The sequence below is a fragment of the Frankia sp. AiPa1 genome, assembly GCF_023243075.1.
Lineage (GTDB): Bacteria > Actinomycetota > Actinomycetes > Frankiales > Frankiaceae > Frankia.
Map to the genome: position 1 here is coordinate 115343 of NZ_JALKFZ020000004.1, position 57389 is coordinate 172731.

Sequence of the window (57389 nt, forward strand, 5' to 3'; positions counted from 1 at the left end):
GAACGGCCGTGGGTGGTCGACGGCCAGGTGTGTGTCCGCCGGGTCGCTCAGCTCACGCTGACCTTCGACCACCGGGTCTGCGACGGCGCGCCCGTCGCCGGTTTCCTGGGCCTCCTCGCCCGGTGCATCGAACGCCCTCTCGAGGCCCTTGCCGACCTCTGAGACCGTGGCCCACGCGGCTGTCTCGGCCGCAGCTAGGCATCCTGACCGGCCGCTTCCATCGGGTACCCGAAAGGAGCCACCCATCGCTGCCGCGTAGCCGACGCCGGTGGCCTATGGTGCCGGGGTGACAGGGACCGAGAATCCGCGGCCGCACCCCCCACGATCTGACGTCCCGCCATCGCCGGACGCTGCGGGGCCAGCGCCCGACTCATCGTCGCCCGCGGCGGGACCGCCGCTGTCACCCGAGCAGCCGCCTTCCGCGCTGTCACCGCCGCTGCCATCCGAGCAGCCGTCTTCCGCGCCGTCACCGCCGTCGTCACCGTCCGCACCGCCGCTGCCGTCACCCACACCGTCGAGCCCCGTGACCGGTGTGCCGGCCGTTGATGGGCCGGCATCTGGTTCGGCGGTGACTGGTTCGGCGGTGAACAGTCCACCGGCGAACCGCGCCGGGACGGGTGGTGCCGGGTTCCCGGCCGGACGCGAACGCCGCTATCCGCCGCCGGAGCAGATCCGTGGACCGGTGGTGGCTCGGCGTGGGCAGGTGGAGCGGTCCACCACCGACCAGCGATTGCTCGACACTCGTAGCCCCTCCGGCTTCGTGCACGCTGACCCGTGGCGTGTGCTGCGCATCCAGAGCGAGTTCGTCGAGGGCTTTGGCCTGCTCGCTGAACTGCCTCGGGCGGTGACCGTCTTCGGCTCGGCCAGGATCCGCCCGGACGACCCGGTCTACGCGCTCAGCCAGCGACTCGGCGCGGCGCTCGCCCGCGCTGGTTTCGCAGTGATCACCGGCGGGGGGCCGGGCGTGATGGAGGCTGTGAACCGGGGTGCTCAGGAGGCTGGCGGGCTGTCAGTGGGCCTCGGCATTGAGCTGCCATACGAGCAGCGGCTCAACGACTGGGTCGATCTCGGCGTCAGCTTTCGCTATTTCTTCGTCCGCAAGACGATGTTCGTGAAGTACGCGGAGGCGTTTGTCATCCTGCCCGGCGGGCTCGGCACGCTCGACGAGTTGTTCGAGGCCCTCACTCTGGTCCAGACGGGCAAGGTCACTCGGTTCCCGGTCGTACTGATCGGTTCCGACTACTGGTCGGGCCTGCTCGACTGGCTACGCGCCACAGTCCTCGCCGCTGGGCTGATCAAGGAGGCCGACCTGCACATGATGTCGGTGACGGACGACGTTGACGAAGCCGTACGTATCGTCCACGCAGGCACCTCCGGCCACGGCGCTTCTGGCCACGGGGCAACGGGCAGTGGTGCCTCGGGCCAGGTCAGCCCGGACGGCGGTGTTTCGGGTTCAGACGGCGGCCAGGCCGAGGGCAGACGACGATGAACATCTGTGTGTACTGCGCGTCGTCGTCCGAGATCGACCTGACTCACATGGAGCTGGCAGCCGAGACCGGGACGGCGATCGCGCGCCGCGGGCACGCACTGGTCTCCGGCGGCGGCTCGGTGTCGTGCATGGGCGCCGTGGCTCGCGCGGCCCGGGCCGGCGGGGCGCGCACGATCGGGATCATCCCGGCGGCGTTGCACGCGCTGGAGGTCACCGACACCGACTCAGACGAGCTGATCGTCACCGCGACGATGCGGGAGCGCAAGGGCCTCATGGACGACCGGGCTGACGGCTTCCTCGCGCTTCCCGGCGGGCTCGGCACGCTGGAGGAGCTGCTGGAGATCTGGGTGGCGCGGGTGCTCGACCTGCACACCAAGCCGGTCGTTGTGCTTGACCCGGACGGGGTGTTCGCGCACCTGCGCGCGCTCGTCGACTCACTGGTCGCCGCTGGCTTCGTCCGCCCCGCTGCCCGCGACACCGTGCGCTGGGCGAGCAGCGTGGCGGAGGCGTTTGAGTTTCTAGAGGCCGGACTGGAGCTGCGCGGCCCGAGCGCCGCGACGCCGTCACCTACCGCGGACGAAATTGTTGAAGGCGAGTAGCGACTGCGCCCACCATGCCCGCGTGGGCACGATGGCCAGATTTGCCAGGAGGGCCTCGCCGGTCTGGCCGGATCCGCCGATCCGCCAGGCCCCCGGCGGCGGGGGGACAGTCAGACGACGCCGCGACGGGCGACGGCGAGGTCGGTGTCGCCACGGATCGCCGAGACCATACGCAGCGTCCGGATTGTTGCCGCGACCTGGTGCGCGCGGAACACTCGGGCGCCGAGCCAGGCGCTCACCGCGGAGGCGGCAAGGGTGCCCTCCAGCCGTTCGTCGACGCCGGTGTCGAGCGTCTCACCGACGAAGTCCTTGTTCGACATGGCGACGAGTACCGGCCATCCCGTGGCAGCGAGTTCGGGTAGACGGCGGGTCGCCTCGAGGGAATGGCGGCTGTTCTTGCCGAAATCATGTCCCGGGTCGATGAGGATCGCCTCGGGGTGGACCCCCAGAGCTACCGCGCGTTCGGCGAGCTCCACCGTGGTCGTGATGATGTCGGCGACCACGTCGTCGTAGGTCATGCGGTGCGGGCGGGTGCGCGGCGGCAGATGCCCGGCATGGGTGCAGACGAGGCCGACGCCGTGTTCGGCGGCAACTTCGGCAAGGTTTGGGTCGACCCCACCCCACGCATCGTTGAGCAGGTCAGCGCCCTCGCCGGCGACGACCTGGCCGACCTCGGCCCGCCAGGTGTCGACACTGATCACCACCTCCGGGTGCTGTGCGCGCACCGCCGCGACGAACCCGCCAACCCGGCGCAGCTCCTCGGCAGCGTCGATCTCCTCGCCCGGTGCCGCCTTCACCCCGCCGATATCGATGATCTCCGCTCCGTCGGCGACCGCCCGGTCGACCGCGGCGAGCGCATCGGCCGCGCCGTAGGTCGCTCCCCGGTCGAAGAACGAGTCCGGGGTGCGGTTCACGATCGCCATGACAACGAGCTCGCTCGGCGCGAACAGCCGCCTCCCCAACCGCAACGGCCGCTGTCCTTGCGCAGCCGTCGAGTTGCCTGCGGTCATCGGGCTGCCGGCCTGGTCGGACTCGTCGTCGTGGTCGTGTCGGCTGGGCCCGAAGTCGCCGGCGAGTCGAGAGCTGGCCGGCGGAGGCGCTCAGAGGCGGCGGGGACGGCGTCCATCCGGCCAGCCTGCCAGATCAGGTGGGGTGCGCTCAGCTGTCCCACGAGAGTCATGGCACGATCGATGGCGTGGTGCTCGCTGTCGAGATCGTCATTGTGGTCGCCGTCGTGTTCACCGTGGCTGCCCTGGCTGTGGGGCGCTTCGAACGGATGCGGCCTGCCCCGCCGGACAGCTCTTCGGTCGGCCTGCCCACCGGCGAGGTCACGGCTGGCGACGTCACCCGCACCCGGTTCGCGATGGCGCTGCGTGGATACCGGATGGCCGAGGTCGACGCCGTCCTGTTGCGCCTGGCCGACGAGCTGGCCTGGCGCGACGACGAGCTGGCCCGTCGGGACGAGGAACTTGTCCGCCTGGCGTCCTTCGCCCGCATCGGCGCGACGCGGGATGCGCAGGACCCTCCGGAACCGCCGGATGCGCCCGCCGATTCCGCCGACACCGCGGCCCGACCGCACGGCTGATCCCGCTCTCGCCGACCCGCTCTCGCCGCTATCACCTGTCCGCCAAGCCTCGCCCATCAGGCGCAGCGCGTTGGTGGGCCATCGGGGTGGATCACCTGATCGCGGCGGTCTGCACGACTCTCGACATCGGACACCCACTGTGCGCTGTCGACACCGGCGACCGTTGTGAATGCTCGGGGAGACGTGTTTCGGTTTGCGGTCCGGTCTACGGGATAATCGTCGCCAGACGCAGGTCCGACGGCAGGAAGAGGTGCACCGATGGCGGCCATGAAGCCGCGGACGGGTGACGGTCCGCTCGAGGTGACCAAGGAGGGGCGCGGCATCGTCATGCGTGTCCCGCTGGAGGGGGGCGGTCGGCTCGTCGTGGAACTCACCGCCGACGAGGCGGGTGCGCTGGGGGACGCACTCAAGACCGCGGTCAGCTAGCTCGCCGGTGCGCGCGCCACACGATCTTCGACGTACGACACTCGCCAGGCCACGCACGTCGCACCACGCACGCCACACCGTGCCGAGGGACGGTCGGTGCGCAGGAGGGTCGGTCGAATGACTGGGCACGTCGCATGACTGGGCACGTCGCGTGAGGGGCCATGTCGAATGACCGGGCAGGGGGCATCGGAGGCAACGACGTCGGGCTCGCACACGAGCCCGACAGGCTCGCTGGGACTGGGAGCCTCGGGTAGTGCGGCGGGGTCGCGGGGAGCGCGGGGCCCTGGCTCGGATCTGCCGCTGGCCGGGTTCACTGCCAGGCTTCCTGAGGTGGCCCTGAGCTCCGGGCGCGTCGGTGACGTCGATGTGACCGCTGTCGCCGTCGTGCTTGCGGCGGGGGCGGATGGCCCGCGCTTCGACGACGACGCCCGGCAGGCAGGCGACGATCTCGGGGTCCACCTGGATGCGCTCATCGAGTCGGAATCGTTGCGGGGAGACGCCGGCTCCGTACTGGCGGTGCCCCTCGCTGCGTCCCTGAATGCGGCCCCCGAGACCGTGACCCCCAAAGGTGTGCCCTCGGACGGAGCTCTGACCGGTTCGAGGGCTGCGGCAGGGGATGCGAAAGCTGCGGCAGGGGAATCGCCGCGGCGGCTGTACGTGGTGGGCGTCGGTGCGGGGGAGCCCGGCGACTGGCGTGCTGCCGGCGCTGCACTCGCCCGACGCTCGGGGTCGGTTGGGCGGCTCGCCCTGGTTCCCGGCTCGGTGCTGTCGCCCATCGGGCTGCGTTCGCTCGCCGAAGGACTGGCCCTGGGCGGCTATCGCGTTGCTGGTCTGCTCGACCGAGTCGCCTCCCCTGGGGAGGCCCCAGGGGAGGGCGTTGCGTCGAGCTCCCGGCTCGAAGGTGGTGCGTCAACTGGGAACGGTGTGCCGACCGTCAGTGACGAATCGCCCGTCGAAGATGCGCGGTGTGTCGCTGGTAAGCCGCCCGGAGCGGGTGCTCTCTGCGCCGGAGATGCGCCGTCCGGGGAAGGCGCGCCGCTCTCGCAGGGCAGCAGTATCGCTGGCGGCGGGGGGCTGCGTGAGGTCGTCGTGCTCGACGACGGGCTGGCGGACGATCCCGAGGCTCGGGCGGCGCTGCGAGCCGCGCGCACGGTGGGGATTTCCGTGTGCATCGCACGCGATCTGGTGAACACTCCGAGTCTGCTGAAGTCGCCGCAATGGTTGGCCGAGCGGGCCGTGCGGATCGCGACCGCGGCCGGCCTCACCGCGCAGGTGCTCGAGCCGGCAGAGCTGGCCGAGCGGGGATTCGGGGGCCTGTGCGCAGTTGGCCGCGGCTCGCCGAGACCGCCGCGACTCGTCCGGATCGAGTATTTCGGACCGACAGCATCATCGCGGCCTGGCGAGGCTGTCGAATCACCCAGCGACGCGGACCCGGCCACGCTGGACCCGGCCAAGACCGGGTCCAGCGTGGCACAGCCGCATCGAGTCCTTGTCGGCAAGGGGATCACCTTCGACTCCGGGGGCCTGTCCCTCAAGCCACCGGGTTCGATGATCTCCATGAAGACGGACATGGCCGGCGCTGCCGCCGTCCTCGGCGCGATGACCGCGCTGCCCTCTCTCGGCGTTCCCGGCCGGGTCACCGGCCTGCTGTGCCTGGCCGAGAACATGATCGGCGCTGCGGCGATGCGTCCCGGCGACGTCATCACCTGCTGGGGCGGGACGACCGTCGAGGTGCTCAACACTGATGCCGAGGGCAGGCTCGTGCTCGCCGACGCGCTCGCCTACGCGGCCGGTGAGCTCGGTGCGGACGTCCTGGTGGATCTGGCGACCCTGACCGGCGCGATCTCCGTTGCGCTCGGCCGGCGCACTGCCGGACTGTTCAGCTCAGATGACGATCTTGCGGCCGCCCTCGCCGCCGCTGCCGACAGCGCCGGGGAGAGGGTGTGGCGACTGCCGTTGACCGCCGAGTACCGCCCGGCCCTCGATTCCCCGGTCGCGGACCTCACGAACATCGGTCGGGCCCTCGACGTCGGCGGTGGGTCGATCACTGCGGCCCTGTTCCTGCGCGAGTTCGCCGGCGGTCTCCCCTGGGCGCACCTCGACATCGCCGGTACCGCCCGCGCCGACGCGGACGATGGCGAGATAAGCCGGGGCGGCACCGGCTGGGGCGTGCGCACCCTACTTGCCTGGCTTGCCCTGCCACCCGCTTCCGCATCCGCCGCCTCGGACGACCTTGCCCGCGTCTGAGGACGTACGTCTCCGGCCGGCGGTCAGGGGGCGGCAGGCGAGCTGGTGGGCAGGGCGGCGAGCTGGTCGCGGGCCCATCGGAGGCTGTCGTGCTCGGACATCACGGCTGGCCAGCCGGCGAGCGCTGCGTCGATCATGCCTCGTTCGGCGACCGCGAGGATCTCCACGCGCAGCGCGCTGATGTCCACCTGTTCGACGTCGAGCTGGTCGAGGTAGCGCGCGAAAATCCCGCCGGGATGTGGTTCGCGGACCGCGTAGATCTCGCCCGTGTCCGCGACCCAGTTCAGCCGGTAGGTGCTGTGGCTATCCCGATGATCCGTCCAACCGTCACCGAACGGGACCTCCACCGAGGACTGCCGCCGAGGGTCGGCGCGGTAGAACTCGCGAATGTTCATGGTGTCATCCTCTCCCACGCCCCCGCCGGGTAATCGGGAGACGACGCAAGCTCAGCCGGCCAGGCGCGTCAGGGCCGTCTCGTAGCCCCTTGCCTGCGTGTCCGTGAGGACCAGGGACACCCGCAGCACGATCGCACCCCGCCGGTAGACGTGTTCGGCTACCAGATCATGGCCGGTGGTGACGGTGAGGAGTCCGCGGGCACGGCGCTGGGCGGAGGACACATCGGAGAAGACCTCGATCGCCCCACCTCGCTCGATGGCACCGGCCGGGGCGCCCCGCACCTCGTTCGAGCCCACTCGGGTGTCGCGGAAGGCCACCCGGCTCGTGTAGCCGCCGGAGGTGCCGAGCAGATGATCCGGGTCGGTGGCCGCGGTGTAGACCTTGGTGGTGCGTAGGGGAAGGCCGGCCGCTCGCAGCTGGATCGCTACCTGCTCGGCGGTGCCGGCGGTGAGTCCCTGCCCCGCTGCGCCACTGCCGTCGGCAGCTGCCGCACCGCCGCTCGGGCCGGCCGAACTGGTCGATCCGCCGGCCGGGTCGGCAGGCGCACCGGTGGCCGCGGTCGGGGTTGGGCTCGGGCTCGGGTCGGCGGCCGCGTGGTGCCGGTGCGCCGGTCCGACCAGCAGGTTCAGGACGTAGCCGGCAGCTCCAGCGAGCAGCGCCACCAGCAGGATGATCGCAAGATAGGGCAGCAGGCTTCCCCGCGCGCCCGACGGTGCGCCAGCCGCACCCCGGCTGGAGGCCGCGCCCGGATCTGGGACGCCGTGCCTGCCCGCGACCCGGCCCGCTGCTGGGGACGGATGGGGAACATACGGCCGGTACGGGACGGGCGTGTCCACGCGATCGGTCGCGGGGTGGTCCCACTGGGATTGTGGGCCGGTAGGCGCGTCGTCCAGGTCGTCCCCGTACCCGCGTCCGTCGACTCCGGTCGGTCCGCGAACCGGGCGAGACTCCGGGCGGGACCGGTACTGCCCGGTGGCGACGTGGGTCGGGGGACGCCGGCCGTGGGACGTCTGCGGTTCATGGGGCGCCGAGGCGGCACGGTAGGAATCGCCGGCGCGGTGAGGCGGAGTGTCCTCACGTGGTCCGTGCCCGGCGGGGGACGCCCAGTCCCGCTCTCGATACTGTGGGCGGTCGCCATAACGGTCACCGCCGGGGTTCCGGTCGTCATTGGCGTTGCGGCCGCCGCCGAAGCGGTCGTCGTCCGGGTACCGGTCGTGGCGAGAGGAACGCCTGTCCCCAAAGTGCTCGTCCCCGTAGCGGTCGTCGCCGGCAGGCTGGTCCCCGCCGGCAAGGCGGTGATCGGCGGGGTAGGGGTCAGCCCAGCCGTCCTCGGGTTCGCTACGGCGGAACGCGGCGCTGTCACGGGAGCCGGTTTCGGTGCCGTGTCGTGATCGTTCCCGGTCGGTGGGACGGCCCGGGCGACCATGGTCGGCCGCCGGGCCGCGCTGCGCCAGATGATCGTCGTGAACGGAGGCGCCGTCGTTCCGGCCGGTGCTGCCGTTCCAGTCTGTGGAGTCGTCCCATTCAGGGTGGCTGTCCCGCCGGCCATCGGGCCCGTACTGGTCAGCGGCTGGCGCTGGGGCGATCCACTGGTCCCGGCTGCCGCGCGGATCGCTGTTGTCGTACCGATCGCCGCCGGGTGGGACTCCGCCCTCCCAGGACTCGCCGTCGACCGGGCGGGCGTGAGCGGAGCGGGCGGTACGGCCGCGGGGGCGCGGACGATGATCGGACGTGTCGAACTCGGATTCGGAGTGCGAGCCGAGCTCGGAGGGGTATGCGGGGGGATATTCGTATGGGTAGCCGTCGCGAACCTGGTTATGGGCGGGACGGCCATCGAGAGGGTCGGGTTCGAGGTACCGGTCGGTGGCGTCGGGGTGGTGTCCGTCACGCGGCTGGGGAGCACTCAGGTGGTGATGGCTGTCGTGGGCTGCCGCGGCGCCGCCGTGACCGGCATGTCCGCCGAAGTCCTCGTGGCGCCGGTCTTCCCGGGCGGCCGGTGCCATCCACTTCCCATCGTGTCGATATATCCCGCTCGACGGGCACACTACGCGCTTGTTCCCAGAATCCTCCGGACTGGGCATAAGCCGGCGTGATCGGATGCGCCACTGTCGTGTGGCTGTGGGCCTCCCGATGCAGCTGTGTGGAGGGCGGCGTGGCACGCTCCCGATCGTCAGGTGCTCGGGCCCGTCCCTTCGGGAGGTGGCAGTCACCGAGAGCACCCGTCAGCACGAAAGGTAACTATGATGACGCTGAGCGTTAACGATCGGGGGCGGCCGATGCTCGCCCGGTGCGTGCGGCGAGGGCTGGCCCGGCGAGAGTCAGCCCACCGGCGAGGACTTCGCGACGACCGCGATGAGCAGCCCGCCGCCAGTGGTGAGCATCATCTGGGTCAGTCGGATATCGTCGCGCACCGCGGTTGCCAGCTCGCGGACTGCGATGGCATCGGCGGTGCGCACGGCGGGGTCCGCGGCCTGGCCGTCGGCGAGGATGCCGGCGAACACGACGATGCCCCCGGGGCGCAGCAGCCGCAGCGCCTGGGTGAGGTATTCGCTTCCCTCTCGGCGGTCTGCATCGCAGAACACCAGATCGTAGGCGCCGTCGGTGAGCCGGGGCAGGACATCCAGGGCCCGGCCGGTGATCAGGCGTGAGCGGCCGGGAGCCATTCCGGCGTCGGCGTAGGTCCGCCGGGCCAGGCGCAGATGCTCGGCCTCGACGTCGATCGTGGTCAGTGTGCCGTCCGGGCGCATGCCACGCAGTAGCCAGGTACCGGACACCCCGGTACCTGTACCGATCTCCACGACCGCGCGGGCACCCACGGCAGCAGCGAGAAAGCGCAGCACTGCACCGGCGCCTGGACTGACCGGGACGATCCCGACCTCCTCGGCACGGGAGCGGGCAGCACGAAGGATGGGGTCTTCCAGCAGGAAGCCCTCGGCGTAGGCGGCGGCGAAACCCAGCTCGCCGATGTCTGTCTGGGGCATGACACCCGCAGCCTACGGGAACGGGAGAGCACAGATGCGCGTTCATCTGATCGACGCGCGTCGTGTCGAGGATCGTGGCGCGACCATCGAGGGGAGATACAACGGTGTCCGCAGCGGGATTCGCCGCTCCCTGGCCGGGCCGTCGGGTACGTTCGACGCGAACCGACCGAGAGGCGGCCGTGGCTGCGCAGGACTCCGGGGCGGCTAGTGACGCCACCGGCGCCGCCGCCACAGCAGAAGCCTGGGTGCCTCCGTCGTGGGAGGACGTGGTCCGCGAGCACGGCAACCGGGTGTACCGGCTGGCTTACCGTCTCACTGGCAACGCCCATGACGCCGAGGACCTCACACAGGATGTCTTCGTGCGCGTGTTCCGCTCGCTCGCGGACTACACCCCCGGCACCTTCGAGGGCTGGCTGCACCGCATCACGACGAACCTGTTCCTGGACCGGATGCGCCGTCAGCAGAAGATCAGGTTCGACGCCCTCCCGGAGGACACCGAACGTCTCGCCGGGCGCGAGGCTAGCCCGGAGGCCGTCTACGCCGAGGCTCACCTCGACGCCGACGTCGAAGCGGCGCTCGCCGCGCTGCCGCCCGACTTTCGGGCGGCCGTCGTGCTGTGCGACATCGAGCAACTGTCCTATGAGGAGATCGCCCAGACTCTCGGGGTGAAGCTCGGCACGGTGCGTAGCCGCATCTCCCGTGGCCGGGCCATGCTGCGGGCGGCGCTGGCCGATCGCGCCCCCCGCGCCGGTGACGGCGTCCTGCTCGCCGCCGAGGATGAGAAGAACGCGCTGGATGGCGCGTACGCGGCTGCCGCGGCCAGGGCCAAGCCAGGGCGAGGGCGGTCTGACGGGGCCGGGCCGGCCGCCGGTCCGCAATCTGATCAGCCCGTCAGTGATCCCGTCGCCTCACGGCGGGACCATGACGACGGTCGCGGCAGGATCGGGCGGCGGCATGACGCCCTCCCCGCTGGGGGCAAGGGCGGTGCTCCGGCGGAGCGTCCCGCGTGACCGAGCATCTCGGCGACCGGATCTCGCCGCTCATCGATCACCAGCTCGACCACGACGCCCGGGATCGCGCCTTCGCCCATCTCGCCGGGTGCAGCACCTGCCAGCACGAGGTCGCCCGGATGCGGCGGCTGAAAGCACAGCTGGTGGCGTTGCGGGACCCGATGATGTCCGACGCGTTCGTCGCGCGGCTGCGCGATCTCGGCGCCGTCTCGCCGGTGGCAAGGGCCGGCGGCCATGGACGGTCCCGTCCACCTGGCCGGCCGCTCATCCAGCCGATGACGCGGTCCGGGTTCCTGGGGCACGGCGCGCAGTCCTCCACGCTCGCGCCCGTGCCGCCGGCGCCCGTGCCAGTGGAACCACCGCCAGGGGCGCCGGCACGCCAGGGTCAGGCTGAGGTTTCAGCTCGGCAGGCGGACCCTCGAAGCCCGCTGGCCGCGCAGTCGTTGTCGCCGTCAGCGAGCCTGCCGAGGCTGTCAGGGCCGATGCCCGAGTCGATGACGCCGCAGGGAGCAGGGCCTGTGGTTGAGGCTGGGCCTGCGGCGGAAGCCGGGCCGGCCAGGCCGCTTGGGGCCAGGCCGCTTGGGGCCAGGCCGGATCCGATCGTCGCGTCCCGATCCGGCGTGCCCCGGATGCGCGCGGACCGCCTGATCGGCCCCGGCCGGTCAGCCGTCCCGCCCAGGCCCGCCCCGCGGCGCGGGCCTGGGCGGGACGGGGTGTCGCGGACGGGCCCGCGTGGCCGCCCCCGTCGTCGCCTGCCGTCGAGGCCCACCGGCTTTCGCGGGTCGGCTGTGCGGCGAACCTTGCTCGGCTCGGCAGCGCTGCTGGTGCTCGCGATGACCGGTACCGCCGTCGGAGACGGCGGCGGGAGCGCTCGGCAGGGGCCCGTCGCCGTGCCCACAGTGTCGTCCGTCGTGGCTCCTGGTCCGCCGGCCGGCAGCTCCCTGCGGCTGATTCCGATGTTCACCCCGATGCGGGTTTCGTTCCGCCGCTGACGCCGCCCGTCCGTGGGCCCTGACCGCCCACGGGGATCGGCCGTCCGCGGCCGTCTGCGGCCGCCCGCAGCCGTCCGCTGTATCGGTTGCCTGCCGCATCCGCGGGATGGGACCTCGGTATGTCATTGACGACGAGCAGACGGTTCGCGAGCGGAGACCGGGGTTCTTTGTTTGTTCACATCGACTGCACGGCGCAGAAACACTGCGCGGTGTCGAGATCTTCGCTCCGGTGTCCGGTCCGGTCGCGAACGTCGTCGACTTCCTCGTCCCCGCCGTTGGTTCTTGCGTTGTCGTCGTTGTCGAAATTGTGGTTGACAGGTCGACTTCGGCGCGCCTGCGGGGGTTCACCGTCGGGGGCCCGGGGGACACGCGCCCGGCCGTCCGCACTCCGACTCCGGTCCCTCGGAGATTCGTTACGCTCCGGCGGTCGCGGGGTGCGATTGGCCGGACCGGAGAAGTCTTTTTCGGACAGTTCTGCGGGAGAGGTCTCCTCTATCGCGATGTGAGGCTTTACCGTGTTACCCGCTCGGAGTCGTCGGGTGGGCCTTCCAGGACGGAACCGGTTGCCGGCGTTCCGCCGTGCCCCACGACACGCCGAGCTGGGAGGTCGCGTGGAAGGCAGCGCCAGTGAGGCGACGATCGAGAGTGTGAGCAGGTTCGAGTCACCGGTGAGACCCCGAAGCCTCGAACGGTCCTCGACGATCGCCGCTCACCTGCCCGCATCAGGCCTGCCCGCATCCGATGTTCCCCAGGATGCTCCGGGTAGCGATAGCACGCGGCCAGGAGCCGATGCGCACGGCTCGGTCGATTCCGTCACCGAGCGTCGCCGCGGGGATCCGCGTGCCCCCGAAGAGGTGACCATCCCGTCGGAGTCGGCGCGGATGCCATTGCATCCGCCGCCCGACCCGGCCAGGGATCCCCGCGTCTCTGCCGCCGCTCCCGCCGCGTCGGCCACCGGCACGCCGTCCGCGCTGTCCGAATCGTCGTCCCCGTCCGAACCGTCGCCCCCGCCCGAACCCTCCGAGCCGGTGAAGCCATCCGTGCTGCCTGCGCCCGCTACCCTGGCGTCACACGCCACGGCCGGGTCGCCGGCCTTGCGCACCGTCGGCCGACCCCGGGCCGAGCCTCCTGCGGCCAGCGGATTGCAGCGGGCATCTCCCGCCGCTGAGGCCGGTGGCTTCGGCGCCACCGGCGTGTCTGGTGTCATGGGCGCGACGGAGACGGCGAAGACCCGGCCTCCCCTGCGTCCGCCGGCCCGTCCGCCGGTTCCACCGCCGGGCGAGGAGCGGCTGCGGCCGGCGACCGGCGCGCGCCATGGCCGTCACTCCGGCCGCCCCAGCGGTGATGAGGCGCCAGCCGCTGACGGCGGTGAGCGGCACCGCGGTGAGCGGCAGGGCATCGAGGGGCAGGGCACCGAACGGCAGGGCACCGAACGGCACGGCACCGAACGGCACGGCGGGGGCCACAGCCGTCCTGGTCGAACGTGGAGCCTGCGGGCCAGCGCGGAGCGGGTGGCACCGAGCGCGGCTCGGGCGGCCACCGGCGCCACGGCGGCCGCCGTCGCCGGTGACGGGCACGGGGGCTCCGCCGCAGGCACCGGCGACGTCGGCGGCCCGGGAGCGAGCCGGGTCGAGCGGCCGGCGCAGCGGCAGCCGGGTCGACCGGTCACGAGCACCGGGGTGTCCCGGCAGGCAGAGGAGCGCGGGCGGTCCTCGAACACCGGACCATCCCGGGCACCGGCCGAACCGCCCTCGAGCACCGAACCGCCCTCGAGTTCTGGGCCGCCCTCGAGCTACGGACCGTCGTCGAGTTCCGAATCGTCCTTGGGCTCTGGAGCGCCCTCGGGTCCTCGGCCGTCCACGGGATCGGGGCGATCCCCGGGATCGGGACAGGCGGCCGGCGCCGCCCAGATGATGGAGCCCCCCCTGCCTGCAGGGCCGTCGACCTCGGGGGACGGCGGCCGCGCGGGCGGGGTGACGGTGCTCGAGCCGCCGCAGCGGGCGTCGGCAGACCAGGAAGGTGCGGGGCACCGCGGCGGGACCGGGAGTCCTGGGCGGGAACCAGGTGGGGGCGACGGCGGGAACATGAAGCGGACTGCGCCGCCGGGCCGGCCGGGCGCAGTCAGGCGGCGCAGCGCGGGGTCGTCGTCCGATCTGCTGTCCGCGGAGCCGGAGTCGTTCACTGGCACGCGGGACAACGGCGCGTGCTCGTCAGCCTCCGCCGGGGCCGACGGAAAACCTGGGGCGCAGAGGTGGTCCGGGGCTGACGGAACGCTCGGGGCTGACGGGCAGGCCGGGCGGCCACTGCTGCGGCCCGCGCCGGCCGGTGGGCCCGGCGTGGGCGGGCGGCCGGTGCTGCTCGGGGTCCGACTGCTGGTGGTGTGTCTGATCGCTGCGGCGTTGGCCGGCGGTGCGGTCAGCGGGCTGATCGTGGCGATCCTGACCGGTGACACGTCGGTCAACCCGGTGAAGACGCTCAGTGTGGGCAGCGCGGCGCCGACCACCGATCGCACCAGCGTGGCCGCGATCGCGGCCGCCGTGCTGCCGACGGTCGTGACCATCGACGTCGGCGGGAACGGCACCGACGGCGGGGACACCGGCTCGGGCGTGATCATAAGCACGGACGGTTACATCCTGACGAACAACCATGTCATCGCGCCCGCGGTCGCGTCCGGCAGTCCGATCATGGTCACCCGCTACCAGGAGTTCGAGCGCGTCCAAGCGCAGCTCGTGGGGCGAGACCCGCAGACCGACATCGCCGTGCTGCGGATTCCGGTCACCGGCTCGCCGCTGCCCGCCGCGACCCTCGGGCAGTCCGGCTCGCTCGTGGTCGGGGCGCCCGTGGTTGCGGTCGGCGCGCCGCTGGGGCTGTCGGGTACCGTGACGACCGGCGTGGTCAGCGCGCTTGACCGTAACCCGCCCGTTCCCGCGACGGGCGGGGACGCGGGGACCGTCCTGATCGGGGCGATCCAGGTCGACGCCGCGCTCAATCCGGGTAACTCCGGCGGTCCGCTGCTCGACGGGCTCGGCCAGGTGGTCGGGCTCAACGCCGCGATCGCGGCCGTGCCCGGGCACGAGGACCAGGGGCAGAGCGGCAGCATCGGCGTCGGCTTCGCCATCCCGATCGACTTCGCCCGTTCGGTGGCCCAGGAGATCATCTCGACTGGGCGGGCGACCCATCCATACGTGGGCACCGCCACGGCGACGATTACCGAAGGTGAGGCGAAGGCCTCGGGCGGGGTGCCCGGAGCGCGGGTGATCAGCGTGACGCCCGACGGCGCCGCCGCGCGGGCCGGCCTGCGGGGCGGCGACGTGATCACCAGGCTGGATGTGAGCGCGATCCGGGGGACGAACGACCTGAACGTCGCGGCCCGCCTACACCGGGTCGGGGACAGAGTGCCGGTCACCTACGTGCGGGACGGCGCGACCAGAACCACCCAGCTCACACTTCAGGAGCAACGAGGATGAGATTTCGATATCCCCTCGTTGCCCGGCGGCTCCTCGCCACAACACCCGGAGAGGTACGCTCAGGCCGTGTTCAACGGTGTCGGTTGGCAGGAAGTAGCCGTCCTGCTGCTGATCGGGCTGTTCGTCTTCGGCCCCGATCGGCTGCCCAAGGCCGCGCGGGATGCCGGGCGAATGCTTCGCCAGCTCCGCGAGATGGCGGCCGGCATGCGCAATGATCTGCGTTCCGAGCTCGGGCCCGAGATTGCCGATCTCGATATTCGGGATCTGCATCCCAAGACGTTCGTCCGCAAGCACCTGTTCGATGACGAGCCGCTGCCGCCTTACCTCACCAAGCGCAGTGCACTCGACGCGCTGCTCGCGGATGACACCCCGCCTCCGTCCCTGACGAAGTCGCCCTCGCTGGGCCGGTCGTCCTCGCTGGCCAAGTCCGCCCTACCGAAGGACCTGACCCCGCCGGCCGCCTTCGACTCCGGTCCGGCCACCGGCACTGGTCCAGGGGCCGCGGCCGGTCCGGGCACCGGAAGTCCGGTGCCGGAGGTCACCTCGCCGCTGTTGTCGCCGTCCACGCCGTCCACGCTGCCCAAGGCGGTCACACCCCGCGCGATCCCCACCCAGCAGGCGTCCGGTGGCCAGGCCGACCCCGCGGCCGGCCCTGCTGTCCCGTTCGACGCGGACGCCACCTGACCTGACCGGGCCCGTTGAGGCAGGCTTCGGGCTGGCCGGCGGGATGCCTTCGTTGTTTGGTCAGTGGGTTCTCGGGCCGCAGGCCGAGCGCCGGGTGGGCCGGCCGATCGGTCTCTCGACCGGCCGGCCCGGGTGTTCAGCGTCCGGCGGGGGTGAGGTTGAGGCTGCGCCCGGAGAGGCCGCGGGAGCGGTAGGTCAGCCGCTCGGCGACGGCGCGCAGAGCCTTGCTGGCCTCGCTGTCCGGCTCGCCCACGACCAGCGGGACACCGTTGTCGCCGCCCTCGCGCAGACGGACGTCCACGGGGATCTGCGCCAGCAGCGGCACGTCGTGGCCGAGGACCCGGGTGAGCCGCTCGGCGACCGCCGCGCCACCGCCCGAGCCAAAGACATCGACCCGCTCGTTGCAGTGCGGGCAGGGCAGCCAGGCCATGTTCTCGACGACCCCGACCACGTTCTGCCGGGTCTGGACGGCGATGGTGCCGGCGCGCTCGGCGACCTCGGTGGCGGCGAGCTGCGGCGTGGTAACGATCAGCAGCTCTGAGGAGGGAACGAGCTGGGCGAGCGAGATGGCGATGTCGCCGGTGCCGGGGGGCAGGTCGAGCAGCAGGACGTCGAGGTCGCCCCAGAAGACGTCGGACAGGAACTGCTCCAGGGCCCGATGCAGCATCGGCCCACGCCAGGTGACAGGCTGATTTCCACGAGTGAACATGCCCGTGGAGATGACTCGAACCCCGTGTGCCTGGGGCGGCATAATCATCTTCTCGACCTGGGTCGGCGGGCGGTCGATACCCAGCATCCGCGGCACCGAGTGACCGTAGATGTCCGCGTCGAGCACGCCGACGGTCAGGCCCGAACGGGCCATCGCCGCCGCCAGATTGACAGTGATGGAGGACTTGCCGACGCCGCCCTTGCCGCTGGCGATGCCATACACCCTGGTCATCGAGCCCGGTTGGGCGAACGGGACCACCTTGGGCGCAACGCCGCCACGTAGCTTCGTGTGCAGGGCCGTGCGCTGCTCATCGCTCATGACCTGCAGATCGACCTGGACGGCGCGCACCCCCTCCACAGCGCCGACCGCGCCGGAAACGCGGTTGATGATCTCATCGCGCATCGGGCAGCCGGACACGGTGAGCAGCACCGTTACGGCAACGGAACCGTCGTCGAGGACATGGACCGCCGAAACCATGTCCAGCTCCGTGATGGGACGGCCGATCTCGGGATCGTGCACCGTCGCCAGAGCTGACTGGATCGCGTCGGTGGAAGGCCGGGATGGGGACAAGGGAAACCTCAGTCACTGATTGGCACCAGATGCGGCCCCGGGCCGCCAGTGCTTCCACGATAGCCCCGGAGCGGCCCATTGGCGTTGGCGCGCTGCCCGGGTGTGCGCCGGGAGCTGACCTGCCGACGGCCCGGCCCTTTGCGCCCGCACATGGGTTGTCTCTTGTCCAGTGATTTTCCACCCATCTGGGTCTGTCGCGCTTCTGACGCTGTCGAGGGAGTTGGTTGGTATGTCGCGAAGCGTTGAGGGTGTTCAGGGTGGAGGGAGTGGGCCTACGTCGAGCGACTCTGGACGCGGGTGTGCGGCGGCATAGGCTGAGCCGGGGTGCGGCGGGGAGGGCGCGATGGTGATCGAGGATATGGTCGGCGCCAGTTCGGAGACGGACACCGTGTGGGTGGATGTCCGCGGGATGCGGGCATGGCGAGCGTTGCTCCAGGCCCATGCGCACGTCACACGGGTGCTGGAAGCCGAGCTGGACAAGTCGCATGATCTTCCGCTCGCCTCGTACGACGTCCTCGTCCAACTCGCCGAGGCACCTGGGCGCGAGCTGCGGATGAGTGAGCTCGCCGACGCCGTGCTGCTCTCCCGCAGCGGTCTGACCAGGCTCGTCGACCGGCTTGCCAGGGAGGGCCTGGTGACGCGCCGGTCCTGCCCGTCCGATGCGCGCGGGACGTTGGCCGTACTGACTCCGCAGGGGCTCGACCGGCTGCGGTCAGCGTCTGGAACACATCTCAAGGGTGTGGGGCGCCATGTGCTGTCCCATTTCTCCCGCGCCGAGCAGGAGCAGCTTGCCGAGCTGCTCGAGCGGCTGGGCCCGTCCCGCCCGCCGCAGCGCGGCGAGCAGGGCTGCGGTCAGGGCGTCTGACGACGCTGTGATGGGGCGACTTACGACGCTGTGATCAGGGCGTCCTACGACGCGGTGGCCTGAGCCTGCCTGAGTCTGGTCAGCCGGTCACGGGAATCGCGCCGGTGGCGGCGGCGAGGAGGCGGTCGTAGGCCTGTGGGCTGGTCGTCTCGGCGCCGAGGCCCTGCGGCTTGCTGGCACCGTGGTAGTCGCTGGATCCGGTCATCACCAGGTCGAGTTCGGCTGCGAGGGCACGTAGCCGACGTCGTTCATCCGGGTCGTGATCGGGATGATCGACCTCCAGGCCGCCGAGCCCGGCCGCGGCCATCCGCACGATGACGTCCGCGCCGACGACGGCACCGCGCCGACTGGCGAAGGGATGCGCGAACACGCTCACGCCGCCCGCGCCGCGGATCAGGGCGAGTGTGCGCCAGACGTCCGGCTGGAGTTTGCCCACGTGGTAGGGCCCACCGGCGCCGATCCAGGCGCGGCTGAACGCTGCGCCCACCGTCGGGACGAGGCCCGCCTCGACCATGGCGGCGGCGACATGTGGCCGGCCGACCGCGCCGGCGGCGAGCTGGCGGACCCGTTCCCAGCGCACCGGATGCCCGTCGGCGGCGAGCAGTTCGACCATGCGGCGGGCGCGGGTCGCCCGATGGTCACGGATCTCGGCGCGCACCCGGGCGAACGCGGGTTCCGCCCGGTCGAACAGGTAGGCCAGCACGTGTAGGGAGATCTGCCGGTCGCCCACGTCCACGTAGCAGGAGATCTCCGCGCCGGGAACGAGGGTGAGCCCGGCGGGCAGTGCCGCGCCGGCACGCCCGAGCCCGGCGGTCGTGTCATGGTCGGTGAGCGCGACGACGGTGAGCCCGGCCGCGCCGGCCCGCCGCACCAGGTCCTCGGGGTCGTCCAGCCCATCCGACGCGGTGGAATGGGTGTGCAGGTCGATCAACACCGAGATCCCGTGGTCGTGGGCCGAGCGACGCGCACAGGTCGGGTGGTGATCACAGGTCGGGTGGCGGTCACGGATCGGGTGGTGGTCACAGGTCGAGGCCGGTGAGGACCAGGACGCGTTCCTCGGTCAGGTCATCCATCGCCGAGCGCAGGCCCTCCCGGCCCAGGCCCGAGTCCTTCGTGCCGCCGTAGGGCATCTGGTCCGCGCGGTAGGACGGGACGTCCCCGACGACGACGCCGCCGACGACGAGCTCGCGGTGCGCGCGGAACGCGGTGGCGAGATCGTGGGTGAACACGCCGGCCTGCAGGCCGAAGACGCTGTCGTTGATGCGGGCGAAACCCTCGTCCACGCCGTCGACCGGGGCGACGACGATCACCGGGCCGAACACCTCCTCGCGCACCACCCGGGCCGAGTCGGGCACGCCGGTGAGCACCGTGGGGGCGAGGCTCGCGCCATGGCGGGTGCCACCGCAGACCAGGGTGGCTCCGGCTGCTACGGCTTCGCCGATCCAGGCCTCGACCCGCTCGGCGGCCGCGGTGTCGATGAGCGGGCCGACATCGGTAGCCGGGTCGGCGGGGTCGCCGTCACGCAGCGCCCGCACAGCGGTGACGATCTCACCGAGCAACTCGTCGTACAGCGAGCGGTCGGCGTAGACCCGCTGCACGGCGATGCACGACTGGCCGGCCTGGTAGTTGGCGAACAGCGCGATCCGCCCGGCGGCCCGGGCAAGATCGCCAGGGGCCTGGAAATCGGGCGCGACCAGCACCGCGCCATTGCCGCCGAGCTCAAGCACGACGTGCTTGCGTGGCACCGCGTCGCGGATCGACCAGCCGATCGGCCCGGAGCCGGTGAACGACACCACCGGCAGCCGTGGGTCGGCAACGAGCCCGCTGACCTGGTCGTTTGGAACCGTCAGCACCGAGAAGGCGCCAGCGGGCAGTTCGGTCTCGGCGAGCAGCTCACCGAGCAGCAGCGAGGACAGCGGCGTCCGTGGAGCGGGCTTGACCACGATCGGCGCGCCGACCGCCAGCGCTGGCGCCACCTTGTGGGCCACCAGGTTGAGCGGAAAGTTGAACGGGGTGATGCCGAGTACCGGCCCGCGCGGGAAGCGCCGCGACAGGGCCAACCGGCCCTCGCCGGTCGGGTCGGTGTCGAGCCGGGTCAGCTCGCCGGCAAACCGGCGTGCCTCTTCCGCGCCCCACCGAAACGTCGAGCTTGCCCGGGCGACCTCGGCCCGTGACCAGGTCAGCGGCTTGCCGCTCTCCGCGGTGATGAGCCGGGCGATCTCGTCCCCGCGCCGGGCGATCTCCCGGGAGACATGGCCGAGTGCCGACGCCCGCACGTGCGCCGGCAGCGCGGCCAACCGCGGCGCGACCGCCGTTGCCGCGGCCACCGCCTGCTCGACCTGTTCGGCCGTCGGCTGGGCGACCGCGGCGATGAGCGCCCCGTCGTACGGATGACGCACCTCGAGCACCGATGGGCCCTCTGCCGGCCGTCCGGCCAGCCAGAACGGTATGACGTCAGCCATCGCGGTCCGCGTCGTGTCGGCCGCCGGCCCGACGCGGCGGATGGGGCCTGTGCGGCGAGTCGGCCCCCGCTGGGAACCCTGTCACCGCGCACCTCCCTGGTTGTGGTTGCCCGGCCTGGCCGGGTGGGACCGGTCCGGCCCGGGTCGCGAAGCCCGGCGGGCGTGGAGCGGGGCGAGAAACGCCCAGCTCGCCGTCCCCCGGTGCCGACAGGGCCAGCGGCGAAGGACGTCAGGGGTCATCCTAGGCGCATCCTGTGACCTGAAGCGGCTATCCACGCCCGGCCCGGGCGCTGCCGTGGCCGCGGGCACGCCGACAGACACCCGGAGGTGCCGTCCTCATGGAAGACCTGACTGTGCCAGCCCACGGCGTGCCAGCCCACGGCGTGCCAGCCCACGGCGTGCCAGCCGACGGCGTGCCAGTTCGCGGCGGTCCCGGCCTGCCCCAAGAACGCCGTCTGGTCACCGAGATCCCGGGCCCGCGCTCGCGGACGCTGGCCGTCCGCCGGGCCAGGTCCGTCGCCCGTGGGGTGAGTTCGACGATGCCGGTCTTCGCGCACGCGGCCGGTGGCGGGGTCGTCGTCGACGTCGACGGCAACTCGCTGATCGACTTCGGTTCGGGGATCGCCGTCACCGGCGTCGGCAACGCGGCGAGCGAGGTGGTCGCGGCGGTGGCCGAGCAGGTCGGGCGCTTCACCCACACCTGCTTCATGGTCACGCCGTACGAGGGGTACGTCGAGGTCTGCGAAGCGCTCGCCCGGCTGACTCCTGGCGGCCACGAGAAACGCTCGGCGCTGTTCACCTCGGGTGCCGAGGCGGTGGAGAACGCCGTCAAGATCGCGCGTTCGGCGACCGGTCGGGACGCCGTCGTCGTCTTCGAGCACGCCTACCATGGCCGGACGAATCTGACCATGGCCATGACGGCGAAGGCCATGCCCTACAAGACCGGCTTCGGCCCGTTCGCCGGCGAGATACACCGGATGCCGCTGGCCTACCCGTACCGCTGGCCTACCGGGCCCGAGCACTGCGGCGAGCAGGCGGCGGCCCAGGTGATCGAGCTGATCCATGCCGAGATCGGCGCCCGGTCGGTGGCGGCGCTGGTCATCGAGCCGATCCAGGGCGAGGGCGGTTTCATCGTGCCCGGCGCCGGCTTTCTGTCCCGGCTGGCCGAGTTCTGCGCCGACTCGGGGATTCTGTTCGTCGCCGACGAGGTCCAGACCGGATTCGCCCGGACCGGCGCGATGTTCGCCTGTGAGCACGAAGGCGTGGTCCCTGATCTGATCGTCACCGCGAAGGGTATCGCCGGCGGGCTGCCGCTGTCCGCCGTCACCGGACGTGCCGACGTCATGGACGTCCCGCAGGTGGGCGGCATCGGTGGCACGTTTGGCGGGAACCCCGCGGCCTGTGCCGCGGCCCTGGCGACCATCGGGCTGATCGAGTCCGGCGGCCTGGTTGACCGGGCTCGGCGCATCGGCGAGCTGGCGCTGCCTCGGCTGCGCTCTCTCGGTGAACAGTTCGCCGCCGTCGGCGACGTCCGTGGTCGCGGCGCGATGCTCGCCGTCGAACTCGTCCGCGGCCCCGGGGACACCACCCCCGACCGGGCGACCGCCGCCGCTATCGCCGCGGCCTGCCATCGCCGCGGCCTGATCGTGCTGTCCGCGGGCACCTGGGGCAACGTCCTGCGCCTCCTCCCGCCGCTGGTGATCGGCGACGACCTCCTGATCGAGGGCCTCGACCTGCTCGCCGACGCTTTTGCCGAGGTCCTCGCTGCCCGCTGAGATCGGTGCTCCGTTCGCCCGCGCCAGCGTCCTTGCCTGGACACTTTGTGCAGGTGGCGGGGCGCGCAAAGGTGGCGAAGGGACGGTTGCTGGCGGGACATGGCGGGAACAGTCGTAGCGGATTCGCTGAAGTCCGGCGGTCCTGCCGGCCCGATCGTCGGGTGAGTCCCGATGGCCCGGTATCCGACAATTGACGCTTAGTGGCCACGGTCGCCCATCAATGCCCGGCGATCGTGGTCGTGGCCAAGGAGGCGCTCGGTGACCATTGCCGCGGTCTGCCCTCGCTGTCTGGCTCCGCTCCGCCCGCCGGATGTGTGGAACAACCAGTATCGGTGTAATGATCACGGCGAGGTGAGCCCGTATCGGGCGGCCGTCTCCTCGCGTGAGCACGCTTTGCGCGCCCTGGCGACAACCTCGACCGTGCCGGTCTGGCTGCCCGATCCGATGCCCGTGCACTGGTATGTCAGCGGTGTCGGCTGGGCGGGCGACGAACGCACCGGTCCGCGTGCGGGCGCACTGGCGACGGCCGGGCCCTGCCCACTCGGCGGCCCGGCGGAGATGGTGCTGGTGGCAGAGGCACCCGGGATCGGGCTCGGCGCCCGGCTGGCGGGTATTCGCGGGCCCGATCCGGAGGCCCTGCCAGGCGTCCCGGAGGCCAAGGTCGAGGCGGCGGGCCATCCGACGGCGATGTGGCCGGTGGCCGCGCCCAGCGACCGGGCGGCGTTCGTCGGCGAGGCCTGCGGCGTGTGGCTGTGGCTGGTGCTCTGGCCGGCGGACGCGGCGCTGATCCTGCTCGAACATCTGGTCCTGCGGGATGTGCGGGACGCCCCGGAGCTCGGCGATCGCTCGTTCTTCGGCGCTGTCAGCGAGCATCTGGCCGTGGCCCCAGGCCTCGCGCACTGACGGCTGGGCGCCGCGGGGCCGTGGCGGCGTCCGGCCTGCGGGCAATGCGGCCTGCGGGAATGCGGCCTGCGGACCGTGCCCTGTCGGTCACGTTCACCGTAGGCTGGCCAGGCCAGACCGATCGGCGCGGACCGGTGAAGGGGCAGGCCAGCATGTCGCAGCATTCTCCCGCGCCAGTACACGGGAATCCGGTGGCCGGCCGGCCGGCGCCGACGGACACCCGTGCGTCGGTCGATCCGGTCGCGCGCAACACCGTCCCGGCCGACGCGACGCCGTGCGACGCCGTGCCGGTGGACCGCGGCCGGCTGACCGTCGTCGTGAATCCGAGTGCGGGGCGCGGGCGCGCCTTGCGGGTGCTGGCGCCGGTGTGTGCCGAACTCACCGGATGGGCATCCGACGTGCGGGTCGTGCCCACCCGGGATCTGGCGCACGCGGGCCTGCTCGCGGCGCAGGCCTCGGCTGCGGGGCGCGTCGTGGTGGCGCTCGGCGGAGATGGGCTGGCCGGCGCGGTGGCGGGGGCGGTGGCGCGGGCGGGCGGGCTGCTGGCGGTGCTGCCGGGCGGGCGCGGGAACGATTTCGTCCGCGGGCTGGGTCTGCCCGGTGATCCATGCCAGGTTGCGGCGAGCCTCGCGAGCGCCCGTGAGCTGCGGGTCGACCTGCCCGAGGTGGACGGGCGGCCGTATCTCGGCATCGCGAGCGCCGGGTACGATTCCGACGTCCAGATGATCGCCAACCAGGCTCGCTTTCTCCGCGGCCGGCACGTCTACACCTACGCGGCCCTGCGCGCGCTCGCCGCCTGGCGGCCGGTGGTCTTTACCGTCACCGTGGACGGCGCCGAACCACGTGTGCTGCGCGGCTACACGGTCGCGGCAGCCAACGCGGCGTACTACGGCGGCGGGATGCGGTTCGCGCCGGACGCTGACCTCGCCGACGGCCTGCTCGAGGTGGTTCTCGTCGCGGACGCGCCGAAGCTGACGTTCCTCGCGCTCTTCCCCCGGGTGTTCCGTGGTCGGCACGTGCTGACCCGCCACGTCGAGGTCCTGCGGGGCCGCGACGTGCGCATCGCCGCGGACCGACCGTTCGACGTCTACGCCGACGGCGATCCACTCGCCGCGCTTCCGGCCCGCGTCATCGTGCGTCCCGGCGCGCTACGCCTGCTCGTCCCGTCCGGTTACGGCCGGCCCAGTGGCGCTGCCTAGCGGTCGTCGACGTCCCGGTGGAGAGCCTCCCGCGGCGGGGCCTCCTGCGTGGCGGGGCTGCGCGTGGGGGCGAACTCCGGAGTGGCGTGGTAGTCGACCCGGCCGGCGACCTCGGGGTAGTGCAGGTCAAAGGCGGGGCGTTCGGAACGGATGCGTGGAAGGGTGATGAAGTTGTGCCGCGGCGGCGGGCAGGACGTCGCCCATTCCAGCGAGTTCCCGTAGCCCCAGGGGTCGTCGACGGTCGCCAGCGGGCCGCGGCGGTAGGAATGCCAGAGATTGTACAGGAATGGCAGCGTGGACAGGGCGAGCAGGAACGAGCCCGCCGTCGAGACGGTGTTCAGCGTGGTGAAGCCATCGGATGGTCCGTAGTCGGCGTAGCGGCGGGGCATGCCCCGCAGGCCCAGCCAGTGCTGCACGAGGAACGTCATGTGGAAACCCAGGAACACCGTCCAGAAGTGGACCTTGCCGAGCCGGTCGTTCATCATCCGCCCGGTGGCCTTGGGAAACCAGAAGTAGGTGCCGCCGAACGCGGCGAACACCACCGTCCCGAACACGACGTAGTGGAAGTGCGCGACGACGAAGTAGCTGTCGCTGACATGGAAGTCGATCGGCGGGCTGGCCAGTAGCACGCCAGTGAGCCCGCCGAACAGGAAGGTGACGAGGAAGCCGAGCGCGAACATCATCGGCGTCTCGAAGCTGAGCCGCCCGCGCCACATCGTCCCGACCCAGTTGAAGAACTTGATGCCGGTCGGTACCGCGATGAGAAACGACAGGAAGGCGAAGAACGGCAGCAGCACCGCCCCGGTGACGAACATGTGGTGTGCCCACACCGCCGCCGAGAGTGCCCCAATACCGATCGTGGCGAACACCAGGCCCTTGTACCCGAACAGAGGTTTTCGGGCGAAGACCGGCAGGATCTCGCTGATGAGCCCGAAGAACGGCAGGGCGATGATGTAGACCTCGGGGTGGCCGAAGAACCAGAAAAGATGCTGCCAGAGCAGCGCCCCGCCGTTGCCGGCGTCAAACACGTGTGCGCCGAAGCGGCGGTCCGCCTCCAGCGAGAGCAGCTGCGCCGCCAGCACCGGGAACGCGATCAGGACCAGGATCGACGTCACCAGGAACGTCCAGCAGAACATCGACAGCCGGAACATCGTCATGCCCGGCGCCCGCAGGCACAGGATCGTCGTGATCATATTGACGCCGCCGAGGATGGTGCCGAGCCCCGACACCACGAGCCCGAGGATCCACAGGTCCGCGCCGGCCGTAGGCGCGTATGGCTTGCCGTTGAGCGGGGCGTAGGCGAACCAGCCGAAGTCGGCCGCGCCGCCCGGGGTGAGAAAGCCGGAGATGACGACAAGCCCGCCGAACAGGAACAGCCAGTACGACAGGGCGTTCAGTCGCGGGAAGGCGACATCCGGGGCGCCGATCTGCAACGGTACGAGCAGATTCGCGAACGCGAAGGCCAGCGGCGTCGCGAACAACAGCAGCATGATCGTGCCGTGGATCGTGAACAGCTGGTTGTACTGCTCGTTGGAGAAGTACTGCAGCCCCGGCCGGGCGAGCTCGGCCCGCATCATGACGGCCAGGACCCCGGCGAACAGGAAGAATCCCAGCGATGTCACGAAGTACATCACCGCGATGTCCTTGTGGGACGTCGTGCGCAGGTAACCGAGCAGGTTCGCCCGTGGCCGGCCATGGGCTGCGGCGATCTGCTCCGGAGCCGGTTCGATGATGACGGCCGGATTCCGCGGCTCCTCGATCGTCGTCACGCTGGGCTCCCGGAGTCGGACTGCCTGAACAGTCCGTGACTCTAGCGCGACGCTTGGTGTTCGGTTGGGTGTCAGGCCTCGTGCGCGGTGTGCTCGCCGTCCTCGACGACCCAGGTCGCGTCGGTGGTGACGGGCGAGCGGCGCTGGGAGATGTCGGCGACGATCCGCTGGTCGGCCCGGCATTCCGTGGGTGTCAGCCGGAACCGGGTGTAACCACGCCGATCTCCGCGGAAGTAGCGGACGTGCGGGTTGTACCGGGCGTTGTTCGCGCGGACGAACTCGTCGTTGACGAGAAAGAACGCCGAACTGATCGAGGTGCAGACGAACTCGGCGGCGACCGCGGGCGTCTCCGGCTGGTCGAAATCGACCCGCAGGTCATTCACCCAGGCGCAGTGCAGGTCTCCGGAAAGCACGAGGGGGTTGCGCACCCGGCTGTCGCGCACGCCGGCCAGGACGCGCCGCCGGTACGGCCGGTAGCCGTCGTTCTGGTCCAGATTCGTGAGGATCTCCCCGTACCCGGCGGGGAGTTGACCGTCGAGCTGAGCCATCATCGTCTGCTGGGCGATGAGGTTCCAGCGGGTTCGGGAGGCGTCGAGGCCGGCGCGCAGCCAGCGTTCCTGCTCGGCGCCGGCCATTGTCCCGTTCGTGTTGGTGCGGCCGAGCTCGGCGGGCCCGATCGCCGAGGCGATGTTGCCGGGCGTCGGCGTGCGGTACTGGCGGGTGTCCATCACGTTGAACGTCGCCAGGCTGCCGAACGTGAGCCGGCGGTAGATCCGCAGGTCCGGGGAGCCGGGATCCAGCTGGACCCGGATCGGCATGTGCTCGTAGTAGGCCTGATAGGCGGCGGCGCGCTGGCGGGCGAACCGCGCCGGGTCCTGGTGCTCGGGACCGGTGTCGCCGGGCTCGTCGACGAGCCCGGCGTAGTTGTTCTCGACCTCGTGGTCGTCCCAGGTCACAACCCACGGCGCCGCGAGGTGGGCGGCCTGCAGGGCCGGGTCCGCCTTGTACTGCCCATAGCGGTTGCGGTAGTCGGCGAGGGTCTGCAGCTGGTCGAGGCCGGGAGTCTGCGGGGTGGTGTGCCGTCGGTCGGGGAAGTGGCTGTCCGGGTCGTACTCGTAGATGTAGTCGCCCACGTGCACGACGAGGTCCGGCCGGTCGGCGGCGATCGCGTCGAACGCCGGCCAGTAGCCGTTCTGGAAGTCCTGGCAGGACACCAGCGCGAAGCTCAGCGAGCCGGTGGCCGCGTCGGCCCCGCCGTCGGCCGGCGCGGCAGCCGTGCGGGTGCGGCCGACGGGGCTGAGCACGGTCCCGGCCCGGAAGCGGTAGTAGTAGTCCCGGCCCGGCTCCAGCCCGCGGACGTCGACGTGCACCGAGTGCGCGAACGCCGCCTGCGCGGTCTGGGTGCCGGCCCGCACCACCGAGCGGAACTGCTGGTCGGTGGCGATCTGCCAGTCGACGGGGACGTCGCGCGGGGGCATCCCCCCGCCCTGCGTCGGCTTCGGCGCGAGGCGCGTCCAGAGGATCACGCCGTCCGGAAGTGGATCGCCGCTGGCCACGCCGAGCCCGAAGACCCCGTCCGTGACCCCCGGGACGGGTGTCGGAGCGCGCAGGGTCGGCGCCGGGGAGGGGGCCCCGCCCCCCGAGCCGCCGCAGGCCGCGAGCCCGATCCCGCCCAGCACCGCCGCGCCGCCGAGCCCGAGCCCCCCGAACAACACGGATCGTCGATCCAGCCGCCGGCCCCCCGCGGCCCGGAGCTGGCCCAGATCCGGGCTGCGCTGCTCCGGGCTGCTGCCCTGGCCAGGATTGCCGGCCCGATCGCGGAACGGGGGAAGGGCGGCGGCACCATCACGGCTCACAGTTTCGTGAGCGTAGCCCTTGCCTGGGCATTAGGACGGACTGCATCCTGCGTTCCCGTTGTAATTCCTTGACTCTTTGCTCGCCGGTTACCTCACGTCATCCACTGTTACCGTTTTGGCGTTCGGCGTCATCCTCGCCAGTCGCCTGTTGGTCCCTGTGACCATCCTGCGCTCGATGTCCTGGGCGACGTGGCGGACAGGCTCCGCGGCAGGCGGGGGATTACTTTTCGTCGGGGGTCAGGACCGTCGGTGCCGTCGAGACCCGTCAGGCGAGGGAGACCTCGCGGCGGGTGGGATCGCGCAGGTCGGTGCCGGCGGCGAGCCAGCGCTGGCGCAGGGCATCGGGGCCGTGGACGCGCTTGTAGGCAGCCTCGTTCGCGGTCATCGGCAGCACGGGGAGGAAACGGATCGGCGCCGCCACGGCGAGGTGTGGATCGCCGTCACCGCTGCCGTCCAGCGAGTTGCCGAGGGCGGCGAGAACGTCGTCGGCAGCGCCGATGGCCTGGGAGCCCGCTGTGCCGCCCGGCGGCGTCAGGGGCAGGTCGGGGAGGAGGCCGCCGGGTTCGGCGACGAGGACGGCCGTGAACCCGGCGCCGTCCCACAGCGGCTCGCCGAGCTCGAGGGCCGCGCCCGCGGTGATGGGACGGCCCTCGACGATCGGGATCGCGGCCAGCACGGCGAGGCGGCGCAGCACGCTGTCCCGCCGGCCGCGCAGCGAGAGGACCAGCTCGGCGCGGGGGCCGGCGGGGTCGCGCACCGCCGAGGCCGCGGCCGTCATCGGCTCGCGGGACATGCCGAGGGTCAGGTAGCGGACGAGCCCGGCGCGGTCGGGGCCGTAGCGCAGGACCTCGATCTGTTCGGTGCCGAGGAAGGTCACCGCGGCCCGGCCGGTGTCCGGGCCGAACACCTCCGCCACATGCCGCTCGACGAGCTCGCTGTGCGCACTGTCACTCACCGGACCGGTTCCGCCCATCCCATGACACCGATCGTAGGGTCAGGGCAGGAACCGTGCGGTGTTCCCGGCTGGGAACCGTCGGGTCCGGCGGGGGCGTTGGACAGGGTGCGCGACCTTGGAATGGCCGGTCATGGAGGGTCAATGGGACAGGTGCTGACGAAGGGCGGCAACGCGCCGTTGCCCACCGCGGACGTCCGGGTGGAGATCGCCTCGTCGAGCCCGTTGGACATCGCCGCGATCCTGGTGACCGCCGCGGGCAAGGTGCGTACCGACGATGACTTCGTCTTCTTCAACCAGCCCACGGGTCCCGGCGTCCGGCTGCTGCCGCCGTCGGCGCTGGAGTTCAGCCTTGCGGCGGTTCCGCCCGCCATCGACAAGATCGTCGTCACCGGCAGTCTGGATGGCAGCGGCCCGCGGACGTTCGCCGGCGTGCGCGGGCTCGGCATCGCCGTGCGGGATGCCCGCGACGGCGCCGAGTTGGTCCGGTTCGACCCGCCCGACCTCAGCACCGAGACGGCGCTGATCCTCGTCGAGTTGTACCGGCGGGCCGGCGTCTGGAAGGCCCGCGCGGTCGGGCAGGGGTATGCCTCGGGTCTGGCGGGCATCGCCACCGACTTCGGCATCACCGTGGACGATCCGGGCACCGCACCGTCGCCTGGCTACTCTCAGCCCGGCCCGGCCCGGCCTGGTGGCTCTCCGCCGGGCAGTTCTCCGTCCGGCCAGTCTCCGTCCGGCCAGCAGTGGGCGCCGCCGGCCACGCCGCGTTCTGGTGGCCCGCAGTGGACGGCGCCGCGGGGTGCGCCATCGGTTCCCCCGGGGCCTGGCCCTGGTCCTGGGGGGCAGTGGGCGCCGCCCGCGGCACCGCCGCGGCCGGGTGCGCCGTGGGGTCCACCCGCCTCGCCGCCCTCCGGGCCGCGAGGCGGTCAGCAGTGGGGTCCGCCGCAGCCGCCGCCGGGCCAGGACTGGGGCGTGCCATCGGCTCCGCCCGGTGTGCCGGGTGGTGGGGGTCGGCCGGGTGGACGGGTCAACCTGGACAAGGGCCGGGTCTCGCTGAGCAAGGGCCAGAGCGTCTCGCTGGTGAAGACGGGCGCGCCGCCGCTCACCCGGGTGCGGATGGGCCTGGGCTGGGATCCGGCGCAGCGTGGCCGGTCCATCGACCTTGACGCGTCGTGCATCCTGTTCGACGAGCGGGGCAAGGACGTCGACAAGGTCTGGTTCATGTCCAAGAAGGGCGCCCGCGGTGCGGTCCGCCACTCCGGCGACAACCTCACCGGCCGGGGCGACGGCGACGACGAGACGATCGAGGTCGACCTGTCCGGCCTGCCCTCGACCGTGACTACCCTGATCTTCACGGTGAACAGCTTCCAGGGGCAGCCGTTCACCGAGGTGCGCAACGCCTACTGCCGGCTGTACGACGACGTCACCGGCCAGGAACTCGTCCGATTCGACCTGTCGGAGTCCAAACTGTCCACCGGTCTGGTCATGTGCCGGGTCCAGCGGGACCGCGGCGCGCTGACCTGGTCGATGACGGCGATCGGCGAGTTTCACGACGGCAAGACCGTCCGCGCGATGGTCAACCCGTCGAAGCGGTACCTCTGACCTCGCCCGCGGTCCCCGTGGCCGCGACGCGGGTGCCGAGGCGGCGCAGGCGGATGATGGCGGTGGCATCGAGCCGGCCGTCGCCGCGGTCCTGGGCGTCGGCGAGGTCGGACTCGGCGAGCGTCGTCAGCGGCACCGGGATGCCGCGGATGGTTGCCTCGTCGAGGCAGATGCGCAGGTCCTTACGCATCCAGTCGACGGCGAAGCCGAAGTCGAACTCGCCGCGAACCATGGTGGCGGCCCGGTTGACCAGGTACCACGAGCTTGCCGCTCCGCCGGACACCGCCGGCAGAACCTGGTCCAGATCGAGCCCGGCGGCCATCGCGAAGTTCAGCGCCTCCGCCGCACCCTCGATCGCCCCGGCCACCAGGATCTGGTTCACCATCTTCGTGAGCTGACCCGTCCCCACCGGGCCGATCCGGGTGATCGTCGTCCCGTAGGCGGCCAGTACCGGTCGGACCCGCTCGATCGTGTCCGGCTCGCCCCCGCACATCACGCTGAGCCGCCCGGCCTGCGCGCCGGCCTGGCCCCCGGACACCGGCGCGTCGACGAATCCGACGCCCACCGCGCCGGCCCGCTCGGCGATCTCGACCGCGACCCGCGCCGACGTCGTCGTGTGATCGACGATCGTCGCGCCGGCCGTCAGCGTGCCGAGCGCACCGTCCGGGCCGATCAGCACTTCTCGCACGTCGTCGTCGGCGCCGACGCACAGGCAGACGGCCTCGGCCCCCGCCGCGGCGGCGGCCGGCGTCCCCTCGGCGCGGCCGGTGAACTCGCTCACCCACTGGTCGGCCTTCGCCGCCGTCCGGTTGAACACCGTCACCTCGAAGCCGGCCCGGGCCAGGTGCCCGGCCATCGGGTACCCCATCGTGCCCAGCCCGAGGAAGGCAACCCGCATGTCAGACCCACTCTCTGTCATGGCGCACTGGCCGTCGAGCAAACGATCAAGGTGTTCAGCGGAACCGCCCGGGCACCTGCCCGGCCTCCGGAGCTGGGCAGCCGAACGAAGGCCACATACAACCGTAGTCGGCATCGATCCCCGGCCCGCGGACCGAACCCACGCGGATGATGGTCCCCGGGCGCCCGCTCGGGTGGGGGTACAGAATGTCGTTGGGGGATTAGGTGGGGTTGTGGTGGCCGGTGGGAGGGGTAACCTCCGCCCGTGAGGAGCTCTGTGGCATCAGCCCGGACGGATGCGTTCCCTGGCGGACCGCTTTGCGCCAGTCGAGACGTCCGGTGCGGTGGTCGTGTCCGTGGCGGGTGGTGAGGGATGCCCACCCGTCCGGCGCAGTCCCGGGTGTTCTGCCGGCGGTTGGCCGGCCTGTTGGTGCTTGATCCGAACGGCGACCAGGTGGGCCGCGTCCAGGACGTGATCGTCGCGCTGCGGCTGGGGCATGAGCCGCCCCGGGTGCTGGGTCTGGCTGTCGAGGTGCAGCGCCGGCCGATCTTCGTACCGATCGGCCGGGTGACCGGGGTGGAGTCCGGCGCGGTGGTGCTGTCCTCGGCGCGACTGAGCTGGCGGCGGTTCCAGCAGCGGCCGAACGAGACGCGAGTGCTCGGCGAACTGCTCGACCGACGGGTGCGGCTGCTGCCCGCCGGCGAGTCGGGGCAGGGGACGGCCAGGCCGGAGGCGGTGGGGGAGGAGGTCACCGTCGTGGACGCGGCGATCGAGCCGGCGCGCGGGGGTGACTGGGTGCTGGAGCAGGTGGCGGTGCGCCGCGGTCGGGGTCGCCGCGGCGAGGTCCGGACGGTGTCGTGGGATGACGTGAGCGGGTTCTCGCTGTTGGAGGAGGGCCAGGGGGCGGCGAACCTGCTGGCCGCGTTCGAGAAACTGCGACCGGTTGATCTCGCCGGGCTGCTGCACGATCTGTCGGACAAGCGGCGGGCCGAGGTCGCCGCGGCGCTCGATGACGAGCGGCTCGCCGACGTCCTTGAGGAACTGCCCGAGGATGAGCAGGTCGAGCTCCTCGGCGGGCTGGCCGAGGAACGCGCCGCCGACGTCCTGGAGGCGATGGGGCCCGACGACGCCGCAGACCTCCTTGGTGAGCTGCCCGCCGAGGATGCCGAACGGCTGCTGCGTCTGATGGAACCGGACGAGGCCGCGGGGGTGCGCCGGCTGCTGCTCTACGCCGACGACACCGCCGGCGGCATGATGACCAGCGAACCGGTCGTGCTCGCCCCGAACGCGACGGTCGCCGAGGCGCTCGCCCGGATCCGGGAACCGGAGCTTTCTCCGGCCCTGGCCGCGCAGGTCTACGTCGTCCGCCCGCCGTACGAGACGCCGACAGGACGTTACCTCGGCCTCGCGCACTTCCAGCGGCTGTTGCGGGAACCACCGTCGACGCTGGTCGGTGGGGTGATCGAGGTGGACATCGCCTCGTTGCGCCCGGAGACATCGCTGGCCGAGGTGACCCGGCATCTCGCCTCGTACAACCTGGTCGCGGCGCCGGTGCTGGACGGGTCCGGGCGCCTCGTCGGGGTGGTGACCATCGATGACGTTCTCGACCACGTGCTGCCCGCCGACTGGCGGGAGCGCCAGCTCGACGCGGACCATGTGGAGCCCGAGACGGCGGCCGGCGCCCGCACGCCGCCGGCCGCCGGTGGAACCGAGCCCGGCGCACTGGGCGAGGTCGGGGCGAGCCGTGCGGCCGGCAGGTCTGAGTCGTGATCCGCCGGCGCCATGGCCCGCGCTTGGACCAGCCGCGGGCCTCACGACGCGCCCGGGTGCGGCCGGCCTACGAACCCGACGCGTTTGGCCGGATAGCCGAGCGCATCGCCCGCTTCATCGGCACCGCGCGGTTCCTGGTGGTGCAGAGCATCGTCGTCGTGCTGTGGATCGCCTACAACATCGTGGCGCCCGCGAGCGTCCGGTTCGACTCGTTCCCGTTCATCTTCCTGACCCTGGCACTTTCGCTGCAGGCGGCGTACGCGGCGCCGCTCATCCTGCTCGCGCAGAACCGTCAGGACGACCGGGACCGGGCCAACCTCGCCCAGGACCGGGAACAGACCGTGCGTACCCGGGAGGACACCGAATACCTCGCCCGGGAGATCGCGGCGATGCGGATCACCATCGGCGAGCTCGCCACCCGGGACTTCCTACGCTCCGAGTTGCGCGGCCTGCTCGCCGAACTGGACGCGGGCGACCGGCCCCGCGCGCGGGACCGAGCCGGCAAGGGCTCCAGGGACCGGGACGACCGCAGTGACCGGCGAAGCCGCAAGGACAAGGACAAGGACGGCGCGGGGCGCGCCCGAACGCCCTCGGCGGGCGAGCCCCCCCACCCGTCCCCCGACGGCGAACACGTCGGTGCGTCGTCGAACGGCAAGCCCGCCCCGCCCGGCTGACGCGACCGGGCACTGCGGGGCGGCGGTCAGGTCAGGTCAGGTCAGGTCAGGGCTGCTGGCCGGTGGCGCCGCGACACAGGGTGAGCACGGCCAGGGCTATCTCGACGCCGCGGGGGCCCAGCTCGTCCGCCCAGGAGGCGATGATCTCGTTTTCCCGGGCGTGCTCGATCCGTGGGCCGCCCTCGACCTGGCGCAGGGCCTGGATCTGGCTGGACAGGCCCCGCCGGTTGGCCAGCAGGGCGCGGAGCTGGGCGTCGATGCCATCGATGAGCCCGCGTCCCTCGGCGATGGTACTGATCGTCGGCGCGCTGCCCACGGGCTGAGCCGGGCCCGTATCGCCGGGGGTGCTGGGTGCGGGGATCGCGGTATCGGGACGGTCGACGAGGTTCTCCACGATGTGGACCTTTCAGTCGGAGGCCCGGTGCGCCCAGGCGAAAGTAACCCGGGAGACGTCCGGGCCTGGCCTGAGCTTGTACCGCGAGAGGTCAGCGGCTGAGCGGGGACCGGGCCCGGTCCCCATAAAAGGTGGGCGGCAGCGCACCGTCACACGTGACACCGTGAGACGTGAAGCGACCGCACCCCATGACATCAGCATGCCAGCCTCACGCGCATCCGTCCAGGTACGTCGCACCCGCGGCGCAACCCCCCGTTCGCTTCCCGGCTATACGGCGTCCCGCACCGCGGCCGGCGGTGTCACGGCGGCTGCTGTCCCACCGGCAGCTGTCCCACCGGCTGATGCGGCGGCGGTGCGGGAGCCCGGGCCGGGCAGGCGGATGACGTCGGTGACCTCGACCTCCTGGCCACACGTCTCGCAGCGGCGGCGGTCGTCGATGTGGCCGCCGCACCTGCGGTGGTGGATGACGTACGGGGCCTGGCCGTCCTTGAGGTGCCGGTCGCCCCAGGCCATCAGGGCGTTGAGGATCGGCCAGATGTCGCGGCCCCGGTCGGTGAGGATGTACTCGAAGCGCTCGGGCTGCTCGCTGTAGCGGCGGCGCTCGAAGACGCCCTCGTCGGTCAGCCGGGCCAGCCGGTCGCTGAGCACCGTGCGCGCGACGCCGAGGCGGGACTGGAAGTCGGCGAAGCGGGTGACCCCGCGGCAGGCGTCGCGGACGATCAGCAGCGTCCAGCGGTCGCCCAGGACCTCCAGGCTCGCGGCGATTGAGCAGATCTCCTGCTCGTAGGTCCGCGGAAGCATGCCCTGATTGTAGCGTCACCCTACCAACGGTCAGTAGCGTCACCATACCCGATGTCGGTAGCATCACGGGACCGATTGAGGTGGCGTCATCATGCCATCTGTTGGTAGCGTCATGGGACCAAGTTGGTAGCTTCACGATACTCGGTGTCCACGGAGAGTCATCCACCACCTGTGAGGGGTCGCTCATGCATGCGGACGTCCGCCTGCGCTGGGTCCTGCTCGTCACCTCCGCGGCGACATTCGTCGCCAGCCTCGATCTGTTCGTCGTCAATGTCGCGTTCGGTGATCTACAACGGGAGTTCCACCAGCCGGACCCCGCCACGTTGTCCTGGGTGCTCAACGGCTACACGATTGTCCTGGCGGCGCTGCCCATCCCGTTCGGACGTTTCGCCGATACCTACGGCCGCCTGCGCTGGTTCGTCGCCGGGATGGTCCTGTTCGCCGCCGCGTCCGCCCTGTGCGCCGCCGCGCCGTCGCTGACCTGGTTGATCGCTGCCCGGGTGGTGCAGGGGGTGGGCGCCGCGGCGCTGCTGCCGACGTCGCTCGGCCTTCTGCTCGGCGAGTTTCCGCCGCATCGACGCGCCGCCGCCGTAGCCACCTGGGCGGCCACCGGTTCGGTCGCCGCCGCCTTCGGCACGCCGGTCGGCGCGCTGCTCACCCGGGTGGACTGGCGCCTGATCTTCCTGATCAATGTGCCGATCGTCGCCGTCACCCTGCTCATCGCCCGGCGGGTCCTGACCGAATCCCGGGCCGAGGCGCCGGCCGGTATGGCGGGTCTGGCCAGGCCGACGAGGCCCGATCTTTTCGGCACCGCGTTGCTGACCGCCGGGATCGCGCTGGTCACCCTCGGCCTGGTACAGGCGAACGACTGGGGCTGGGGCAGTGCGCGCACCCTGGGAGCGCTGGTCGGCGGGCTGGTGCTCGTGGCCGCGTTCCTGTGGCAGTGCACCCGGCATCGCGCGCCCGTGCTCGAACTCGACCTGTTCCGCGACCGCCAGTTCAGCGCGGCCACACTCGCGACCACACTGCTGTTCACCGGGTTCGGCGCGCTGCTGCTCGGCAACGTGCTGCTTCTGACGGACCTGTGGCACCAGGATGTACTCGCCGCCGGGCTCGAGTTCGCCCCGGCCGGGGTCGTCTCGGCGATCGTGGCGATGTTCTTCGCCGCGCGGCTCGCCGCCCGGTACGGCTACCGGGTGCTCGGCGCCGCGGGCTGCCTGACGATCGCCGCGTCGATGGTGGCCTACTGCTTCAGTATCGGCGCGAGCCCAGACTTCCCTCGGGACGTCCTGCCCTACGAGATCCTCTGTGGGGCTGGCATCGGTCTGGTCATCCCGACGCTGGCCGCGGCGATCTCCGCGTCCCTGCCGGCCGCGCGCCGGGCCACCGGCAGCGCCGTGTTCGCCATGGCCCGCCAGCTCGGCACGGTTCTCGGCGTCGGCGCGATGGTCGCCCTGATGGCGAGCTCGTCCGGCCACGTCGGCGTCTCGCACTACCAGCGCGTCTGGATCTTCATCGCTGCCGTCGAGGTCGTCGCCGCCCTCGCCTGCCTGCTCCTGCCCGCGCGCACCGCCGGCGTCGCGCGGTCGGTGCCGGCCGCACGGCTGATGCCAGCGGCGGACAGCAGCCCGGCCGTGGTCGGCGCCTCCTGCGGCCAGCCCACCTCCGAGGCCCGCACTGCAGATGTAGGCATCACCGCATCGTGATGGTCCACTGGAAAGGCGCTCGTCGCCGGCTCGGCAGCTTGGGGTCATTCATGCACCGGATCAGACTGTCGGAGGGCGGTGGGATGATCGGGCGATGGCACAGATGGAGCTCGCCGGCATGCCCCGCAGGCTGTTCGCCTGTACGCCGTCGCGGCTGGCCGCGTTTGAGGACTGCCCCCGCCGGTATCGGATGATCTACCTGGACAAACCGCGGCCGGCGCGCGGTCCGGCCTGGGCGCACACCTCGTTCGGGGTGAGTGTGCACAATGCGCTGCGCCGGTGGTGGGAGGAGCCGTTCGCGCTTCGCACGCCGGCCCGGGCGGCGCAGCTCGTCCGGCTGCTGTGGGTCGAGGAGGGGTTCCGCGACGGCGAGCACTCGCTGGCCTGGCGGGAGCGGGCGGCCGAGCTGGTCGCCGCCTACGTCACCGGCCTGGACCCGGCGGCCGAGCCGCGCGGCGTCGAGCGCTCGGTCGCGGCCCGCACCGAGGCGCTCGCGTTCTCCGGGCGGGTGGACCGGCTCGACGAGCGGGACGGCGAGCTGGTCATCGTCGACTACAAGACCGGCCGCCGCCCCCCGACCGAGACCGACGCCCGTAGCTCCCCGGCGCTCGCCCTGTACGCGATGGCCACCGGCCGGATGCTGCGCCGGCCGTGCTACCGCGTCGAACTGCACCACATCCCCACCGGTCGGGTCGCCGCTGCCGAGCACACCGAGGAGTCGATCGCCCGGCACGTTCGGCGGGCCGAGTCGGTGGCCGCCGACGTCGTCGCGGCCACCGAGCGGCTTCGGGTCAGCGACGATGCCGAGGGCACCTTCCCGCCCCGTCCGGGCTCGCTGTGCTCCTGGTGCGACTTCCGCCACCTGTGCCCCGAGGGCCAGTCCGCCGGCCCCGACCGCCAGTCCTGGGACGCCCTCGGTGAGGTTCCCCCCGCCGCCGACGCCCCCGGTGCTGGTGCCGGTCTCGGTCGCGGCTGGGACGCCACCGGCGTCTGACGGTTGCGCGGAACACTCGTCAGTGCACTGACCGTCCTTGGGGGCGAATCCGCGATCCACGGGGTCCGGCCGGCCTCCGCCGCCGACCGGCGCCGGCCGGCGGCGTGCGGCGGACATCCGCACCGGCGGGCAGCGGGGATGCCACGATGGGCCGATGGCCGAGCAGACCACCGCATCCATATCGCCGCAGGCCGCCCCGAACCTGCCGCGGGCTGTCGCGAACCTGCCGCGGGTTTCCGCCAAGGCGATGACCTTCACCGAGTCCGTCATCCGGGAGATGACGCGCCTTGCCCTCGTCCACGGCGCGGTGAACCTCGCCCAGGGCTTCCCGGACTTCTCCTGCCCGCCGGAGCTCAAGGAGGCGGCCAAGGCCGCCATCGACGCGGACGTCAACCAGTACGCGATCACCTGGGGTGCGGCCGAGTTCCGCGCCGAGATCGCGGCGAAGGTCGCCCGCACCTACCCGGGCTGGACGGTCGACCCGGAGCGGGAGATCTGCGTGACCTGCGGCTCCACCGAGGCGATGATCGCCACGATGCTGGCGCTGGTCGACCCCGGCGACGAGGTCGTCATGTTCGAGCCGTTCTACGAAAACTATGGCCCGGACACGATCCTGTCCGGCGCGGTACCGAAGCTCGTCCGCCTGCATGCCCCGGACTGGTCGATCGATCCGGACGAGCTGCGGGCCGCGTTCAGCGACCGCACCCGCGCGATCGTCCTGAACACCCCGCACAACCCGACCGGCAAGGTCATGAGCCGCGAGGAGCTCGAGCTCGTCGCCGAGCTCTGCCAGCGCCACGACACGCTGGTCTTCACCGACGAGATCTACGAGCACATCCAGTACCTCGGCCCAGGCGGCCACATCCCGCCGGCCACCGTCCCGGGCCTGGCGGACCGGACCGTCACCATCAACGCGCTGTCGAAGACGTATGCCGTCACCGGCTGGCGGGTCGGGTGGACGATCGCCCCGCCCGCGTACACGTCGGCGATCCGCAAGGTGCACGACTTCCTCACCGTCGGCGCCGCGGCCCCGCTGCAGGCCGGTGGCGTCGCGGCCATGCGGCTGCCGGCCGAGTACTACGCCGGGCTCGCCGAGCAGTACCGGGCCCGGCGCGACCTGCTGTGTGCGTCGCTCGCCGAGACCGGCTTCACCTTCCGCCCGCCGGACGGCGCTTACTACGTGATGTGCGACACCCGCGCGCTCGACCCGGCCGGTGACGACGTCGCCCTGATCCGTCGGATGATCACTGATATCGGGGTCGCCGCGGTCCCCGGCTCGTCGTTCTTCGCCGATCCGGCGGACGGCCGGCACATCATCCGCTTCGGGTACCCCAAGCGCCTGGAGACCCTACGCGCCGCCGCCGACCGTCTCACCCGCCTGACCAGCGCCTGATCAGGCTTCGGTCGTGGGTGCGATGGTGGTGGGCCAGGCCGAGGGGGTGGGCAGCGGGTAGCCGGCCGTCGCGGCGCGCACGTGACCGGCGAGCAGCTCCCGGTCCAGTTCCGCGAGCGCGCCGCGGACGCCTGCGCGCCGCGGCCGTCCCCGTCCATGCGGCGTGGGTAGCGGCAGGGCGTAGCGGCCGCGCAGGTACTCGCCGATCCAACGGCCCTGCGCGGCGGCCAGCTCCGGCGGCCCGCCGACGTGGAACACCCACGCGGCCTGGGAGTCGAACACCCCGCCAAAGCGCGGTGGCCGCGCCGACCCCGCTGGCTCCGAGTCCGCCTGCGCGTCCGCCTCGGTCGACGCGCGGGTCGATGCCTGGGTGAGCGTCCGCGGCAGAAGGTGTTCGGTGTCGGCGTTCAGCACGACCGCTTCGAACGTTCCGAGCGGCTCCGCATCCGCACCCGCACCCGTGTCCGTCCCCGTCGTCTGTGTCGGTGTCCGCGCTTCCCCCTCGGCCGGCGTTCCATGGATGTGGAACGGCGGCGCACCTGGACCGGCAGCGGACAGGCGCAGGCTCGGGGGTACGAGGGTGGTGAGGCGGTCGGCGCAGCCGTAGGCGGCGAGCGGGGCGATGTCGTCCGGTGCGGCCGGGGCCGGGGCGAACAGAGCGACCATCAGGCCGCCGTCGACGAGGGAGATCGCGGCGGCGGCGGTGGCGGCGTCGAGGCCGAGGACGGCGACCCGCGGAAGTCCTGTCACGTCGGGGCACTCTAGTGGTCGAGGCCGTCCCGGCTGTCCCGGCCGCCGCCGAAGTCCGCTGGTGGTCGTGGCAGGTGCCCTCAGGTCGGCGCCGCCCGTCGGATCGACTGGTGCCAGGCCCGATGTACGCCACGGCGTGAAGCGAACTCACGGCCGTTAGATGTTGTGACCCATCGATTACCCAGCCACACTGATCGGCGTGGCCCATGTTCTCGCGGTAGCGAATCAGAAGGGCGGCGTAGCCAAGACCACGTCGGTGGCCAGTCTTGGCGCCGCACTGACCGAACTGGGCCGCCGCGTCCTGCTCGTCGATCTCGATCCGCAGGCCTGCCTGACGTTCTCCCTCGGGCTTGATCCCGACACACTCGAGCTCTCCGTGCACGATGTCCTGCTGGGACGACTGTCCGCGGGCATCGTCGTGTCCACCACGGCGGACGGCACCGACCTGCTCCCGGCGACGATCGAGCTTGCCGGCAGTGAGGCGGTGCTGCTGTCCCGCACGGGACGGGAGCACGCGTTGCGGCTGGCGCTCGCGGACGTGCTCGACGCCTATGACGTCGTGCTGATCGACTGCCCGCCGTCGCTGGGTGTGCTGACCATCAACGGGCTCACGGCCGCCGACGAGGTCATCGTCCCCCTGCAGTGCGAGACGCTGTCGCACCGCGGAGTCGGTCAGCTGCTGGACACGGTGCATGACGTGCGGCGGCTGACAAACCCGGAGCTGCGTGTCCGCGGGGTGCTGCCGACCATGTTCGACGGGCGGACGGCACACAGCCGGGCGGTGATCGCCGATGTGGCGGCCCGCTACCACGTCGAGGTGCTCACTCCGCCCATCGCGCGTTCGGTGCGCTTCGCCGAGGCGCCGGGGACGGGACGGTCGATTCTGGCGACCGCCGGGCGGTCCAAGGGCGCCGACGCGTACCGCCGGCATGCCCGGGTGATCGCCGGCCTGGCGGTGGGGGACGAGATTCCCGCCCGCCGGACTCCGCGCGGCCACGCGACGGCCCTGCCCTCGTCAGCCAGCCGGCCTGGGCCCGATGGGTCTGGGTCTGGCGGCGAACCGGACCCGGAGGGGGACCTTCTGGTCATTGCCCCGCAGGGACGCGCCTGATGAGCCCCGGTCCGCCATCCCAGCCACGGACGACCCAGCCACGGACGACCCAGCCACGGACGACAGATCCGCGGACAACAGATCCCCAGACGACCGGGCGGTGGTCGGCGGAGCCGCGGGAAGCGGCGGGGTTCGAGCGGCTGCGGCGGCGTGAGTACCGGGCGCCGGGGGCGACGGCGGCGCCGTCGGGTCCTGCGGTCGGGCGGGACGCGCACGGCAAGCGGATGCTGTACAGCGGGGTGCGCCCGATGCCAGCATCGGGCGCCGGTCTGACGGTGGAGTGCTCCCGCTGCGGCGGGAACCGCATGCTCGGCGCCTGGCAGTCGTTTCGGGTCCTGACGCCCAGCGTGCATTTCCCGATGGTGCGGTCGCGGCACTTCTCACTGGTGCGCTGCCCGAACTGTCACCGGGTCAGTTGGGTGCGCCTCGGTCTGCACCTGCGCGCCGCGGGCTGAAACCCCGCGGCCGCCAAGCGCGCGGACACAAGCGTGCAGACCAGAGCGCGCGAGCTCCGAGGCTGTTCGGGCTGCCGTCCGGTGTCAGGCGGATTCGGCGCGCGCAGTGGTGTCGTCCACCGGGTCCGTGACGTCGACGAGCTCGGTGACGACCTCCGCGGACTCGCCACGCAGCGGGCTGCCGGTGCCCCGGCCACGGTGGCTGCGGCGACGGCGACGGCGGCGGGTCGACTCGTCGGCCGAACCCGCCTCGCCGGTCAACGCCGAGACGATCTGCGCGCCGTTCGTGCCAGCGGGGTCGTCCAGTTCGTCGATGACCGCGGACCCGGAGGAGATGCGGGTGGACAGCGCGGTCGCGTCGTCGGCCAGCAGCACGCCGGCGAACTCGCCCGCGGCAGCGTCGAGAATGTCACCATCCGCACTGTCACCGTCCGCAGCGGCGATGGCCAGGCCAGAGGCGGCCGCCGCGGCACCGCCGCCGCGGGTGCGCCGACGGGTACGGGTGCGGGTGGGCACCGGCTGGTCGGCGGCGGCCGGTGACGATGCCCGCCGGGGGCGGGTCGAGGTCGCACGCCGGCTGCCCCGCCGGGACTCGCCGAGGTCCTCGATGTCCTCCGCGTCAAGACCGGCGCGGGTGCGCGCGGCGTGCGGGAGGGTGCCGGTGGCCTCAAGCGGGATGGCCAGCGCCTCGAACAGGTGCGGGGAGGTCGAGTAGGTCTCGGTCGGGCCGTCGAATGGCAGACCAAGGGCCTTGTTCACCAGTGTCCACCGGGACAGGTCGTCCCAGTCGACGAAGGTGACGGCGACGCCGCTCTCCCCGGCCCGGCCGGTGCGGCCGATGCGGTGCAGGTAGACGTTCTCGTCCTCGGGGCACTGGTAGTTCACGACATGCGTGACGCCGCTGATGTCGATGCCACGGGCGGCGACGTCGGTGGCGACGAGAACGTCGACCTTGCCGGCCCGGAACGCGCGCAGGGCCTGCTCGCGCTGGCCCTGGCCGAGGTCGCCGTGCACGGCGGCGGCGGCGAAGCCGCGCTTGTCGAGGTCCTCGGCGACCTTGTCGGCGGTGCGCCGGGTGCGGACGAACACCATCGCCAGGCCCCGGCCAGTGGCCTGTAGGACGCGGGCGAGCACCTCCATCTTGTCCAGCGCGTGGGCGCGGAAGACATGCTGGTGCGTGGTGGGGACCGTGCGGGTCTCGTCGGGCTGCTCGGCCCGAACGTGGACGGGGCGCTGCATGAACCGGCGAGCCAGTGAGATGACCGGCCCGGGCATCGTGGCGGAGAACAGCATGGTCTGCCGTCCGGTCGGCAGCTGCGCCATGATGCGCTCGACGTCGGGCAGGAAGCCGAGGTCGAGCATCTCGTCGGCCTCGTCGAGCACGAGGGTGCGCACGTTGGCGAGGTCGAGCACGCGCTGGCGGGCGAGGTCGAGCAGGCGGCCCGGGGTACCGACGACGACGTCAACCCCGGCGCGAAGCGCGGTGAGCTGCGGCTCGTAGGCCCGGCCACCGTAGACCGACAGCACCCGCAGACCCCGGCGTGCACCGGCGCGGGTGACATCGTCGGTGACCTGGACGCACAGCTCACGGGTGGGCACGACGACGAGTGCCTGGGGGCGGCCGTCGGCACCCTCGCCGGGTGCGAGCACGGTCTGCACCAGCGGAATGCCGAACGCGAGCGTCTTGCCGGTACCCGTGCGCGCCTGACCGATGATGTCGTTGCGCGCGAGGGCGAGGGGGAGCGTGAGCTCCTGGATGGGGAAGGCGTGCACGATGCCGGCGGCGTCCAACGCCTCGACCGTCTCGGGTCGAACGCCAAGTTCGGCGAAGGTCGGGCTGGGCGAGACGACGGGGATGTCGGCGACCGCGGACACTACCGCGGGGCCTTCGGAGTAGGAAGGGGAAGTTGATAGATCATCTGAAGGTACTGCAACTGTGACGGACAGCGGGACGCTCCTGGTCTTCTCTGAGCGGTGTCTACGCTGAACCCGCTCACTGTGAGCCACGTGGCGCCCGCGGCCCGAACTCCGTGTGCCCGGTGCCCTGAATGGCAACTCTGGGTGCACAGGAGACGAGGCGACGCCTGCTTCGCGGCGGCCGAGGCGACATAACGACCTCTGGCTGGCTCTAGCATAGCCGCTGAGACCGTCGAGCGGGGGCTCCTTCGCTGACGATTGCCGTTGCCAGCGTCACGGGTGCCAGAATCCGACTGTGATGCAGACATCATTCCCGTCGGCCGACGCTACGCCTTCGGGTGCTGAGGCCCTGCCTGACCAGGCAACGGTCGACCTGCTGGGCCTGCTCGCCTACGGCGAACTGACGGCATTCGAGCGGCTGGCGACAGATGCCCGGATGTCGCCGACCCTGGCCGACAAAATGGCCTTGGCGACCATGGCCGCGGCCGAATTTTCCCACTTTCAGACGGTTTGTGACGAACTCGACCGAATCGGGGTGGGTCGAGAGGAGGCCATGGCCCCCTTCATCGGTCCACTGACCGACTTCCACAACTCGACCGCGCCCGCCGACTGGCTGGAGAGCCTGGTCAAGGCCTACGTAGGCGACAACATCGCCGCGGACTTCTACCGCGAGATCGCGGCCCGCCTGCCCGAGCCGTCCCGCGGCATCGTGCTGCGCGTGCTCGCGGACACCGGTCACGCCGCCTTCGCCGTCGAACGGGTCCGAGCCGCCATCGAGGTGAACCCGACCGTCGCCGGACGCCTGGCGCTGTGGGGGCGGCGGCTCGTCGGCGAGGCGCTGACCCAGGCACAACGGGTCGGAGTGGAGCGTGACGCCCTCACTGGGCTACTCGTCGGGGTCGGCGATCTGGACGCGCTGGCGGCCATCTTCAACCGCATCATGTCCGCCCACAGCCGCCGGATGTCCGCCCTCGGCCTGTCCTCGTGACGTGACCCTCTGCCCGACCCGGCTGGCCTCTTCGTGCCTCGCCTGGCCTCTGTGCGCTGTGTCTGGCCTCTCCCTGCCTCGTCTGCGCTGCCGGACCGGCGGAGATCAGGTGCGGCCTGGGCCGGGCGCGGGGTGAGCTGGGCGGTCGGGCCGTGCCCGACCAGGGCCGACCTGCCCCGGACGCGGGCCCGGGGCAGGGACGCCGGTGCGGTGAGCCGGCTCGGCAGCGGCCTGTCTGCCTACCTGGCGTTCCGGCCACCTGGCGTTCCGGATGCCGGGCCGCCGGCCCTCAGCCGCCGAAGCCGACCCGGCGGGGTGAGGCCGCCGCGATCTCCACGTACGCCAGGGCCGCGACCGGAACCACCACCTGCCGCCCTTTCTCGTCGGAGAGGGTCAGCACGCCATCGCCGGCCTTGACCGCTTCGGCCACCAGCGCGGCGACGGCTTCCGCGGTCTGGTCGCTCTCCAGCACCAGCTCCCGGCTGACCTGCCGTATGCCGATCTTGACCTCCACCGATGACCTCCGCCTTCGTCGGACCTGCACGCCGGCGGACATCCGCCGCCGAGGTTGGATCACGGCCCACACTATGGCTTCCGGGACTTCTCCACCGGCGTGGGTGCGCCGTGTTCGCTCCCGGCACACGCCACGCCGGACCGTCAGGGGTGATCCTGGCGGGGGTAACCGCTGATGCCGCGCCAGGCCAGCTCCACCAGAGACTCGATGGCTCGTTCCTTGGGCACGGTCTCCCCGCGCACCAGCCACCAGCGCGAGGCGGTCTCGGCCATGCCGATCAGCCCGACGGCGAGCAGGTCGGCCTCGGCGGGATCCAGCCCCGTGTCGAGGGCGATGGTCGCCGCGATCGAGCTGACGCACTGGGCGCCCGCCGACTCGATGCGCTGGCGCACCGCCGGCTCGCTGCGCAGATCGGATTCCAGCACGAGCTGGTGCGCCCCGGACGGGTCGTTGACGAAGTCGAAGTACGCCCGGATCGAGCGGGCGATGCGCGCGTGGTTGTCGGTGGTGGAGGCGAGCGCCTCCTCGACCGCGTTCACGAGCTGGGTCGAGTGCTCCTCGAGCAGCGCCAGGTACAGCTCGAGTTTGCCCGGGAAATGCTGGTAGAGGACGGGCTTGCTGACGCCGGCCCGTTCGGCGATCTCGTCCATCGCCGCAGCGTGGTAGCCCTGGGCGACGAACACTTCGCGGGCGGCGCCGAGCAGCTGGAAGCGCCGGGCGGTGCGAGGCAGCCGGGGAGTCCGGCCCGGACGGGTGCCGGGCGAGGCTGGCTCGGCGGTCACCGGCGCACCTCCAGGTCGACATCGACAACACGGCCCGGGAGCGGGCTCCCGCTGCGGTCACGGCGTCGATCGTGCCGCCCGCCGGCCCACTTTCGCACAGCAGGACGCTGTGGGGGCTGGTCCGGCGGGATTGTGCGCCCTGGTGGACCACCCTGAGCCGGGGCGCACGAACCGACGGCGCGCGCGACCCGCCGGCGGCCGGCGCCAGCAGCCGACCTCAGCGGTACTCGTCCTCGTCGGTCTCGACATCGATGCTCTGCTCGACAAGATCGAACTCGTCGGCCTCACCCGACCGTCCCACCGGGAGCGTGGGCGTGGGCTGCGGCGGACTGACCTCCTGCGCCTGCTCGGCGGCATCGGCGTCGGGTGCCTCCAAGGGGAGGCCGGAACTGGGCAGATCGGTCGACGTTCCCATGGGACGTCCTCCTGTGCTCGTCGAGATGGCACTCGTCGATTGTCGCGCCCGTGTGACGGGGCGCCGACGCCTGACGGTCCTGGTCCGTGTCGAGGCCCGGACGGCGATGTGCCCGCCATGGGCACCTCTCACGCGGGCTGTCCGTATCCGGATCGGCCTATCCCGGCGTCCCGGCCGCGTCCGGCGCCTCGCCTGCGTCCCGTGCCTGGCCCGCGTCCGGTGTTCCGGCCGGGTTCGGTGACTGATCGTGCGGGGATCGCTCGGACGGCGCCTGGCCGCCCGGGGAACCCTCGAGCAGCGCGGCGAACAGGTCGCCGTGATCGTCAACACGTCGCAGCACGTCGTCGGCGGTGAAGGTGAGGTCCTCCGGCTGGCGGCAGGCGCCGACCTCGTCCCAGGTCACCGGAGTGGACACGGTGGGACGCGCCCGGGCGCGCAGCGAATAGACGCTCACCGTGGTCTTCGCCGGGTTGTTCTGGGACCAGTCCAGCAGGACCCGGCCGCCGCGCAGGTCCTTGCGCATGTTCGCGACGACGAGATCCGGATGGTCGGCCTGCAGCCGGGAGGCGATGGTCCGCATGTCCGCGCGGACCTGCATCGACGTCCGGCCGTCGCTGACCTTTCCATATACCTGCCGTCCCTTGGATCCGCTGGTCTTCACGCACAGTGGCCCGGGCAGGATCTCGCGCAGCAGCAGCGCCACCCGGGCACAGTCGACCACGGTGGTCCCGGAACCCGGGTCGAGGTCGGCCACGATCAGATCGGGCTGGCTGGTGGAGACCCGCCACATCGGGGTGTGCAGCTCCAGCGCGGCGAGGTTCGCCAGCCACACCATGGTGGGCCGGTCGGAGACGACCAGGTAATCGATGGTCGAACGGTCCTTCGTCGAACCGGGGGACGGCAGCCGCGCCGTCGTCGTCCACTCCGGGCGGTGGGACGGCGCGTTCTTGGTGAAAAAGCCCTTTTCTGCCACCCCGTTCGGGAAGCGGACCACGGTGAGCGGACGATCGGCCAGGTGCGGCACCAGGACCGTGCTGATCTGCTGGTAGTAGTCGATCACGTTGGCCTTGGTAAAGCCGGCATCGGGATAGAGCACCTTGTCGAGGTTGGACAGCCGTAGCCGCCGTCCGTCGACGTCGACGTCGACGCTCGTCTGAGCTTGTCCTGTGCTCATGCGTCCTGCGCTCATGCGGTTCCCGTCGTGCTCGATGCGCCGCGGGTCAGTGCTGGGGTCTGTGCTGTGGGCCTGAGCTGTGCATCCGTGCGGTGGGTCCGTGCCGTGGTCGAGTCTGTGCCGTTCCACCCGGCTCGTCCCCGTGGCGATCGTCCCCGGGCGGGCACCCCCCCGGGCAGGCCATGGCGCCACGTGATAACTATGGACGTTTACCCGATCTGGCTTACACGTGGGCGTCCGGTGGGTCACCATGGTGGGTAATCTACCTGAGGGGCGAACATGCGTTCGATCTGGAGGGGTGTCATCTCTTTCGGCCTGGTGTCGATCCCCGTGCGGCTCTACACCGCTACGCAGGAGCGGGACATCGCGTTCCACCAGGTCAGGAGGTCGGATGGTTCCCGCATCCGGTACCGCCGCGTGGCAGAGGCGGATGGCGACGAGGTCAACTACGCCGACATCGCCAAGGGCTTCGAGCTACCGGACGGGCAGACCGTCGTGCTGACCGACGAGGACTTCGCGAATCTGCCGCTGTCCACCTCCAAGGCCATCGACGTGCTGGAGTTCGTACCGCTGGAACAGGTCGACCCGATCTACTTCGCGAAGAGCTACTACGTCGAGCCGGACCGCACCGGCGCCAAGCCGTACGTCCTCCTTCGTGACGCGCTGGCCGAGTCCGGCCGCGTCGCGCTGGTCAAGATAGCCCTGCGCCAGCGCGAGCAGCTCGCGACGCTCCGGGTGCGTGACGGCGTCTTCGTCCTGGAGACGATGGTCTGGCCGGACGAGGTGCGCGAGCCGGACTTCCCGTTCCTCTCCGACGAGGTCACCGTGTGCCCGCAGGAGCTCGCGATGGCCGGTTCGCTCATCGAGACCCTGTCCGCCGACTTCGACCCGACCCGCTTCGCCGACGAGTACCGCGAGGCCCTCCAGTCCGTCATCGACGCCAAGGCGGCCGGCCACGAGGTTGTCGCCCCGCCCGAGGGCGAGGCCACCGAACCCGTCGGTGACCTGATGGCCGCCCTACGTGCCAGCATCGCCGCCGCCCGTCGTGACCAGCCCGACGGCGTCTCCGGATCCGCGGCGTCTGGATCTGCCGCGGTGTCCGATGCGCGGGACGGCTCCGATGCGCGGGACGGCTCTGGCGCGCGGGATGGCAGGGCAGGGTCCCGCAAGGCTGGGTCGGCGTCGCGGGCAGGTGGATCGACCCGGTCGACCCGGTCGTCCTCCGGCTCGACGCCGTCCACGACATCCGCCGCGCGTGCAACGGCGTCGGCGTCGGCGTCGGCCGGGCAGGGCGTCGCCAGGTCCGAAGATGTCGCCGGATCCGGGGGCGAGGAGGCGAACTCCACCCCGGCCGCTCTCGTCGCCGAGGGGTCCTTGTCGACGTCGGGTAGCGCGGCGGCGAGGTCCACGCGGTCATCCTCGATTTCGAGCCGCGGCGCGCGGTCCGGTTCGTCGGGTACGTCCATCCCGTCGGCCTCATCCCGGACGGGTTCATCGGAGTCGTCCCGTTCGTCGGGGGCGGCGCGTTCGTCGGGAAGCCCGCGTTCCTCTGCGGGCCCCGCACGGTCGCCGCGGGGTTCGAACGGCAAGGCAACGGGGAAGGCAACAACCGCCAAGAGCGCCTCGACGAAAACCCCCGCCAAAAGCGCGACCGAGGACGCACCCCGCACCACCCGACGTTCGGCGTGAGCCTCAGTCCGAAGCCGTTCTGCGCGACGGTCGGCCGTGGTCCACGACCCTCCCCGTCCGTCGTCCATGACGGTTCGTCCCGTCGTCCATGACGATTCGGCCCGTCGTCTACGGTTCGTCCCGTCGTCCATGACGGTTCGTCCCGTCGTCCACGACTGTCCGTCCGTCGTCCACGACTGTCCGTCCGTCGTCCACGACTGTCCGTCCGTGGTCCGTCGCCGTCTTGCGCGCGAACCCAGCGCCTCTAGCACTACCAGCCGCCCGGCAGGCCGCGTCCCGCGTGATCATCGGACCATGCCGGACGAGCTGGCACCTCATGCGCGCCCACCCGACCGCACCGCTTGCGCTTGGTGTCGCGAGCATCCCGGAAAGTATCGATCTCCCGCCCACGGTAACCGTCCTCCGCCCGCCGCCGCCGGGAACTCCCAGAGGTGATGCTTCCATGTTCCTTCTACAGGGATGAAGCGGGCATAACGCCCTCTGAAACCCTGTAGAAGCGACATGTTCGGGCGCTCCGAGGTGAAGATCCGCGAGAGCTGGTTGGACGTCGTTGCTCAGTGTCACGGGTGCGGCGGATCCGAGTTGTTGGCGAAGGAAACGGGGCAATGGTGGTGGGCCGGAGTCGAGAGGCGGGGGAGGACGGCAGCGGGCCGGAGCCGGTAGGCGGTGGGATGGATGGCGGTGGGCCGGAGCTGGGAGACGGTGGGTTGGAACCCGAGAGGCGGTGGGGGTGGGGGTCGAACGCAGTGAGGGTTAGTCGTGAGGGGATGTCATCTCGGCGGAGGCGCGATGCGCTGCGATGCGATGCGCGGAGCCTGGTCGGTCCCGACGGGTTGCCGGCCAGGCTCCGCGGCGGTCGCGTGAGGTTGTGCGCAAGCATGCCGCGTTCCGGGGCGCAGTAACGCCAACACGGAAAGCGCCAGGCCTATGGGGGGTCAGGGCCTATGGGGGCAGTGCCGGCGGGTCAGCGGCGGAAGGCGTCCTTGGCCTTCTCGCCGGCCTGGCGTAGATCGGCGGTGGCGCGGTCGCCGCGGCCGTCCGCCTCGGTGCGACGGTCGCCAGCGGCTCGTCCAGCCGCCTGCTTGCCCCGCCCGCGCAGCTCGTCCACCTTGTTGCGAACCTTGTCGACGAAGGACACGGCGCTCAGCTCCTCACCAGTGGGTGGTCGGTCGCCAGGGTCCTACCCACGCGGCCGTGGCGAACACCACCCGGTCCCGGCCGCCGTAGCGAGCACCGTATGGTCCTGGCCCGTCGTGGGGAGCACCGATCGGGCCTGGCCGTCGTGACGGCAAACATCCGGCTGGGACTTGGCGGGTGGTGTCAGCGGGACGCGCGGCGGTGGCGGTGGCGGTGGCGGTAGGGACGATGTGCGGCGGTGCGGTGCGGGGCAGGGAACATGGGGGCGGTCGTGAGCGCTGTGGATCGAAGGAGACGGCGGTCGGCGTATTCGCGACTGAACCGGGCGTCGATGTGGCATCGTCGAAGTACGACAGCGAACGCGAGGAGCTAGCGTGTCCCTTCCGCCCCTGGTCGAGCCTGCCGACGGCCTGACCGTCGACGAGGTCCGCCGGTATTCCAGGCATCTGATCATTCCGGATGTCGCCATGGACGGCCAGAAGCGGCTGAAGAACGCGAGGGTCCTGGCCGTCGGGGCCGGCGGGCTGGGCTCGCCGACGTTGATGTACCTGGCCGCGGCCGGCGTCGGCACGCTCGGCATCGTCGAGTTCGACACGGTGGACGAGTCGAACCTGCAGCGCCAGATCATCCACGGGCAGTCGGACGTCGGTCGGTCCAAGGCCGAGTCCGCACGGGACTCGGTCCTCAACATCAATCCGTACGTCAACGTCGTGCTGCATGAGACCCGGCTGGATACCTCCAACGTGCTGGAGATCTTCAGTCAGTACGACCTGATCGTGGATGGCACCGATAACTTCGCCACCCGGTACCTGGTCAACGACGCGGCCGTGCTGCTCGGCAAGCCGTACGTCTGGGGCTCGATCTACCGGTTCGACGGGCAGGCGAGCGTCTTCTGGGCCGAGCACGGACCGTGCTACCGCTGCCTCTACCCCGAGCCCCCGCCGCCGGGGATGGTCCCGTCCTGTGCCGAGGGCGGGGTGCTCGGCGTGCTGTGCGCGTCGATCGCCTCGATCCAGACCACCGAGGCGATCAAGGTGCTGACGGGTGTGGGCGAGCCGTTGGTCGGCCGGCTGATGGTGTATGACGCCCTGGAGATGACGTACCGGTCCATCAAGGTCCGCAAGGACCCGGAGTGCCCGTTGTGCGGCAAGAACCCGTCGATCACCGAGCTGATCGACTACGAGGCGTTCTGCGGGGTCGTGTCCGAGGAGGCGCAGCTCGCCGCCGCCGGTTCCACGATCACTGCGGGCGAGCTCAAGGGCTGGCTGGATGCCGGCGAGCCGATCGAGCTGATCGATGTCCGCGAGCCCGCCGAGTGGGAGATCGTGCGCATCCCCGGTGCCCGCCTCATCCCCAAGGGTGACCTACCCGCGCATCTCGCGGAGCTGCCGCAGGACCGTCGAGTCGTCGTCTACTGCAAGTCCGGTGTCCGCTCCGCCGACGCGCTCGCGACCCTGAAGGGCGCCGGCTTCGCCTCGGCCGTGCACGTCCAGGGCGGCGTGACGGCCTGGGCCACCCAGGTCGACAAGACCCTCCCGGTCTACTGAGGCCTCGCGGTCGGCGGTCGCCTCGGGGCGCCGGATCATCGGCCGATGATCCGGCGTGTCCCGGGGCGGGCTGGCGGACGGTCGTGGCGGCGGGACCTGATCGTCGTGGCGGCGCGGGACGGCCGCACAGGACGAGAAGAGGAAGAGCAGGAAGAGAAGAGGGCGCGGTGAGCGGTCCGAGGGCGCGCCGGTACGCACCGCCGCCAAGCGTGTCGGCTGGTCTCGGTACCCGGATCCGACTCGGGGATGCCGAGCCAAGCCCGCATGCCCGCGACGTTCTTGACGCCATCGCGCGGATCCCGCCCGGCAAGGTGATGACCTACGGTGACGTCGCCGAGTTCGTCGGAGCCGGCACCGGCCGCACCGTCGGCGCCGTGCTGTCCCGCTACGCCGAGGACGACCTGCCCTGGCATCGGGTGATCCTCTCGACCGGCGAACCCAACCCATCCAACCCGAGCGAGGCGCTACGCCGCCTGATCGCCGACGTCACGCCGCTGACCCCGTCCGGTGCACGGGTGGATCTCGCCGCCGCTCGGTGGGACGGCTCCGCGTGGTGATCGCGGTGGCATCCCACCGAGGCTGTCGGAGGGGACGCCGCTCGCGGCCCGGGTCAGCGGGCGGAGAGGCCACCGTCGGCCAGGTACACGCTGCCGGTGACCAGGGAAGAGCGGTCCGACAGAAGGAAAGCGACGACCTCGGCCACCTCCTCGGGCGTGCCGAGACGGTTGATCGGGGTGAGCAGCGCCGCCGCGCGATTGGGCTTGCCGTCGACCTGGATGAGCGCCGTGTCGACGAAGCCGGGGGCGACCGCGTTCACCCGGATCTTCCGGCTGGCGTACTCGAGCGCCGCGGTCTTGGTCAGACCGACGACGCCGTGCTTGGCCGCGACGTACGGCGCGGAGCCGGCGAAGCCCACAGTGCCGAACACCGAGGCCATGTTGACGATGGAACCGCCGACGCCGCCCTGCAGCATGGCGGTGATCTCGGCGCGCATGCTGTAGAAGACACCGGAGAGGTTGACCTCCAGCACTCGCTGCCAGTCGTCGGTGCGGGTGCTGCCGACCGGCTCGCGGGTGGCGGTGATGCCGGCGTTGTTCACGGCCAGGTCGAGCCGGCCGAAGGTGCCGACGGCGGTCTGGGTGGCACGCTCGAGCGCGTCCGGATCCGTGACGTTCGCCTCGACCGCGACCGCCTCACCGCCGTCCCGCTCGATCTCGACCGCGACCTCCTTGACCTTGTCGGCGCGCAGGTCAGTGAGCACGACCCGGGCGCCCGCGGCAGCCAGCCGGCGGGCGCACGCCGCGCCGATCCCGGACGCCGCTCCGGTGACCAGCGCGACCTTGCCCTCACAGTCCTGTGACCAGGCAGACGAGTTCATGGCACAGGACAGTGCCATGCATGGCCCACGGCAGTGAACCCGGATCGTGAAAGTCACCCCTTGGTGGGGGTGCCATGCCCGTCGATCGGGATGTCGTAGGTCCGTGGTGTGCTGTCGGGGTGACTCCGTCCCCTGCGGCTGCTCGGTCCCCGGCCGCGCCGCGTACCGGCTATCGGCTGGTCGCCGCGCCGGTCGCCGCATCACCGCCGCTGGTGCTGGATTCGGCGCAGCGTCGGGTGGTCGAGCATGCGGGCGGTCCGTTGCTGGTGCTGGCCGGGCCGGGCACAGGCAAGACGGCCACGCTCGTCGAGGCCGTCGCCGCGCGGATCGAGGCGGGTGCGGATCCTCGGTCCGTGCTGGTGCTGACCTTCAGCCGGCGCGCCGCGGCGGAGCTACGGGAACGGATCACAGCACGCCTCGGCGCAGCGGCCGGCGGGGCCGGGCGTGGGACGGGGGCGTGGACCTTCCACGCCTGGTGTCTCGCGGCGCTGCGAGCCCATGACCGGCCGGCGCCGCACGGGGGGTTCCGGCTGCTGTCCGGGCCGGAGCAGGACAGCAGGCTGCGGGAGCTCGTCGACGGATCGCGGGAGGACGGCCGTCCGGCCTGGCCGGAGTCGCTGACTCGGGCGCTGGGCACCCGCGGGTTCACCGAGGAGGTGCGAGCGCTGCTCGCCCGCGCGCGGGAGGTGGGGCTGGGCCCGGAACACCTCGCCCAACTGGCGCGGCGCACCGACCGGCCGGAGTGGGCCGCGCTCGCCGAGTTCTACGAGATCTACCTGGACGTGTTCGGTTTCGAGGGCTCGCTCGACTACGCCGACCTGGTGCACCGGGCCGCGCTCGTCGCCGAGGGCCCGGCGGGGGAGGAGCTGCGCGCCCGCTATGAGCACGTCTTCGTCGACGAGTACCAGGACACGGACCCGGCACAGGAGCGGCTGCTGCGGGCGCTGGCCGGTGGCGGGCGCAACCTGGTCGCGTTCGGCGACCCCGACCAGTCGATCTACGCCTTCCGTGGGGCGGAGGTGTCGGGGCTGCTGGAGTTTCCTCGTCGGTTCCGGGCGATGGGCGGCCGGGACGCGCCGATCCTCGCGCTGCGCACCTGCCGGCGGATGGCCCCGGCGCCGCTGCTGGCCAGCCGGCACGTCGCCCGTCGGCTGCCGGCGACGCGGCTGCCGGCGCAGGCGCTGCGCGCCCACCGTGACCTGACCGGCCGCGGCGATCTGGGCGCCGGCCTGATCGAGGCGCGGACGTTCGTGTCCGCCGGGGCGGAGGCCGGTGCGGTCGCCGACGTGCTGCGCCGGGAGCATCTGGAGCGGGGCACCTCGTGGGCGCGGATGGCGGTGCTGGTGCGCACCGCCGAGCGGATCGGCCGGCTGCGCCGCGCGCTGGTGGCCGCGGCGATCCCCGTCACCGTCGATGGGGATGATCTCCCCGTCGCGCAGGAGCCCGCGGCGGCGCTGCTGCTGCTCGCGCTGCGCTGCGCCGACGACCCGGGCGCCGCGCTCACCGTCGACGCGGCCCGCACGTTGCTGACGTCCCCGTTCGGCGCAGCGGATCCGGCGAGCCTGCGGGAGCTCGGCCGGGCGCTGCGGGCGTTCGACCGGGATGCCGGGGCGGCGCAGCCCGGCGCGTCCGAGGAACTGGTCCGCGCGGCCGTCGCCGACCCGGACCGTCTGCTCGTCCGGGTGGACGACGAGGTCGCCGCGCCCGCCCGCCGGGTCGGGGGGCTGCTGGCGGCCGGGCGCCGGGCGCTGCTGGAGCCAGGCGGTTCCCCGGAGGGTGCGCTGTGGGCGCTGTGGTCGGCGAGCCGCTGGCAGGAACGGCTACTCGCCGCCTCGGCGGCAGGTGGCGCGGCAGGGCGGGCCGCCGACCGAGATCTTGACGCGGTGGTGGCGCTGTTCGACGCGGTCGCCCGGCTGGCCGCGCGGCGCGGACCGGGTCTCGGCGTGGCCTCGCTGCTCGGCGAACTCGGCCGGCAGCAGTTCGCCGCCGAGTCGATCGCCCCGGTGGGCGAGGATGCCCGCCGCCGCGGGGTGCGGCTGCTCACCGCGCACCGCGCCAAGGGCCTCGAATGGGACGTCGTCGCCGTTTGCGGGGTGCAGGACGGCGCCTGGCCGGATCTGCGCCAGCGGGGCTCCCTGCTGGGCGCCGAGGAACTTGACGCGCCGGCGCGGGGCGGGCTGCGCCCGCCGCTGACCCGCGCGGATCTGCTCGCCGACGAGCGGCGGCTGTTCTACGTGGCGCTCACCCGGGCGCGCCGTCGCCTGATGATCACCGCTGTCGACAGTCCCGATGATGACGGCAGCCGGCCGAGCCGCTTCCTCGAGGAACTCGGCGTGCCCGTCGTCGCCGTGCCGGGGCGCCCCACCCGGCCGCTCACCCTCGTCGGTCTGGTCGCGACACTGCGCCGGCTTGCGACCGAACCCGGCGCGAGCCCCGGGATGCGCACGGCGGCGCGCCGTCGCCTCGCCGCGCTCGCCGCCGCCCAGGACGACGAGGGCCGCCCGCTGGCCCCGGCGGCGCATCCGCGCACCTGGTGGGGGATGCTCGAGGTGACCGCGTCGGACGTGCCGGTCGTCGCCGCGGACGTGCCCCTGCGGCTGTCCGGGTCCTCGCTGTCGGGGCTGCGAGACTGCTCGCTGCGCTGGTTCCTCGAGCACGAGGCGCACGCCGTCACCGTCGCGTCGACCGCCCAGGGTTTCGGCCGGGTGGTGCACGCGCTCGCCGACGAGGTCACCACGGGCCGCACTCCCGCGAACCTGGCTGCTCTCGACGCCCGCCTCGACACCGTCTGGCGGCACCTGGCCTACGAGGCGCGCTGGCGCGGCGAGCAGGAACGTGCCGCTGCTCGGGAGGCACTCGCCCGGTTCCTGGCCTGGCATGCCGCCGAACGGGGTCGCCGGGTCGTCGACGCGGAGGTCCGCTTCACCTGCCGGCTGACCGTCGCCGGCCGCGAGGTACTGCTGCGCGGGTTCATCGACCGGCTCGAGCTTGACGACGCGGGCCGCGTGCACGTCATCGACTTCAAGACCGGCCGCACGCCGGTCAGCACTGCGGAGGTCGCCGTCCATCCCCAGCTCGGCAGCTACCAGCTTGCCGTCCGCTCCGGCGCCCTCGATGACGCTGTCCGCGCCGCCACGGCGTCGCCCGGACCGACGACCTTTCCCCAGGCGCCGGCGTCATCGCCCGGCCCGACGGCGTCACCGTCCGGTGCGACAGACCTGTCCGGTTCACCAGGTCTGCCTGGCTTGGCGGGTCCGCCTGGCTCGGTGGTGGAGCCGGGGGGCGCGGAGCTGGTACATCTGCGGCAGGAGACCGGCGGCGATGCCTCGGTACCCAGGCTGCCGGACGAGGCCCCCGGACCGCCGAAGGTGCAGGCCCAGGCGCCGCTGTCGGGCGACGGCCCGACCTGGATGGACGAGATCATCACGGCCGCGGTGCGCACCGTCGACGCGGAGGCGTTCCGGCCCACCCCGGGCAACGGCTGCGCGACCTGCACCTTCCAGGCCAGCTGTCCCGCCCGTCCCGAGGGACGGCAGGTCGTCACGTGAGCGTGCTGGGAACCGACGGGCGGCTGCCCCGCCAGCCGTTCCTGCCCGGCTTCGGTACCGACCCGGATGAGGGCGGCGACGGGGCGTTCACCGGTCCGCGGCTCGAACCGGACGATCTGCGCGAGCTGCTCGACGTGCCCTACACCGACGAGCAGATCGCGGCCGCCACCGCGCCGCTGGAACCCGGTGTGATCGTCGCCGGGGCAGGGTCGGGAAAGACCTCGGTGATGGCCGCTCGGGTGGTCTGGCTGGTGGCGACCGGTCAGGTGCGGCCTGAGCAGGTACTCGGGCTGACCTTCACCACCAGGGCGGCGGCCGAACTCGCCGGCCGGGTACGCCTGGCGCTGCGTCGCGCCGGCGCCACCCGACCCGAGAGTGCCGGTGCCGGCGGTGCCGGCGGTGCCGGTCTGGGCGGGGCTGGTTTCGACGGTGCGGGTGCGGGACCGGGTGGTTCTGGTTTCGGCGGTGGTGCGGAGAACGCGAGGGGAGCCGGCGGTGCGGGGGGAACCGGTGGCGTGGGAGATGCGGACGACGGCGAGCCGACCGTGGCGACCTACCACGCGTTCGCCGGGCGGCTCGTCGTCGACAACGCGCTGCGGCTAGGGCTCGAACCGGACATCCGGCTGCTCTCCGGCGCGGCGCGCTTTCAGCTCGCCGCCCGGGTGGCCCGCACGCACGACGGGACCGTGCAGGCACTGACCCGCTCCCTGGGCGCCGTCGTCGGCGAGATCGTCGCGCTCGACGCCGAGATGAGTGAGCATCTGGTCGACCCGGGCGTGCTCGTCGCCTTCGACACCGACCTGCTCGAGCAGGTCG

General features: G+C 72.0%; 49 protein-coding genes (2 of these 49 running past the window's edge). 28 read left to right on the forward strand and 21 right to left on the reverse strand.

Annotation, left to right across the window (positions count from 1 at the left end):
• The 3 genes from MXD95_RS03580 to MXD95_RS03590 all read left to right on the forward strand — a co-directional run.
• A protein-coding gene (locus MXD95_RS03580) for a dihydrolipoamide acetyltransferase family protein (protein WP_250639061.1) crosses the window boundary here: on the forward strand, positions 1-162 show its 3' portion. 1380 nt of this gene lie to the left of the window's left edge; 162 of the gene's 1542 nt are visible here — the last part of the coding sequence; its start codon lies off the left edge, out of view; the stop codon is at positions 160-162.
• A 421-nt stretch (positions 163-583) separates the two neighbouring features.
• Positions 584-1489: an LOG family protein gene (locus MXD95_RS03585; RefSeq protein WP_250639062.1), complete on the forward strand. Its 906-nt coding sequence runs from the start codon at positions 584-586 to the stop codon at positions 1487-1489.
• Positions 1486-2088: an LOG family protein gene (locus MXD95_RS03590; RefSeq protein WP_250639063.1), complete on the forward strand. Its 603-nt coding sequence runs from the start codon at positions 1486-1488 to the stop codon at positions 2086-2088. Before MXD95_RS03585 ends, MXD95_RS03590 begins: the two co-directional genes overlap by 4 nt.
• A gap of 110 nt (positions 2089-2198) precedes the next feature.
• Here the strand turns inward: MXD95_RS03590 and folP are convergent, their stop codons facing one another.
• Positions 2199-3056, reverse strand: coding sequence for a dihydropteroate synthase (gene folP / locus MXD95_RS03595; RefSeq protein WP_250639064.1), 858 nt, complete (start codon positions 3054-3056; stop codon positions 2199-2201).
• Positions 3057-3283: 227 nt separating this feature from the next.
• On the opposite strand from folP, the gene MXD95_RS03600 reads away from it, so the two are divergent.
• The 3 genes from MXD95_RS03600 to MXD95_RS03610 all read left to right on the forward strand — a co-directional run bounded on the left by MXD95_RS03600 (position 3284) and on the right by MXD95_RS03610 (position 6346).
• Positions 3284-3673 carry a DivIVA domain-containing protein gene (locus tag MXD95_RS03600; protein ID WP_250639065.1) on the forward strand — a complete coding sequence of 130 codons (390 nt, stop codon included), beginning with the start codon at positions 3284-3286 and terminating at the stop codon, positions 3671-3673.
• Between the two features lie 258 nt (positions 3674-3931).
• Complete coding sequence (locus tag MXD95_RS03605; RefSeq protein WP_250639066.1) at positions 3932-4099, forward strand: DUF3117 domain-containing protein; 168 nt, start codon at positions 3932-3934, stop codon at positions 4097-4099.
• Positions 4100-4429: 330 nt separating this feature from the next.
• Entirely contained in the window at positions 4430-6346 is a 1917-nt protein-coding gene (locus tag MXD95_RS03610) for a leucyl aminopeptidase family protein (protein WP_250639067.1), read from the forward strand.
• A gap of 23 nt (positions 6347-6369) precedes the next feature.
• On the opposite strand, the gene MXD95_RS03615 is transcribed toward MXD95_RS03610, so the two are convergent.
• The 3 genes from MXD95_RS03615 to MXD95_RS03625 form a co-directional block, all read right to left on the reverse strand.
• On the reverse strand, positions 6370-6741 hold the full coding sequence (locus tag MXD95_RS03615; protein WP_250639068.1) for a hypothetical protein: 372 nt from the start codon (positions 6739-6741) through the stop codon (positions 6370-6372).
• 51 nt (positions 6742-6792) lie between these two features.
• Positions 6793-8745: a hypothetical protein gene (locus tag MXD95_RS03620; RefSeq protein ID WP_250639069.1), complete on the reverse strand. Its 1953-nt coding sequence runs from the start codon at positions 8743-8745 to the stop codon at positions 6793-6795.
• 315 nt (positions 8746-9060) lie between these two features.
• Positions 9061-9723, reverse strand: a complete 663-nt coding sequence (locus tag MXD95_RS03625; RefSeq protein ID WP_250639070.1) for an O-methyltransferase — start codon at positions 9721-9723, stop codon at positions 9061-9063.
• 179 nt (positions 9724-9902) lie between these two features.
• On the opposite strand from MXD95_RS03625, the gene sigE reads away from it, so the two are divergent.
• The 4 genes from sigE (at position 9903) to tatB (ending at position 15876) form a co-directional block, all read left to right on the forward strand.
• Positions 9903-10733 carry an RNA polymerase sigma factor SigE gene (gene sigE, locus MXD95_RS03630; protein WP_250639071.1) on the forward strand — a complete coding sequence of 277 codons (831 nt, stop codon included), beginning with the start codon at positions 9903-9905 and terminating at the stop codon, positions 10731-10733.
• A 788-nt stretch (positions 10734-11521) separates the two neighbouring features.
• Entirely contained in the window at positions 11522-11725 is a 204-nt protein-coding gene (locus tag MXD95_RS03635; RefSeq protein WP_250639072.1) for a hypothetical protein, read from the forward strand.
• Between the two features lie 2084 nt (positions 11726-13809).
• A complete protein-coding gene (locus tag MXD95_RS03640) occupies positions 13810-15192 on the forward strand; it encodes a S1C family serine protease (protein ID WP_250639073.1) in 1383 nt (460 codons plus the stop codon).
• A 66-nt stretch (positions 15193-15258) separates the two neighbouring features.
• Positions 15259-15876, forward strand: a complete 618-nt coding sequence (gene tatB / locus MXD95_RS03645) for a Sec-independent protein translocase protein TatB (protein WP_250639074.1) — start codon at positions 15259-15261, stop codon at positions 15874-15876.
• Positions 15877-16012: 136 nt separating this feature from the next.
• Here the strand turns inward: tatB and MXD95_RS03650 are convergent, their stop codons facing one another.
• The gene (locus MXD95_RS03650) at positions 16013-17155 is read right to left on the reverse strand and encodes an Mrp/NBP35 family ATP-binding protein (protein ID WP_250639075.1); all 1143 of its coding nucleotides are present in this window, start codon (positions 17153-17155) and stop codon (positions 16013-16015) included.
• 343 nt (positions 17156-17498) lie between these two features.
• Here MXD95_RS03650 and MXD95_RS03655 point away from each other — a divergent pair, with 343 nt between their 5' ends.
• Positions 17499-18020, forward strand: coding sequence for a MarR family winged helix-turn-helix transcriptional regulator (locus MXD95_RS03655; protein WP_250639076.1), 522 nt, complete (start codon positions 17499-17501; stop codon positions 18018-18020).
• Between the two features lie 79 nt (positions 18021-18099).
• On the opposite strand, the gene MXD95_RS03660 is transcribed toward MXD95_RS03655, so the two are convergent.
• Both MXD95_RS03660 and MXD95_RS03665 read right to left on the reverse strand, forming a co-directional pair.
• The gene (locus MXD95_RS03660) at positions 18100-18954 is read right to left on the reverse strand and encodes a PHP domain-containing protein (protein WP_250639077.1); all 855 of its coding nucleotides are present in this window, start codon (positions 18952-18954) and stop codon (positions 18100-18102) included.
• 85 nt (positions 18955-19039) lie between these two features.
• Positions 19040-20482, reverse strand: coding sequence for an aldehyde dehydrogenase family protein (locus MXD95_RS03665; protein WP_250639078.1), 1443 nt, complete (start codon positions 20480-20482; stop codon positions 19040-19042).
• 338 nt (positions 20483-20820) lie between these two features.
• Between MXD95_RS03665 and gabT the strand changes: the two genes are divergently transcribed.
• The 3 genes from gabT (at position 20821) to MXD95_RS03680 (ending at position 24359) form a co-directional block, all read left to right on the forward strand.
• Complete coding sequence (gene gabT / locus MXD95_RS03670; protein WP_250639079.1) at positions 20821-22257, forward strand: 4-aminobutyrate--2-oxoglutarate transaminase; 1437 nt, start codon at positions 20821-20823, stop codon at positions 22255-22257.
• A gap of 258 nt (positions 22258-22515) precedes the next feature.
• On the forward strand, positions 22516-23160 hold the full coding sequence (locus MXD95_RS03675; protein WP_250639080.1) for a DUF6758 family protein: 645 nt from the start codon (positions 22516-22518) through the stop codon (positions 23158-23160).
• A gap of 152 nt (positions 23161-23312) precedes the next feature.
• A complete protein-coding gene (locus MXD95_RS03680) occupies positions 23313-24359 on the forward strand; it encodes a diacylglycerol/lipid kinase family protein (RefSeq protein WP_250639081.1) in 1047 nt (348 codons plus the stop codon).
• Here the strand turns inward: MXD95_RS03680 and ctaD are convergent.
• The 3 genes from ctaD to MXD95_RS03695 form a co-directional block, all read right to left on the reverse strand.
• Positions 24356-26128, reverse strand: coding sequence for an aa3-type cytochrome oxidase subunit I (gene ctaD, locus MXD95_RS03685; RefSeq protein WP_374121950.1), 1773 nt, complete (start codon positions 26126-26128; stop codon positions 24356-24358). The genes MXD95_RS03680 and ctaD overlap by 4 nt on opposite strands.
• Before the next feature lie 71 nt (positions 26129-26199).
• Positions 26200-27891 (reverse strand): alkaline phosphatase D family protein, encoded by a 1692-nt coding sequence (locus tag MXD95_RS03690; protein ID WP_374121956.1) that lies wholly within the window; start codon positions 27889-27891, stop codon positions 26200-26202.
• Between the two features lie 358 nt (positions 27892-28249).
• On the reverse strand, positions 28250-28939 hold the full coding sequence (locus tag MXD95_RS03695; protein ID WP_250639082.1) for a suppressor of fused domain protein: 690 nt from the start codon (positions 28937-28939) through the stop codon (positions 28250-28252).
• Positions 28940-29080: 141 nt separating this feature from the next.
• On the opposite strand from MXD95_RS03695, the gene MXD95_RS03700 reads away from it, so the two are divergent.
• Positions 29081-30538, forward strand: coding sequence for a TerD family protein (locus MXD95_RS03700; RefSeq protein ID WP_250639083.1), 1458 nt, complete (start codon positions 29081-29083; stop codon positions 30536-30538).
• Here the strand turns inward: MXD95_RS03700 and MXD95_RS03705 are convergent.
• Complete coding sequence (locus tag MXD95_RS03705) at positions 30513-31436, reverse strand: NAD(P)-dependent oxidoreductase (protein WP_250639084.1); 924 nt, start codon at positions 31434-31436, stop codon at positions 30513-30515. The genes MXD95_RS03700 and MXD95_RS03705 overlap by 26 nt on opposite strands.
• A 372-nt stretch (positions 31437-31808) precedes the next feature.
• Between MXD95_RS03705 and MXD95_RS03710 the strand changes: the two genes are divergently transcribed.
• Both MXD95_RS03710 and MXD95_RS03715 read left to right on the forward strand, forming a co-directional pair.
• Positions 31809-33206 (forward strand): magnesium transporter MgtE N-terminal domain-containing protein, encoded by a 1398-nt coding sequence (locus MXD95_RS03710; RefSeq protein ID WP_250639085.1) that lies wholly within the window; start codon positions 31809-31811, stop codon positions 33204-33206.
• Between the two features lie 56 nt (positions 33207-33262).
• On the forward strand, positions 33263-33880 hold the full coding sequence (locus MXD95_RS03715; protein WP_250639086.1) for a DUF1003 domain-containing protein: 618 nt from the start codon (positions 33263-33265) through the stop codon (positions 33878-33880).
• A gap of 46 nt (positions 33881-33926) precedes the next feature.
• Here the strand turns inward: MXD95_RS03715 and MXD95_RS03720 are convergent, their stop codons facing one another.
• Together MXD95_RS03720 and MXD95_RS03725 are read right to left on the reverse strand one after the other, a co-directional pair.
• On the reverse strand, positions 33927-34274 hold the full coding sequence (locus MXD95_RS03720; RefSeq protein WP_250639087.1) for a chorismate mutase: 348 nt from the start codon (positions 34272-34274) through the stop codon (positions 33927-33929).
• A 267-nt stretch (positions 34275-34541) separates the two neighbouring features.
• Entirely contained in the window at positions 34542-35075 is a 534-nt protein-coding gene (locus MXD95_RS03725) for a winged helix-turn-helix transcriptional regulator (RefSeq protein ID WP_250639088.1), read from the reverse strand.
• A gap of 185 nt (positions 35076-35260) precedes the next feature.
• On the opposite strand from MXD95_RS03725, the gene MXD95_RS03730 reads away from it, so the two are divergent.
• From MXD95_RS03730 to MXD95_RS03740, 3 genes are all read left to right on the forward strand, one after another.
• The gene (locus MXD95_RS03730) at positions 35261-36781 is read left to right on the forward strand and encodes an MFS transporter (RefSeq protein ID WP_250639089.1); all 1521 of its coding nucleotides are present in this window, start codon (positions 35261-35263) and stop codon (positions 36779-36781) included.
• A gap of 94 nt (positions 36782-36875) precedes the next feature.
• Complete coding sequence (locus MXD95_RS03735; RefSeq protein ID WP_250639090.1) at positions 36876-37775, forward strand: RecB family exonuclease; 900 nt, start codon at positions 36876-36878, stop codon at positions 37773-37775.
• 154 nt (positions 37776-37929) lie between these two features.
• Positions 37930-39168, forward strand: coding sequence for a pyridoxal phosphate-dependent aminotransferase (locus tag MXD95_RS03740; protein WP_374121951.1), 1239 nt, complete (start codon positions 37930-37932; stop codon positions 39166-39168).
• On the opposite strand, the gene MXD95_RS03745 is transcribed toward MXD95_RS03740, so the two are convergent.
• Entirely contained in the window at positions 39169-39918 is a 750-nt protein-coding gene (locus MXD95_RS03745) for a hypothetical protein (protein WP_250639091.1), read from the reverse strand.
• A 199-nt stretch (positions 39919-40117) separates the two neighbouring features.
• Here MXD95_RS03745 and MXD95_RS03750 point away from each other — a divergent pair, with 199 nt between their 5' ends.
• Together MXD95_RS03750 and MXD95_RS03755 are read left to right on the forward strand one after the other, a co-directional pair.
• Positions 40118-41029 (forward strand): ParA family protein, encoded by a 912-nt coding sequence (locus tag MXD95_RS03750; RefSeq protein ID WP_250639092.1) that lies wholly within the window; start codon positions 40118-40120, stop codon positions 41027-41029.
• Positions 41029-41484, forward strand: coding sequence for a hypothetical protein (locus MXD95_RS03755; RefSeq protein WP_250639093.1), 456 nt, complete (start codon positions 41029-41031; stop codon positions 41482-41484). The genes MXD95_RS03750 and MXD95_RS03755 overlap by 1 nt, the downstream gene beginning before the upstream one ends.
• Positions 41485-41568: 84 nt before the next feature.
• Here the strand turns inward: MXD95_RS03755 and MXD95_RS03760 are convergent, their stop codons facing one another.
• The gene (locus MXD95_RS03760) at positions 41569-43359 is read right to left on the reverse strand and encodes a DEAD/DEAH box helicase (protein WP_250639094.1); all 1791 of its coding nucleotides are present in this window, start codon (positions 43357-43359) and stop codon (positions 41569-41571) included.
• 340 nt (positions 43360-43699) lie between these two features.
• Here MXD95_RS03760 and MXD95_RS03765 point away from each other — a divergent pair, with 340 nt between their 5' ends.
• Positions 43700-44389: a ferritin-like fold-containing protein gene (locus tag MXD95_RS03765; protein ID WP_250639095.1), complete on the forward strand. Its 690-nt coding sequence runs from the start codon at positions 43700-43702 to the stop codon at positions 44387-44389.
• A 289-nt stretch (positions 44390-44678) separates the two neighbouring features.
• Here MXD95_RS03765 and MXD95_RS03770 read toward each other — a convergent pair whose 3' ends face one another.
• The 4 genes from MXD95_RS03770 to ligD form a co-directional block, all read right to left on the reverse strand.
• Positions 44679-44903, reverse strand: a complete 225-nt coding sequence (locus tag MXD95_RS03770; RefSeq protein WP_250639096.1) for a DUF3107 domain-containing protein — start codon at positions 44901-44903, stop codon at positions 44679-44681.
• A 143-nt stretch (positions 44904-45046) separates the two neighbouring features.
• Positions 45047-45685 (reverse strand): TetR/AcrR family transcriptional regulator, encoded by a 639-nt coding sequence (locus MXD95_RS03775; RefSeq protein WP_250639097.1) that lies wholly within the window; start codon positions 45683-45685, stop codon positions 45047-45049.
• 217 nt (positions 45686-45902) lie between these two features.
• Positions 45903-46100 carry an Rv3202a family protein gene (locus MXD95_RS03780; protein WP_250639098.1) on the reverse strand — a complete coding sequence of 66 codons (198 nt, stop codon included), beginning with the start codon at positions 46098-46100 and terminating at the stop codon, positions 45903-45905.
• Between the two features lie 157 nt (positions 46101-46257).
• On the reverse strand, positions 46258-47274 hold the full coding sequence (gene ligD, locus MXD95_RS03785) for a non-homologous end-joining DNA ligase (RefSeq protein ID WP_250639099.1): 1017 nt from the start codon (positions 47272-47274) through the stop codon (positions 46258-46260).
• A 279-nt stretch (positions 47275-47553) separates the two neighbouring features.
• Here ligD and ku point away from each other — a divergent pair, with 279 nt between their 5' ends.
• Entirely contained in the window at positions 47554-48963 is a 1410-nt protein-coding gene (ku, locus tag MXD95_RS29525) for a non-homologous end joining protein Ku (protein ID WP_250639100.1), read from the forward strand.
• 964 nt (positions 48964-49927) lie between these two features.
• On the opposite strand, the gene MXD95_RS03795 is transcribed toward ku, so the two are convergent.
• The gene (locus MXD95_RS03795; RefSeq protein WP_250639101.1) at positions 49928-50101 is read right to left on the reverse strand and encodes a CsbD family protein; all 174 of its coding nucleotides are present in this window, start codon (positions 50099-50101) and stop codon (positions 49928-49930) included.
• Positions 50102-50474: 373 nt separating this feature from the next.
• On the opposite strand from MXD95_RS03795, the gene moeZ reads away from it, so the two are divergent.
• Positions 50475-51647 (forward strand): adenylyltransferase/sulfurtransferase MoeZ, encoded by a 1173-nt coding sequence (moeZ, locus tag MXD95_RS03800; RefSeq protein WP_250639102.1) that lies wholly within the window; start codon positions 50475-50477, stop codon positions 51645-51647.
• Between the two features lie 167 nt (positions 51648-51814).
• Complete coding sequence (locus tag MXD95_RS03805; RefSeq protein ID WP_250639103.1) at positions 51815-52204, forward strand: MGMT family protein; 390 nt, start codon at positions 51815-51817, stop codon at positions 52202-52204.
• Positions 52205-52257: 53 nt separating this feature from the next.
• Here MXD95_RS03805 and MXD95_RS03810 read toward each other — a convergent pair whose 3' ends face one another.
• On the reverse strand, positions 52258-53043 hold the full coding sequence (locus tag MXD95_RS03810) for an SDR family NAD(P)-dependent oxidoreductase (protein ID WP_250639104.1): 786 nt from the start codon (positions 53041-53043) through the stop codon (positions 52258-52260).
• A gap of 56 nt (positions 53044-53099) precedes the next feature.
• On the opposite strand from MXD95_RS03810, the gene MXD95_RS03815 reads away from it, so the two are divergent.
• Positions 53100-56573, forward strand: coding sequence for an ATP-dependent helicase (locus MXD95_RS03815; RefSeq protein WP_250639105.1), 3474 nt, complete (start codon positions 53100-53102; stop codon positions 56571-56573).
• Positions 56570-57389, forward strand: the start of a protein-coding gene (locus MXD95_RS03820; RefSeq protein ID WP_250639106.1) for an ATP-dependent helicase. The gene runs 2804 nt beyond the window's last position; 820 of the gene's 3624 nt are visible here — the first part of the coding sequence; the start codon lies at positions 56570-56572; its stop codon lies beyond the right edge, outside the window. The genes MXD95_RS03815 and MXD95_RS03820 overlap by 4 nt, the downstream gene beginning before the upstream one ends.

Bases quoted from the DNA above. Each gene is read 5' to 3' on its own strand.
- ku (WP_250639100.1), top strand. From the start codon at position 47,554: ATGCGTTCGATCTGGAGGGGTGTCATCTCTTTCGGCCTGGTGTCGATC.
- MXD95_RS03640 (WP_250639073.1), top strand. From the start codon at position 13,810: ATGAAGCGGACTGCGCCGCCGGGCCGGCCGGGCGCAGTCAGGCGGCGC.
- MXD95_RS03655 (WP_250639076.1), top strand. From the start codon at position 17,499: ATGGTGATCGAGGATATGGTCGGCGCCAGTTCGGAGACGGACACCGTG.
- MXD95_RS03680 (WP_250639081.1), top strand. From the start codon at position 23,313: ATGTCGCAGCATTCTCCCGCGCCAGTACACGGGAATCCGGTGGCCGGC.
- MXD95_RS03625 (WP_250639070.1), bottom strand. From the start codon at position 9,723: ATGCCCCAGACAGACATCGGCGAGCTGGGTTTCGCCGCCGCCTACGCC.
- MXD95_RS03765 (WP_250639095.1), top strand. From the start codon at position 43,700: ATGCAGACATCATTCCCGTCGGCCGACGCTACGCCTTCGGGTGCTGAG.
- MXD95_RS03725 (WP_250639088.1), bottom strand. From the start codon at position 35,075: ATGCTTCCGCGGACCTACGAGCAGGAGATCTGCTCAATCGCCGCGAGC.
- ligD (WP_250639099.1), bottom strand. From the start codon at position 47,274: ATGAGCACAGGACAAGCTCAGACGAGCGTCGACGTCGACGTCGACGGA.
- MXD95_RS03590 (WP_250639063.1), top strand. From the start codon at position 1,486: ATGAACATCTGTGTGTACTGCGCGTCGTCGTCCGAGATCGACCTGACT.
- gabT (WP_250639079.1), top strand. From the start codon at position 20,821: ATGGAAGACCTGACTGTGCCAGCCCACGGCGTGCCAGCCCACGGCGTG.
- MXD95_RS03700 (WP_250639083.1), top strand. From the start codon at position 29,081: ATGGGACAGGTGCTGACGAAGGGCGGCAACGCGCCGTTGCCCACCGCG.
- MXD95_RS03730 (WP_250639089.1), top strand. From the start codon at position 35,261: ATGCATGCGGACGTCCGCCTGCGCTGGGTCCTGCTCGTCACCTCCGCG.
- MXD95_RS03780 (WP_250639098.1), bottom strand. From the start codon at position 46,100: ATGGGAACGTCGACCGATCTGCCCAGTTCCGGCCTCCCCTTGGAGGCA.
- MXD95_RS03605 (WP_250639066.1), top strand. From the start codon at position 3,932: ATGGCGGCCATGAAGCCGCGGACGGGTGACGGTCCGCTCGAGGTGACC.
- MXD95_RS03620 (WP_250639069.1), bottom strand. From the start codon at position 8,745: ATGGCACCGGCCGCCCGGGAAGACCGGCGCCACGAGGACTTCGGCGGA.
- MXD95_RS03740 (WP_374121951.1), top strand. From the start codon at position 37,930: ATGGCCGAGCAGACCACCGCATCCATATCGCCGCAGGCCGCCCCGAAC.
- MXD95_RS03615 (WP_250639068.1), bottom strand. From the start codon at position 6,741: ATGAACATTCGCGAGTTCTACCGCGCCGACCCTCGGCGGCAGTCCTCG.
- MXD95_RS03755 (WP_250639093.1), top strand. From the start codon at position 41,029: ATGAGCCCCGGTCCGCCATCCCAGCCACGGACGACCCAGCCACGGACG.
- MXD95_RS03705 (WP_250639084.1), bottom strand. From the start codon at position 31,436: ATGCGGGTTGCCTTCCTCGGGCTGGGCACGATGGGGTACCCGATGGCC.
- MXD95_RS03810 (WP_250639104.1), bottom strand. From the start codon at position 53,043: ATGGCACTGTCCTGTGCCATGAACTCGTCTGCCTGGTCACAGGACTGT.
- MXD95_RS03665 (WP_250639078.1), bottom strand. From the start codon at position 20,482: ATGGCTGACGTCATACCGTTCTGGCTGGCCGGACGGCCGGCAGAGGGC.
- MXD95_RS03710 (WP_250639085.1), top strand. From the start codon at position 31,809: ATGCCCACCCGTCCGGCGCAGTCCCGGGTGTTCTGCCGGCGGTTGGCC.
- MXD95_RS03815 (WP_250639105.1), top strand. From the start codon at position 53,100: ATGCCCGTCGATCGGGATGTCGTAGGTCCGTGGTGTGCTGTCGGGGTG.
- MXD95_RS03735 (WP_250639090.1), top strand. From the start codon at position 36,876: ATGGCACAGATGGAGCTCGCCGGCATGCCCCGCAGGCTGTTCGCCTGT.